The sequence below is a fragment of the Stenotrophomonas maltophilia group sp. Smal12 genome (assembly GCF_037079935.1).
Classification (GTDB): domain Bacteria; phylum Pseudomonadota; class Gammaproteobacteria; order Xanthomonadales; family Xanthomonadaceae; genus Stenotrophomonas; species Stenotrophomonas sepilia.
The window spans coordinates 1-40,984 of the sequence record NZ_JBAWUK010000030.1 but is presented as its reverse complement, the minus strand read 5'-3'; the positions used below and the strand labels follow the sequence as shown (position 1 = coordinate 40,984).

Here is a 40,984-nt window from a genome sequence, read left to right as displayed (position 1 = left end):
CGCCAACTGCAGGGTGTGTGAGGTTCATGGGCTTGCCGGCCAGCGGCCGGCACTACCCATTCTGCTGCAGCTTCCAAAGGGGTCAGAACCCCAGCGGGGTGTCGCCCAGCACTGGTTGCAGCTGGCTGCGGAACAGGGCCTGGATGCGTTCCAGTGCGGCCTCGTCGTTGCCTTCGAACCGCAGCACCAGCACCGGCGTGGTATTGGAGGCACGCACCAGGCCCCAGCCATCGGCGAAGTCCACGCGCAGCCCATCGATGGTCGACAGGCGGCCACCCACATACGGGTTGTCCGGCGACTGCGCCGCCGCCACCAGCATCGCCACCAGGGCATGCGGCGTCCCGTCGGCCACCGGTACCTTCAGCTCCGGCGTGGCGACCATTTCCGGCAGTTCGCCCAGCACCTCGTCCGGGGTTTCCTCGCGCTGGGCCAGGATCTCCAGCAATCGCGCAGCGGCGTACAGACCGTCGTCGAAACCGAACCAGCGTTCCTTGAAGAAGAAGTGGCCGCTCATCTCGCCGGCCAGCTCGGCATCGGTCTCGCGCATCTTCGCCTTCATCAGCGAATGCCCGGTCTTCCACATCAGCGGGCTGCCACCGTTGCGCAGCACATGGTCGGACAGCTTGCCGGTGCACTTCACGTCGTAGATCACCATCGCGCCCGGATTGCGCATCAACACATCGGCAGCGAACAGCATCAGCAGGCGATCGGCGTAGATGATCCGGCCTTCGCCGGTCACCACGCCCAGCCGGTCGCCGTCGCCATCGAAGGCCACGCCGAGATCGGCGCCAAAGCGCTTGACCGTCTGCACCAGGTCTTCCAGGTTGGCCGGTTCGCTCGGGTCGGGATGATGGTTGGGGAAGGTGCCGTCGACATCGCAGTACAGCGGAATGACGTCGGCGCCGATCGCTTCCAGCAGCTGCGGCGCCAGTGCGCCGGCCACGCCATTGCCGGCATCGGCCACGACCTTCAGTGGGCGGTCCAGCTGCACGTCATCGGCGATGCGCTGGATGTAGTCGGCACTGACATCGCGCTGCTGGTAGTCACCGGGCTCGGCGGCCTGCACCAGGCGGCCCTCGACGATGCGCTGGTAGAGATCGGTGATGGCATCGCCGGACAGCGTCTCGCCGCCAATGACCACCTTGAAGCCGTTGTACTCGGGCGGATTGTGGCTGCCGGTGACTGCCACGCAGGTGCCGGTACGCAGATGGAAGGCGGCGTAGTACACCAGCGGTGTCGGCGCCAGGCCGATGTCGATCACCGCGCAGCCGGCACGGCGCAGGCCCTCGGCCAGCCCGGCCGTCAGCTCGGGACCGGACAGGCGGCCATCGCGACCGATCACCACCTCGCGCAGGCCCTGCTCCAGTGCCACGGTGCCGATGGCCTGGCCGATCTGCGCCGCGGTCTTCGGTGTCAGTTCACTGCCCACCACGCCGCGGATGTCATAAGCGCGGAAGATGCCGGCGGCCAGCTCCTCGGCCGGCACCGGCGGTGGCGGCGGTGGCGCGGCATCGCCACTGCCGGTCATAGCGGCCACGGGTGGCGGCGCCTGCTGCAGGCTCTCGCTCAGGGTCGGGCCATGGTCGGCCTCGGACGCTGCGGCGCGGCGTGGCAAGGGCAGCGACTTCGGCAGTCGGTCACGTCCCACCACCAGCAACACGGCAATGAACGCCAGCAGCAACGCCACAATGGCGCTGGCCAGCGCGCCCAGGCCCAGCGGACCGGCGTCGACATTCGGTACCGACGCGACCAGTCGCAGCGGCGTGCCTGCAACCGGGCGCGCCAGCGCTTCGGCGCTTTCGGACAGGCCCGCGTCGCCCTGGGTGACCAGATCGAAGCCACCCTGGCGCAGGCCAAGGAAGCCTGCGGACGGCGCACGCACCTGGTCCAGCGGCGAGGTCAGCCGCAGCAGCGGTTGGCGGACATAGATCACGGCCGGCCCCAGGCTGCCCAGCTGCACTGGCGCAGCCAGGCCCAGGCGATTGCTGCCACCATCGCGGACGACGCGCAGGCTGGGTTTGCCCTCAGCCACCGCCGCTTCCAGCAGGGCCAGGCGTGCATACCCGAAGGTGGCCGGATCGGCATAGGCGTTGGCCAGATCGGCCGTCAGCACCTCGACCTGCTCAACCCCGGTCCAGCTCTCGCGCACGGCCAGCGCCGCTGCAGCGGCATCGCCGGCCTGCAGCGCCTGCTGCACGCGATCGTTCTTCAACTGCTGCTGCAGCTGCTGCAACTGGCCTGCAGCGGCCTGCTGCAGGCCCTGCACGGCCTGGTCGCGCGCTTCTTCCAGCGCCTGGCCGTTGGCCTCCTGCCGCCATTGCTGCACCGCGCTCCATCCGAACCAGCCGGCCAGCAGGATCAGCAGCACCCCCAGTAGTGGTGCACTGCGACCCAACGACCGTCCCCGCTGTCCTTCCCCGATGCCGCTCATCGATGTCCCCTGTCAACGCACCCCGGTATGGCCGAATCCACCCGTGCCCCGCACGCTGTCGGTGAAAGTATCCACCACCTGCAGGCTGACGCGGGCAATCGGAACCACCACCAGCTGCGCGATGCGATCGCCGGGCTCGATGGTGAAGGCCTCGCGGCCACGGTTCCAGACGCTGATCAGCAGCGGCCCCTGGTAGTCGGCATCGATCAGGCCGGTGCCATTGCCCAGCACGATGCCGTGCCGATGGCCCAGCCCCGAACGCGGCAGGATCACCGCGCACAGGTTCGGGTCGGCAATGTGGATGGCCAGGCCGCTGGGCACCAGCGCGGTGTCGCCCGGCTGCAGGGTCAGTGCGGTATCCAGCGCCGCGCGCAGGTCCATGCCGGCGCTGGCTTCGGTGGCGTAGGCCGGCAGCGGCCAGCTGTCGCCAAAGCGCGGATCGAGCAGCTTGACCTGCAGCGGCCGGGAAAGGGATGCCTGGGTCATGCCTGGAGTCTCCGCGCGATCAGCGCCAGCAGTTGTTCGGCCAGTTCGCGCTTGGACGTGGCCGGGAATACCTGTTCACCGTCCTGCCAGAAGGCCGTGGCGGCATTGTTGTCGCTCTCGAAACCACCGCCACTGATGCCGACCTGGTTGGCGATCACCAGGTCCAGGCGCTTGTCGATCAGCTTGCCGCGTGCATATTTCTCCACGTCGTGGGTCTCGGCGGCAAAGCCGACCACCAGCTTCAGCGACTGCGTCTGCGCGGCGACTTCGGCCAGGATGTCCGGCGTGCGCACCAGCTCGATCACCAGCGACTGGCTGTCGGCGGTCTTCTTCAGCTTCTGCGCGGCGACCTGGCGCGGGGTGTAGTCGGACACTGCGGCGGCACCGATATAGATGTCGGCGGGCAGCGACTTCAGTACGGCATCGCGCATCTGCGCGGCCGAGCGCACGTCGATGCGCTGCACGCCCGGTGGCGTCGGCAGCTGGACCGGGCCGCTGACCAGCACCACGTGCGCACCCAGCGCGGCGGCGGCAGCGGCCAGGGCAAAGCCCATCTTGCCGCTGCTGCGGTTGCCGACGTAGCGCACCGGATCGATGTCTTCGTAGGTCGGGCCGGCACTGATCAGCAGGCGCAAGCCCTGCAGGGCACGGGTTTCCGGCGCGGCAACCGTCGCAGCGGTACCGCCATTGGCCACCAGCGCGGCCACGATGTCGCCCGGTTCAGCCAGCCGGCCGGGACCGGATTCACCTTCGGCCAGCGGGCCATCGACCGGGCCGATCACCTGCGCACCGCGCTGGCGCAGCAGGGCGATGTTGGCCTGGGTAGCCGGATGCAGCCACATCCGGTGGTTCATTGCCGGGCAGATCGTCAGCGGTGCGGTGCTGGCCAGGCACAGGGTGCTGACCAGGTCATCGGCATGGCCCTGGGCCAGCCGCGCCAGCAGATCGGCGGTACCCGGCGCGACCACGATGCGGTCGGCCCAGCGGGCCAGCTCGATGTGGCCCATGGCCTGCTCGGCGGCGCTGTCCCACAGCGTGGTGCGGGTCGGCTGCCCGGACAGGGCCTGGAAGCTGAGCGGAGTGACGAACTGCTGGGCACCGGCGGTCATCGCCACCTGCACCTGGGCACCGGCATCGCGCAGGCGCCGCACCAGCTCCAGGGCCTTGTAGGCCGCGATCCCGCCTCCGACGCACAACAGCAGTTTCTGGCCTTCCAGCGCGCGGGCCGGCGCGGGGGAAGCGTTGGGGGAGTCAGCCACCTGGAATTCCTGTGCAAACGAGGGCATTAGCTTACCCGATGGTCGGCAATGTCCCGGTACACGGCACACATAGCGGGCGGCTATCAGCAGATGGGACTTGCGCCACAACGCTTCCGGGGTTCAAGACACTGCGATTCGGAACTTTCCTATACCTGTTGGCCGGCCACGTTTGCAGAATCATCAGTGGCCACCGCAGGTGTGCCGCTTCGCTTTTCGAGGATTCCGCGTGCACCCGCGCATCATCATCGCCGACGACCATCCCGTCGTCCTGCACGGCATCCGCATCGTGCTGCAGACCCATCTGATGGAGGTCGTCGGCAGCGCGCGTGACGGCGCCCAGCTGCTGCAGCTGGTCGAGCACCACGGCTGCGACGCGGTGCTGACCGACCTCTCCATGCCGGGCACCGGCCCGGATGGCCCGGAACTGATCGCTGAGCTGCGCGAACGCCACCCGGGCATGCCCGTGGTGGTGCTTACCGGCGCCCGTCACCCCGGCCTGCTCGATGGCCTGCTGCGTGAAGGTGTCAGTGGCCTGGTCGACAAGTGCGCCGATTTCGGCGAGTTGCCGCAGGCCCTGAACGCGGCCATGGCTGGGCAGGTGTTCGTCTCGCAGCAGCTGCGCGACCACCTGCAGGCGCGCGACCTGATGTTCGCGCGTGAGCCGGCGGCGCTGTCGGCCCGCGAACAGGAAGTGCTGGACCTGTTGGCCGCCGGGCTGAAAGTGAACGCCATCGCCGTCCACTGCGGCCGCAGCCCGAAAACGATCAGCCGGCAGAAGGCCGAAGCCAAGCGCAAGCTGGGGCTGCAGAACAACCAGGAGCTGTTCGCCTATCTGCAGTCGCGACGCGACTGAGGCAACAGCCTACCCGGGCGTGCGCCCTGCCCTGATGGGACGCATCACCCGCGCTGGCGATGATGCAGGCATGCCCATCCATGACTGGCCCGAGCAGGAACGTCCCCGCGAGAAGCTGATCGCCCGCGGCCCCGCCACGTTGTCCGACGCAGAGCTGCTGGCGCTGTTTCTCGGCTCCGGCTTCGGTGGACGCGACGCGGTGCAGACCGCCCGCGACCTGCTGCAGGCGCATGGCCCGCTGCGCGTGCTGCTGGACCGCCCGGCCCGCGAGCTGGCCCGGTTGCCGGGGCTGGGGCCGGCACGAAGCTGTGCACTGGCCGCCGGCCTGGAACTGGCCCATCGCTACCTGGCCGCCGAGCTTCAGCAGGGCGAGGCGGTCGGCAACAACCCGGCAGCGGTCGGCCGCTACCTGCAGCACCGCCTGCGCGGCCAGGCCCGCGAGATCTTCATGGCGCTGTTCCTGGACAACCGCCACCGGCTGATCGCCTGCGAGGAACTGTTCCAGGGCACCATCAATGCCGCCCCGGTCTACCCCCGCGAGGTGGTGCGGCGAGCCCTGCTGCACAATGCGGCAGCGGTGATCCTCAGCCACAACCACCCCTCCGGCGACCCGGAACCCTCCGGCGCCGATACCCGGATCACCGATGAACTGCAGCAGGCGTTGGCACTGGTGGACGTACGCCTGCTGGACCACTTCGTGGTCGGCGAAGGCCGCCCCGTTTCGTTTGCTGAACGGGGCCTGCTGTCCCCGCCCCAGCCACGCCTGTTCGGCTGAGCGGGCCTGACCAGGGCCGGGCAGGTACCCCCGCAGGCATGTTCTGGTCAGCGTGGGCGCGGGTATCTGCGCTAAAATGGGCGATTCCGCCGCTCATTCTCACAGCAGGCCTCGTGAAAAATCTCCTCCGCGCCCTGATCAGCCAAGGCATCGAAGCCTTGCGCGCCAATGGCACCCTGCCCGCCGACTCCCTGCCGCCGGACTTCGTGGTCGAGCGCCCGAAGACCCGTGACCATGGCGACTTCGCCACCAACGCCGCGATGCTGCTGGCCAAGGCCGCGCGCAGCAATCCGCGCGCACTGGCTCAGGCGCTGGTCGAGGCGCTGCCGCGCAGCGAGGACGTCAGCAAGGTCGAGATCGCCGGCCCCGGCTTCATCAACTTCCACCTGGCTCCGGCTGCGTACCAGCGCGAAGCCGCGTCGGTCATCAAGGAAGCCCACGACTACGGCCGCAACCTGTCCGGCAACGGCCGCACGGTGGGCGTGGAGTACGTGTCGGCCAACCCGACCGGCCCGCTGCATGTCGGCCATGGCCGCGCGGCGGCGATCGGCGACTGCGTGGCCCGCGTGCTCGATGCCAACGGCTGGAACGCCAAGCGCGAGTTCTACTACAACGACGCCGGCGTGCAGATCGAGAACCTGGCGCTGTCGGTGCAGGCCCGCGTGAAGGGCATTGCGCCGGACCAGGAAGGCTGGCCGGAAGGCGGCTACCGCGGCGAATACATCGCCGATGTTGCCCGCGCCTACATGGCCGGCGCCAGCGTTGACCTGGAAGGCACGCTGGTGGTCGGCGCCAAGGACCCGGACGACATGCAGTCGATCCGTCGCTTCGCCGTGGCCTACCTGCGCAACGAGCAGAACCTGGACCTGGCCGCCTTCGGCGTCGACTTCGACATCTACTTCCTGGAAAGCTCGCTGTACACCGATGGCAAGGTCGCCGAGGCCGTGGCCAAGCTGCAGGCCTCCGGGCACACCTACGAGGAAGGCGGCGCGCTGTGGTTGCGCAGCACCGATTTCGGTGACGACAAGGACCGCGTGATGCGCAAGTCCGACGGCACCTTCACCTACTTCGTACCGGACGTGGCCTACCACCTGTCCAAGTGGCAGCGCGGCTACGAGCGCGCGATCACCGAACTGGGTGCCGATCACCACGGCTCGCTGGCGCGCGTACGCGCCGGCCTGCAGGCGCTGGAAGTGGGCATCCCGCAGGGCTGGCCGGAATACGTGCTGCACCAGATGGTCACCGTCATGCGCGGCGGCGAGGAAGTGAAGCTGTCCAAGCGTGCCGGCAGTTATTTCACCCTGCGCGACCTGATCGAGGAGGCCGGCCGCGATGCGACCCGCTGGTTCCTGATCGCGCGCAAGCCCGATTCGCAGCTGACCTTCGACATCGACCTGGCCCGCCAGCAGAGCAACGACAATCCGGTGTTCTACGTGCAGTACGCGCACGCCCGCGTCTGCAGCCTGCTGCGCCAGGCCCAGGAAAAGGGTCTTGTGTACGAGCAGGGCAATGGCCTGGCCAATCTGGGCCGCCTGGCCGACGATGCCTCGCTGGGGCTGATGAACGAGATCTCGCGGTATCCGGAAGTGGTGGAAGCGGCCGGCGTGGCGCTGGAGCCGCACCTGGTGGCGCAGTACCTGCGTGAATTGGCGCATGCCTTCCACACGTGGTATCACGGGACGCCGGTGCTGGTGGACGACGCCACCGATCGCAACGCCAAGCTGACCCTGGCCTGCGCGGCGCGCCAGGTGCTGGCCAACGGCCTCGAACTCCTGGGCGTGAGTGCCCCGGAAAAAATGTAAGCATCAGGAGACGCAGTACACATGGCAGCACGACGCGGCAAAACCCAGGCACGACGCAACAGCAGCAGCCAGGGCACCCCCGGATGGGTGTGGCTGGTGGCCGGTGTGGCGATCGCCGCCGTGGTGTTCCTGGCGGCGCCGAACCTGTTCAAGGGCGAAGGCGATGGCTTCCTGCGTGCCGGTCCGCAGCCGAACCCGAACGCGCAGCCGGCCCCGGTCGCTGATGCCGACAGCGATGTCGGCAGCCAGCCGGCCGCGCAGCCGGCCACGCCGAAGCCGGCCGAACCGGAGAAGCCCGCCGCGACGCAGTACGACTTCTACACCCTGCTGCCGGGCAAGGAAGTGGAAATGTCCGACGCCGAACTGGCCGCCAGCGCGCGCGCCGAGGATCAGCGCCGGGCCAAGGCCGAAGCGTCGCGCGCGCAGGCCGCGCTGGAGGGCAAGCCGGTACCGCCGGCCAGTACGGCCACGCCGGCACCGACCGCAACGGCCAGCGTCGCAAGCACTGCGCCGGTAACCGCGACCAACCGTCCGCTGCCGGCACCGCTGAACGAGCGCCCGACCGCGGCAACCCCGTCGGCCAGCACGGCGGCCGCCACTCCAGCGCCGCGCGCGGAAAGCGCGCCCGCCGCGTCGGCACCGCCGGCATCCGCTGCTGCACCGGCGGCCGCCGACAACGCCCGCTACATCCTGCAGGCAGGAGCCTTCGGTGCTTCCGGTGACGCCGAAGCCACCAAGGCCAAGCTCGCCATGATGGGCCTGGCGGCACGCGTGGAGTCGGCGCAGATCAACGGCAAGACCGTGTACCGCGTGCGCATGGGCCCGTACGGCAGTGCCGGCGAGTTGTCCGAAGCCAAGCAGAAGCTGGATGGCACCGGCCTGCAGGCGATGGCGATCAAGGCGCAGTAAGCCTGCCGATGTGAATGAAAAAGCCGGGCAGTGCCCGGCTTTCTTGTTTCTGTAGAGTCGAGCATGGCTCGACTCTACAAAAAGCGATTACGACTCCGGTCAGCCCTCGCGGGCGACCTGGAATCCGGCGAACGACTGGCTGACCGGCATCAGCTCCAGCCGGTTGATGTTCAGGTGCGGCGGCAGGCTGGCCACCCAGAAGATCTGCTCGGCGATGTCTTCGGCGGTCATCGGGTTGGCGCCGCTGTACAGCTTGTCCGAGGCGTTCTGATCGCCATGGGTACGTACCACGGTGAATTCGGTTTCGGCCATGCCCGGCTCGATCGTGGTCACGCGCACGCCGGTGCCGTGCAGGTCCGAACGCAGGCCCAGCGAGAACTGGCTGACGAAGGCCTTGGTGCCACCGTAGGCGTTGCCCCCCGGGTACGGGTAGACGCCGGCCACCGACGAGATGTTGATGATCGCGCCCTTGCGCTCCACCAGCTGCGGCAGCAGGCGATGGGTCAGGGTCACCAGCGCGGTGATGTTGGTGTCGATCATCGTGGTCCAGTCCGACAGCGTGGCGCTCTGTGCCGGCGCGGTGCCCTGCGCCAGGCCGGCGTTGTTGACCAGCAGGTCGATCTCGCCAAAGGCCGGCGGCAGCGCCAGCAGGGCCGCCTCCATCGCCACCGCATCGCGGATGTCGAAGGCGGCGGCGTGCACCACGTCCTTGCCGTAGCGCTCGACCAGCGGCTGCAGGCGTTCGCTGCGGCGGCCCGTGGCGATCACTTTCCAGCCGGCCTGGGCGAAGCGGTGGACGGCGGCGGCGCCGAAGCCGGACGTGGCGCCGGTAATCAGGACAGTGCGGGTCATCAGGCAACTCCAGGGGGAAAAACCGGACGCCCATTCTGGCATTCCCGGCCCGTCCTGAGGTGCCCGCCGTCCAGTCGTCCACCCGGCTCAACGCACGCGAAACACTCTGGCCTTGGGCAGGTCTTCGTCGACCTGCAGGAACCAGCGCCCGGCAATTCCTGGAACAACGGCGATCTGCGGCGACTGCAACACCTTGCGCAGCTTCATCTGTCCCTTCATCACCTGCCATTGCTGGCCGTTATCAAGGGTGAACAGCGTGCCGGGCTGCCAGCCTGCGACCTCTCCGACCACACGGGCACTGACCGGTTCGTCATCCAGGCCCAGATGCATTGCTGGCGGTGCCGGCACATTGGCAGGCAGCGGCGCAGCGACCGGGGCCACCGCTGCCGTCGACGCGGCGGCCGTGCTCTCTGCCTCGCGCAGTACCCGGTTCAACGCCTGCAACTGCGCTGGACTGAGCCCGACCTCGGCCAGTTGGGATGCACTGAGGCGCCGCTCGACGGGTACGAAGCGGTCCTGGGCAAAGGCAGCGAAGCTGCCGGCGAGCAGTAGTGCGGAAAACAGATACCGGCGCATGCAAGGGTCCCAGCGAACGAGTGCTCACGATGCTGCAGTTCGATGACAGTCCGGTGACACGCCAGGGGCCGGTACAATGGGCCATGATCAACAATGATGTCCTGCGCAGCGTGCGCTATTCCCTGGACCTGGGTGACCAGCACGTGGTCGCCCTGTGCCAGATGGCCGACCCGGCCTTTGCCGTGGATACCGGGCAGGTGAAGGCCTGGCTGCGCCGCGAGGACGAAGCCGGTTTCGAGGCGATGAACGACAGCGCGCTGGCGCACTTCCTCGACGGCCTGATCGTGCACCTGCGTGGCCGCGACGAGAGCCAGCCGCAGCGCGCAGTGGAAACCCGCATCGACAACAACCTGGTGCTGAAGAAGCTGCGCGTGGCGTTCCAGCTGCGCGACGTGGACCTGATGGAGATCTTTGCCAGCGCAGGTTTCAATGTCTCCAAGTCGGAAGTGGGCGCGCTGTTCCGTCAACCCGGGCACGCCAACTACCGGCGTTGCCTGGACCAGATGCTGCGCAACTTCCTCAAGGGCCTGAGCCTGCGCCTGCGCGGCTGAGCACGGCGTCGACGAACGCCCGCGCCGCTGGTGTCGGCAGGCGCTGCCAGACCAGGTGCACGCGCCGGGTCGGGGTCGGCTGCAGCGGAATCTGCACCACGCCCTGGAACCCATCGGCGATCAATGCCGGCACGATGCCGACCGCCAACCCATGGCGGACGAAGCGCTCGACCAGTTCCATCAGGTTGACCTCGAAACGGACCGCGTGCGGCAGTCCGGCTGCGGCAAAAGCATCATCGGTCTGCCGGCGTGCGCCGGTGCCGTGCGGGAAGTCGACCAATGCTTCATCCTGCAGTGCGGCCAATGGCAGCCGCTTGCGCCCGGCCAGCCGGTGCGATGGCGCCAGTACCGCTACCAGATCCTCCTCCTGCAGCACCTGATGGCAGACACCGTCCAGCGCTGCCGAAGGCGCCAGGCCGACCAGTGCCACATCCAGCGCGCGCGACTGTACCTGCGCGATCAGGTCCTCGCTCTTGTCCACGCGCAACTGGAACTCCACCTGCGGGTGCACGCGCTGGAACGCCGCCAGCATCGCCACAACGTCGATTCCGGTCAGCGAGGAAATCTGCCCGATGGCCAGCAACCCACGCACTTCGCCACTGACGGCGGCCACGTCGGCGCGCAGGTGGCGCAGGCTGGCCAGCACCTGGCGTGCGTGCACCAGCAACGCCTCGCCGGCGGCGGTGGCCCGCACCTGGCGCGGCAGGCGCTCGAACAGCGTGGCACCCAGTTCCTGTTCCAGGTGGGCGATCTGGTGGCTGAGCGCGGACTGCACCACGTGGCAGCGCTCGGCGGCACGGGTGAAATTGCCCTCTTCGGACAGCGCCACGGCGAACTCGAGCTGCTTGAGGTTCATACAACTATCTTGTTTTCAGATGGCATGGATGATGATGATTCATTTCCATCATGCTCGCAGCAGGCGGACACTGTGCCCCCGCTTCCTGGAACATCGCGTGAGCCCGTCCCTTCCCCCTCTGCACCGCTGGCAGGTGCTGCTGATGTCGGTCGCCACCGGCGTGGCCGTGGCCAGCAACTACTATGCGCAACCGCTGCTGCACACCATCGCCGACGCCTTCGGCGTGCCGTTCGGCCAGGTCGGCATGGTGGTTACCGCCGCGCAGCTGAGCTATGCCGCCGGCTTGATCCTGCTGGTGCCGCTGGGTGACCTGTTCGAACGCCGCCGCCTGATCGTGGTGATGAGCCTGCTGTCGGCGGGCGGACTGGTGATCAGTGCCTGCGCACCGTCGCTGACCTGGTTGCTGGTGGGCACTGCGATCACCGGCCTGTTTTCGGTGGTGGCCCAGGTACTGGTGCCGTTCGCCGCCACGCTGGCCGCGCCGGAACACCGCGGCCGCGTGGTCGGAACATTGATGAGTGGCCTGCTGCTGGGCATCCTGCTGGCGCGTACCGTGGCCGGCCTGCTTTCCAGCCTGGGCGACTGGCGCCTGGTGTATGCGATCGCCGCTGCCACCCTGGTGCTGACAGCAATGGCATTGCAGCGCGGCCTGCCGCGATTCCACCACAGCGCCGGCCTTGGCTATTTCGCATTGCTGCGCTCGATCGGCGTGCTGTTCGTGCAGGAACCGGTGCTGCGCCAGCGCACGCTGCTGGGCGCCTGCAGCTTCGCCATGTTCGCGATCTTCTGGACCCCGCTCGCATTCCTGCTGGCACAACCGCCGTACGCCTACAGCGACGCCACCATCGGCCTGTTCGGGCTGGTCGGTGCGGCCGGCACGCTGGCGGCGGGTCTGGCTGGTCGCATGTCCGACCGTGGCCAGACCGGGCGTGCCACCGCCATTGCACTGGCGCTGTTGCTGCTGTCGTGGCTGCCGCTGGGGCTGTCCGCACACTCGCTGCTGGCATTGCTGCTGGGCGTGGTGGTGCTGGATCTGGCCGCGCAGCTGTTGCACGTCAGCAACCAGAACCTGATCTACGCGCTGCAACCGGCAGCACGCAACCGCCTCAATGCCGGCTACATGACCGGCTATTTCATCGGCGGCTCGCTGGGCTCGCTGCTGTCTGCACAGGTCTACCAGCGCTTCGGCTGGACCGGCGTCTGCGTGGCCGGTGCCGCCGTGGCCGTGCTGGCCCTGCTGCTGTGGCTGCCCGGCGCGCTGCGTGCGCGCCAGGCGTCGCTGGCCGACTAGAAGCTGCCCTGCAGCGCCAGCTCCCATCGCCCACCGGCGTTGCCGGGGAACAGGCGCTTGGCTGCGTTGTCCGTGTCATGCACGGTGGCGCGCAGTTCCCATGCCGGGGTAAGCGAGGCGATGGCACTGAGCTGCCCATGCAGGTAGTCCGGGCCCTGCGCGGTGGCCAGCCAGTACTGGCCCACCGCTGCTTCCAGGCGGAGGCGTTCGTGCAACGGCACACGCACACCCAGCTGGGCATAGGTGCCGCGATGGCCACCGGCCAGTGCATCGCTGGAATGGGCGACCTGCAGCCAGGCACGCTGCTTCCAGGTCAACGTGGCGTTGAGTTCGGTCCAGTCGAGCGTGCGGCCGGTGCCCGGGTACACGTAGCGGGTCAGGTTGGCATCCAGGCTCCAGTCCGGTGCCAGTGCGCCGGACCAGCCCGCCACCAGGTCGAACTCGCTGCGCGCGCCATTGTCCGGTTTGAACGAAACGTTCGAACCCCACACGCTGGCGTACCATCCCGACGGGATCGAGACCTTCGCGCCGGCCTGCACCGCCGGGTCGCCATCGCTCTGCGAGCTGCCACGCCACACGTAGTCGCTGGTCAATGCAGCACTGCCACTGGCCTGCACCTGTGCCTGCGCGCTGCCGATCCCGAGCAGCCCTGCCAGGGCGGCCACCAGCGCCGCCATCATCCCCTTGCTGTTCACTGCACTGTGTTCCTCGTCGAAGGCGGTCGCGCCGCCGGGACGGCAGTGTCGGGTGCGCCGCCGTAACGGATCGAGGGTGCTGCCCGGCCTGCGGCGCAAATTCGGCGTAAATCCCGTCGATGGAGGCTACGCGCCAGCCGCGCGGTATCATGGCGCCTTGTTTCCAGGAACCAACCACGTGGACGCCATCCTGACCCCGGTATCGATCGGCGAGCTGATCGACAAGATCACCATTCTCGAGATCAAGGCCGAGCGCATCGATGATGCTGCCAAGCTGGCCAACGTGCGCACCGAACTGGATGGCCTGTTGCCCTTGCTGCAGCAGCAGCTGCAGGCGCAGCCGGCATTGGACGCGCTGAAGCAGCAGCTGAAGGCGATCAACGAGCGCATGTGGGACATCCAGGACCAGCTGCGCGACAAGGAAGCGGCCCAGGTGTTCGACGATGCGTTCATCCAGCTGGCACGCGGTGTCTATGGCACCAATGGCGAGCGCGTGCAGGTGAAGAACGAGATCAACCGCGTGGCCGGTTCGGCGCTGGTGGAAGAGAAGCAGTACCAGGGCGAGTAAGGCCGCTCAGCCACATTCGAGCAGGTGGCGGAAGCGGAACAGGTCACCATCCCCGCGGATGCCGAGCTTGCGGTAGGCCGACGTTTTCTGCGAGCTGATGGTGCTGGCCGAGCGCCCTGAGCGCAGGGCCATTTCACTGGTGCTGACGCCCTTCAGCACCAACCCGAGCACTTCACGCTCGCGCTGGCTCAGCGGCGTCAGCACCGGTGCAGATACCCGGCGTGTGCGTGGCAGCTTCAGCTCCTCACGCAGTTCCGGTGGCACGAAGCGGCCGCCACGGGCGACCACGTCAATGGCGCGCAGCAACGTCTCCGGTGGCATCGACTTGGACAGGAAGCCGCGCGCGCCGGCTCGCATCGCGGTGGTCACCGTACTGGCGTTGCAGTGCGCCGAGAGCACCAGCACCGGCAGCGCCGGCCAACGCTGTGACAGCACGCGCAGCAGGGCCAACCCATCGCCCAGGTCGCCCATCGGCAGCGCATCGATCAGCAGCAGGTCGACACACCTCGGGCTGCGCTCCAGCAACTGCAGCAGGCGCGCCTCGTTGGACAGGCTCACGCGCACCTGCACACCACTGTGTTGGCGGAGCAGAACTTCCACGCCCAACCGCAGTACCGGGTGCGGATCCAGCAGCGCCAGGCGTCGTGGCCGATCAGGCCGCAGGGGCGGGAGTGTCGGTGGCATCGCGGCCTGTCCAGGCAACATGGAACATCCACCGTAGGCCGGTGCCCGCAGCGGCGGAATCCAATTCCTTGCAATGCTCGGCCCGCGTGCACCACCAGTCAGACGGCATTTTGTTTCGCGCCGCCACAAACGCAACAGGCCCGGCAAGAGCCGGGCCTGTCGAGACTTCTCCAGCGCGCAGGCGCGCCGGAACAGCAATTACCAGCTGAAGCGCGGGCCGACGGTGTATTCCTTGTCGCCGTCGCGGTTCATCTTCAGTTCGCCGTTCAGGCCCCAGTTCTGGTTCAGCTTGACCTGACCACCCAGGCGGCCGTACCACTGGCCTTCCGGGTTGACGCCGTGCTTCTTCGAGAAATCTTCGTAGCCGACCATGCCATAGACCTCGGCGTGGGCACCGAAGGCGGTGCGGATACCGGCTTCAGCGCTGTAGCCGTTGAAGTCCAGGCCGTGCTTCGGGTCGAGCTTCTGGTAGGCAACGCGGGCAACGAAGTCGGTGCTCGGAGCGATTTCAACGTTGTAGCCTGCACCGATCTTCCACTGGTCCAGCTTGACGTTGGTGTGGTCGAATTCCTGACGGCTGTACTCACCGAAAGCGTGGAAGTTCGGCAGGAAGCCGTACGAACCCTTCACGCCCCAACCGTCGGACTTGAACGCGTCGTTGTCGGTCTTGGCGTAGTTGGCTTCGGCGTAGTTGTAGGACAGGTTTTCAGCAGCCGAGGCGGTGAACGGCAGGGCAGCGGCCAGGGCCAGAGCAATCAGCGAATTCTTCATGGGGGTACACCTTCACTTTCTTATGGTGTGCAGCAGCGCCAGGGCGCCATCGCATCGGGAATGTAAATTCTCCGTTATTCGCCACAACGCTCCCTGAAAACAGCAGTCTTCGCATTGCTGAATTTTCTGGCTTGATTCAGGCTGTATCTGGCATACGCGCGCGGCGCGCGTGCATTTTCAGGTTTCTTCACGATCCAGCGCTGTCGATCCCCGATCCCCTGGTTCGTCGTGTACTTGAAGGCCGTGCATGTGGCACGGTCCATCCGGAGGCTGGCAATGAGCTACATCGATGGTTTCGTCCTGGCGGTGCCCACCGCCAACAAGGAGAAGTTCCTCGCCCATGCACGCACAGGAGATCCGGTCTTCATCGAGTACGGGGCACTGCGCGTGGTCGAGTGCTGGGGCGATGACGTGCCGCACGGCAAGACCACCGATTTCTTCGGCGCGGTGAAAGCCACGCCGGACGAGACGGTGGTGTTTTCCTGGATCGAATGGCCCGACAAACCGACCCGCGACGCCGGCATGAAGAAGATGATGGAAGACCCGCGGTTTGATCCAACGAAGAATCCGATGCCGTTTGACGGTGCGCGGATGATCTACGGCGGCTTCGTGCCGATCTACGAGCTGACCCGCTGAACCCGGCGGACGTGCTCAGCGCGCGTCCGTTTCATCGCTGGCAGTGGCATGGCCGGCGCCCAGTGCGGCGCCGGCACCGAGGCCCATGCCGCCCATGCCAGCGCCCATTCCGCCGCCCCCACCTCCGCCACCACCCGCACGGCCGCCCTTGGCATCGCCATCGTTGCGCCCCTTGCCGCCACCGCTGGCAGCGGGGCGGGTCGGCCCCTGCGGCGGAATCCGCAGGTCGGGAGGAATCGGCGCCAGATCCAGCGCTTCGCGCACGAAGTCGCGCAGCGAGACCACCAGTTCGTGGGTATGCACCGGTCGCCCCTGTGCAAGATCGTTGGCAGCGCGGGCGGCCAGCCGCACCTGTTCGTCGGTGCCCAGCAACAGGATGTCCGAGAGCGCGGCCTCGACCGCATCGCGGATGCGGCGCGTTCGATCCGAACGCGGTTCGGCGATGCCTTCGGCCGCTTCGCGCTGGCGCAGATCGCGGCGATGGCTGGGATCCACGCCCAGTTCACCAGTGAATGAACCGCCCAGGGTCTTGTAGGCCGCCATCAGTGTGCGCAGCCGCTCGTTGATCTGCCGGTTCTCGCGCTCGCGACGCTGCTGCAGGGTCTGCATCACAAGCAGGCGGATGCCTACGCCCAGCAGGGTGATCAGGACCAGGCCGGCCAACGTGGACAGCACACCCTGCCAGGAACTGAAATCGATACCGCGCATGCTGGGGCTCCGGCGGGAAGAATCTGCATCTTGCCCCAGACCGCGCCCCGAAAACGCGAAAGGCCCCACCACCCGGTGGGCGGCAGGGCCTTCGGTCACGGCGCGATTACTTGCGCTTGGCGACCTTGCGCACGGCCTTGGCCGGGGCCTTCCTGGCAACAGCCTTCTTGGCCGGAGCCTTCTTGGCGGCGACCTTCTTCAGCGGTGCAGCCTTCTTGGCGACGACCTTCTTGGTCGCAGCGACCTTCTTGCCGACAGTCTTCTTGGCAGCAGTGGTCTTCCTGGCAACGGCCTTCTTGGCGACAGCAGCCTTCTTGCCGACAACCTTCTTGGCGGCGGCAGTCTTCTTGGTGGCGACCTTCCTGGTGGCGGCAACCTTCTTGCCGACAACCTTCTTCGCAGCCACGGCCTTCTTGGCGGCGACGGTCTTCTTGGCCACAGCCTTCTTGGCGGTGGCGACCTTCTTGCCAACCACCTTCTTGGCGGCCGCAGTCTTCTTGGCAACGGTCTTCTTCGCGACAGCAGCCTTCTTGGTGGCGGCCTTCTTCACGGTGGCGACCTTCTTGCCGGCAGCCTTGGTGGTGGCCTTGGTGGTCTTCTTGGCAGCGGCGGCCTTCTTGGTCACGGCCTTGCCCGCAGCCGCCTTCTTCTTTGCCACTTCCTTCTTCAGGGCAGCAGCTTCGGCCTTGGCGTTCTTCTTGGCCGCTTCCAGCTTCTTCCTGGCGTTGGCAACCGTCTTGCCGACCGACTTGGCAGCCTTCTCGGCCTTCTTGGCAACGGTCTTCTCGACCTTGGCCACGGCCTTCTTGGCCTTGGCAACGCGGGTACCGGCAGCCTTGCTGGCGCGCTTGACGGTCTTCTTGACCGACTTCACTGCGTCTTCGGCGGCGTGGGCGATGGTCTCGCCGACGTTGGTGGCGGCTTCTTTCACGTTCTCGACAGCGTCGGTCACGACCGACACACCATTACCGTTGCTCATGTTGCCCTCCTGCGGGCCTTAAGTATCAAAACGGGGCGATGCTATACCGACATTGACGATCGTGGAACGGGGCATGTGCCGGCAATCGCATCTGTTGCGACGCCGATGGTGTACGCAGCAGCCCCTGTTGCCACCTGCGGTTCGCAGCAAACCCCTTTTTTTCAGTGCTGCGCTACGCAAACCCAGCATTGTCTGGCCGTCGCCGCGCGCACGTGCACGGAGGCAGCGTCCGGCATCCGTCGTGGCGCATTGCGGCACCCGCCTGCGCGGAACTGCGCACGTATCCGCCTGCGCCAGTGCGGCGCGCGTTGGCCTTGAATGGCGCACCCATCACCTGCCCGGGTGTCGCCACAAGCGCGTTCTGGCCCCCGCGCTCGCCCCTTCGAGGCACCCGTTTTCATGGCGCATTTATCCAGATCGCGACACACTCATTCAGCTTGTTCTACCGTAGGGCCGTACCGCCCCCACCCACGCCAGCGAACCGACTCCCATGCGACCGCTTCCTACCCTGCTCACGCTCGCAATCGCCGCCGCCTTCGGTGGCTTCGTTGCCACCGGCATCAACGCCCACATGGACAACCGTGCCGACGCCGCGCCGCTGCCGGCGGTCCTGCCGACCACTGCAGCGTTGCCGGCCTCGGTGGCCGGACAGGCGGTACCGTCGCTGGCACCGATGCTGGAGAAGGCGATGCCGGCGGTGGTCAGCGTCAACACCAAGCAGGTGATTCGCGTACGCAATCCCTTCTTCAACGACCCGTTCTTCCGCCGCCTGTTCCCGGATATCCCACAGGAACGCATCAACGAATCGCTGGGCTCGGGCGTGATCATCGACGCCAAGGAGGGGCTGGTGCTGACCAACCACCATGTCATCGACAACGCCGATGACGTCCAGGTGACACTGGCGGACGGGCGCACGGTCAAGGCCGAGTTCCTCGGTTCGGACCGCGATACCGACATCGCGCTGATCCGCATTCCGGCGCAGAACCTGACCGACATCAAGCTCGGCAACAGCGACCAGCTGCGCGTAGGCGACTTCGTGGTGGCCATCGGCAACCCGTTCGGCTTCAGCCAGACGGTCACGTCCGGCATCGTCTCGGCGGTGGGCCGCAGCGGCATCCGCGGGCTGGGCTACCAGAACTTCATCCAGACCGATGCGTCGATCAATCCGGGCAACTCCGGTGGCGCGCTGGTCGACCTGCAGGGCCAGCTGGTCGGCATCAATACCGCCAGCTTCAACCCGCAGGGCAGCATGGCCGGCAACATCGGCCTGGGCCTGGCGATTCCTTCCAACCTGGCGCGCAGCGTGGTCGACCAGCTGGTCAAGCACGGCGTTGTGGTGCGCGGCACGCTGGGCGTGGAAAGCCAGAACCTGACCGCGCAGATCGCGCAGGGCCTGGGCCTGGGCGAAACCCGCGGTGCGCTGATCACCCGCGTGCTGGCCGGTTCGGCCGCTGCCGCAGCCGGGCTGAAGCCGGGCGACGTGGTGGTGTCGGCCAACGGCCAGCGCGTGGACAGCGCCGAGGCCCTGCACAACGTGGAAGGCCTGGCGGCCGTCGGCAGCGCGATGACGCTGGACGTACGCCGTGAAGGCAAGCCACTGCAGATCAAGGCGACGCTGAAGGAACAGGCGCGCGCGGTCACCGGTGAGAGCCTGGACCCGCGCCTGACCGGTGCGACCTTCGTCGACCTGCCCGAGTCACTGCGGCAGTCTGGCGTCGGCGGCGTGCTGGTCAGCGAGGTCAAGCGCGGCAGCCGCGCCGCCAGCAACGGCCTGCAGCAGGGCGACATCATCACCGACGCCACCGTGGGCGAATTCGCCGACCTGGCCAGCTGGCGTGCCAATTTCCAGCAGCGCCCGCCGACCCTGGTGGTGCGCGTGCTGCGCAACAATGGCCAGCAGCAGGGCCAGCTCGTGATGCGCTGATCGCCCTGCCGTAACACCCCCTATACCCCGGCAATGCTATTGCTGTCAGTCCAGGTCGGCACCGCCGACGCCCGTTCCCCCATCGCAACAGGAGTGATTCGATGAGCCCCACCAATACCGAGAACCTGAAGGAACACCTGGGTGAAGCCGGTTCCCACCTGAAGCAGGCCGCCAGCGCCGCCGGCGGTGCGATCAAGGGCGCCACCGGTGCGGCCACCGACGAACTGCGGATCGGCAAGGCCAACGTCAAGGCTGAACTGTCCGACAGCGCGCTGTCCGGCCTGGCCGCTGCCGAGTTTGGTGGTGCCGCCGCCAAGGAGCAGGTCGATGCGCTGATGGACAAGGGCAAGGACCTGATCGACAGCGCCGCCGAGCTGATCCGCGAACGTCCGCTGGCCTCGTTCGGCGTGGCCTTCGCTGCCGGCTGGATCATCGCCAAGCTGGCCCGCGGCAGCAGCGACAAGTAAGCCGCGGCGTGAGCGAAGACAACGCGCAAGCCCCTGATCCGGCGGCTACCCCGCCGCTGGATGAGAGCATCCGCCAGGTCGGCGCGGCCGGTCGTGCCGCTGCCGACTCGGCCAAGCACTCGCTGCGTTCGCTGCGCCGGTTGGCCTCGGCCGACTTCGCGCTGGCACGCAGTGCCTTCGGCCGCGCGCTGGCCTGGGCCGGCGTAGCGATCGTATTCGGAGCGTCGGCCTGGCTGCTGATGGCCGCCACCCTCATCGCCCTGCTGCAGAGCTGGGGCCTGAGCTGGCTGCAGGCCCTGCTGATCACCTCGCTGCTGAGCCTGGCCGTCACCGGTTATGCGATCTGGCGGGTGTCCTACTTCTTCCACCACACCGGCATGCACGCCACCCGGCGCCAGCTGTCCCGCCTGGGCCTGTTCGACGAGCCCAGCGAAGACGACCCCGATGCCGATGTGCAGCTGCCAGAGGGCAAGCCATGAAGTTCGGTGCGCTGCAGCGGCGGGTGAAGCGCTGCGAACAGGTGGTGACCGTACGCCTGGTCGAGACCCAGGACCACTGGTCCACGCTCAGCCAGGTCTGGCGCCAGGGCTGGTCGCCACTACGCATCGTGGTAGTGGGCCTGGCCGGTGGCTTCATTGCCGGCAAGCTGGAAATGCCGGGCAAGGTCAACGGTGCGCGCTGGCTGCAGATGGTGGGTTCGGTCTCGAACCTGTTCGCCAGTGCGCAGGCAGCGTTCGCCACGGCGATGGCGGCGCAGGCGGCGGCCACCGCCGACGATGCGGCCGAAGAAGCCGGCGATGCCAGCGAACAGGCACACGCAGCGGCCTCCGCCGCTGAAGCGCGGCCCGCAGCGGCGGCGCGAGCTGTGCCCGAGCCGGAACCGGACCTGCGCGAACCGCGCCCGGCCGAGGCGGCCACCGAACTGTCCGAACGTTGATCCATGGAATCCGCCGCGCCGATGGCGGCCGGCGGATAATGCGCTCCCCTTTCCGGCTGATGCGTCGATGAGCGAGTCCTCCCTGTCCCCGTCACCAGCCGATCCACAGGACCCGGAGGCACCGCTGCCGCCTCCGTCTCGCCCACGCGGGCCGATGTCGCTGGTGGTGCTGGCGACCCTGGCGGTGGGCTACACGCTGTGGGCGGCGCAGGACATCATCCTGCCGGTGCTGCTGGCGATGTTCTTCGCACTGGTCGGCAACCCGATCCTGCGCCTGCTGCAGAAACTGTGGATTCCGCGCGCGCTGGGCGCGCTGCTGGTCCTCGGCGCCGGCCTGGGCGTGACCGGTTCGTTGGCGGTGCAATTGATCGGCCCGGCGATGGAATGGGCGCAGGAAGCCCCGCAGCAGCTGCGCAAGGTCGCCCGCCAGGTGCAGGACCTGACCAAGCCGGTGCAGCAGGCCAACCAGGCGGCGGAGAACTTCGCGCGCGTCGCCGGCGGCGACAGCAACCATAAGGTGCAGGTGATCCGCACCCAGCTCGACGACCCGTACCGCATGCTGACCCGCGCGCCACGGCTTGCCGCCTCGGTGCTGGCCGTGGTGCTGCTGACCCTGTTCTTCATGATCTACGGGCAGAGCCTGCAGCGCGCGGCGATCGCGCTGTTCCCGAACCGCCAGCAGCAGCGCTTCACCGCCGACATCCTGCGGTCGATCGAGCGCGAAGTCTCGCGCTATGTGCTGACCATCAGCGTGATCAACACCCTGGTCGGGCTGGTGTTCGCCGGCGTGCTGATGCTGCTCGGCATCAGCCTGCAGGAGGCGCTGCTGTGGGGCACGGTGGCCGCGCTGCTGAACTTTGCCCCGTACGTCGGTCCGCTGATCGGCGTGGCACTGATGCTGCTGATGGGCTTCGTGGAATTCCGCGACCCGCTGCAGGCGCTGCTGCCGGCGGCCGCGTACCTGGCCCTGCACACTCTGGAAGGGCAGATGGTGACCCCGATCGTGCTGGGCCGGCGCATGAAGCTGTCGCCGCTGGTGCTGATCCTGGCGCTGATGGTGTTCGGCTGGGCCTGGGGCATGATCGGCCTGCTGCTGGCGGTGCCGCTGCTGGTCTGCATCAAGCTGGTGCTGGCACGGCTGGAAGGCATGCAGGGCTGGGCACGGCTGCTGGAATGAAAGCCCGCGCGGGCAGGCGTAGAATGGAGGGGTGAATTTCCCCGTCCAAGCCATCACTCTCGACCTTGACGACACGCTGTGGCCGTTCGCTCCGATTGGCGCCCGCATCGACCTGGTCCTGCACGAGTGGATGCGTGAACACAGCCCCGCCACCGCCGCGATGTATCCGGTGGCGGCGATGCGCGAACTGCGCGAGCGCCTGTACCACGCCCATCCGCACCTCCACCACGACCTGAGCGCGCTGCGTCGGCTGACCCTGCACGAAGCGCTGCACGCCAGTGGCGCCAGCCTCGATCTGCTGGAGCCGGCGTACGAAGCGTTCTACGCCGCGCGCAATCAGGTCGAGTGCTATCCCGATGCGATCGATGCGCTGGCGAGGATTGCCGCGCGGGTGCCGGTGGCAGCACTGAGCAACGGCAACGCCGATCTGGAGCGGATCGGCCTGGCCCATCATTTCGCCTTCCAGCTGGGCGCGCGCGAACACGGCGCGGCCAAGCCGGAGGCAAGCATCTTCCACGCCGCCTGCACCCGCCTGGGTGTGGCGCCGGCACAGGTACTGCATGTCGGCGACCACGCCGAAATGGACGTGGCCGGGGCGATCGCCGCCGGCCTCCGCGGGTGCTGGATCAACCGCGAAGCAGCCACCTGGACCCATCCGAAACTGCAGCCGGACCTGCAGTTCGACACCCTCACCGGCCTGGCCGACTGGTTGGACGCCAACCTCGACGCCGCCGCATCCCGGAGTACCTGACGCATGAGCGAGATCACTGGTTTCACCGCCGACACCACCGCGGCGCTGCCGCTGTACGTGCTGGACCGCGAGCAGTTCGCCGCTTGGAAGGACGGCCAACCGGCCGCGACCCAGGCCTGGCTGGCCTCGCAGGGTTTCACTGCCGGTGCGCACAGCGTGGCCTTGCTGCCCGGCAGTGAGGGCCTGGCCGGCGCGGTGATCGGTGTCGGTGATCGCGCCGATGCCTACAGCTATGCGCATGCGCCGCACGCCCTGCCGGAAGGCAGTGTCTGGCAGCTGGCCAATGAACTGCCTGCCGCCGAACAGGCGCTGCTGCAGCTGGGCTGGGGCTTGGGCAGCTACCGCTTCGACCGTTACCGCAAGCGCAACCGCGCCCCGGCGCAGCTGGTGGCCGCACCGTCCGGCGAAGTGGCCGACCTGATCGCCGCCAGCCTGCGCGTGCGCGACTGGGTCAACACCCCGACCGAAGACATGGGGCCGCAGCAGCTGGAAGACGCCGCGCGTGCACTGGCCGATGCACATGGTGCGCAGGTCGAGGCGATCACCGGCGATGAACTGCTGAAGCAGAACTTCCCGGCCATCCACGCCGTGGGCCGCGCGTCGCACCGCGCGCCGCGCCTGGTGGTGCTGCGCTGGGGCAAGGAAACCGACCCGGCACTGGTGCTGGTCGGCAAGGGCGTGTGCTTCGATACCGGCGGCCTGGACATCAAGCCGGCCGACGGCATGCGCAACATGAAGAAGGACATGGGCGGCGCCGCGCACGCGCTGGCCCTGGCCGGCCTGGTGATGGCGCGCGGACTGCCGGTGCGGCTGACGCTGCTGGTGCCGGCGGTGGAAAATGCGATCGGTCCGGATGCGTTCCGCCCCGGCGAAGTGATCGCCACCCGCAAGGGGTTGAGCGTGGAGATCGACAACACCGATGCCGAAGGCCGCGTGATCCTGTGCGACGCGCTGACCTTCGCCGGTGAGCAGAAGCCGGACCTGGTGCTGGATTTCGCCACGCTCACCGGTGCCGCACGCATCGCGCTGGGTCCGGATCTGCCGGCGCTCTTCAGCAACGACGACACGGTGGCGCAGCAGTGGCTGCAGGCCGGCGACGCAACCCGTGACCCGGTCTGGCGCATGCCGCTGTGGCGCCCCTACCTGCGCTATCTGAGCAGCGGCATTGCCGACCTGGCCAATGCCGGTTCGCGCATGGCCGGCTCGGTGACCGCCGCGCTGTACCTGGAGCGCTTCCTGGAAGACAGCCAGCGCTGGGCGCACCTGGACGTGTACGCCTGGAACGACGGCGAACGCCCGGGCCGTCCGGCCGGTGGCGAAGCGCTGGCGCTGCGCTCGGCCTGGGCGATGCTGAAGGCGCGTTACAGCTGATCGGGTGGGTGCCGACCTTGGTCGGCACGCTGTCCCCGGCAAATCTGACGAAAAATTGAATTTCGGCCTCGGCCGGGTTCTGCGAGGATGTGTGGGTCGACCACCCACACGCTCCGTGAAGGCAGGACTCCGACCATGTCGCTCTTCGGCTACACCCGTGCCGGCCAGACGCCTGGCGCACCGCGCAAGCATTCCCCCCTGCTCTGGATCGCGCTGATCGCGCTCATCCTGGGTACCGTGGCGCTGGCCTTCGCCTGGCTGGCCGGCTGGATGGGCGACCGCCTCACCGCGCAGCGCTTCACCGACACCATCGAGGCCACCGGCCCGGCCCATCCGGGCTTCCGCCGTGCACACAGCAAGGGCGTCTGCGTAAGCGGCTGGTTCGAACCCAGCGCGCAGGCCCCTACCCTGTCCAGTGCCCGGGTGTTCTCGCAGACGCGTGTGCCGGTAATGGGCCGCCTGTCGATCGGTGGCGGCGACCCCTACGGCGCCGACAACACCGCACGCGTGCGCAGCCTGGCGGTGCAGATGGTCAGCGATGATGGCCAGGAATGGCGCATGGCGATGAACAGCTTCCCGTTCTTCGCGGTACCCACGGCCGAGGCGTTCTACGAGCAGACGCGCGCCTCGATTCCCGACCCGGCCACCGGCAAGCCGGACCCGCAGAAGATGGCGGCAGTGCTGGCGAAATACCCCAGTGCGCAGGCGTTCCAGCAGTGGGCGAAGACAGCGCCATGGACCAGCAGCTGGGCCGACACCACTTTCAACAGCGTCAACAGTTTCTGGTTCACCAATGCGCAGGGCCAGAAGCGTGCGGTGCGCTGGCACTGGCAGCCGCTGGCGCCGGTGGTGGAGATGGATGCGGAAGCGCGCAAGCAGGCCAGCGTCGATTTCCTCAGCCAGGAACTGCAGCAGCGCCTGGCCCGCGGCCCGGTACGCTGGAACCTGGTCGTGACCACCGCCGAGCCCGGCGATGCCATCGATGATCCGTCGGTACCGTGGCCCGAGTCGCGTGACCAGGTAGTGGCGGGCGTACTCAGCCTGGACCGCATGCAGTCGCAGGAAGAAGGCGCCTGCGGCCAGATCAACTTCGATCCGCTGATCCTGCCCAGTGGGGTGCGCGGCAGTAATGATCCGATCCTGGCGGCCCGCTCGGCGGTGTACTCGCAGTCCTTCAACCGCCGTGAACGCGAGCGCGCCGCCGGCAATGTCGAACAACCGAAGGAGGCCGCACGATGAGCACCGGCAACGGCCACTTCAACCTGCTGGCGCGGGTGCTGCACTGGTCCATGGCGCTGATGATCGTCGCCATGCTGTTCATCGGCGTGACCATGGTCGCCTCGCTGCACCTGCGTCCCGCGCTGATCGACCTGCACCGCCCGCTGGGCATCGCGATCCTGTTGCTGGCGCTGCTGCGCCTGTACAACCGGCTGCGCCATCGCCCACCGGCGCTGCCTGCCGACCTGCCGGTCTGGCAGGGGGTAGCGGCCAAGGCCTCGCACTGGGTGCTGTACGCGCTGATGCTGGCGATGCCGTTGATCGGCTGGGCGATGCTGTCGGCCGGCGGATACCCGATCGTGCTGTGGGGTGGATTCCACCTGCCATCGATCGTTCCGCACACCCCGGCGCTGTATGCCGCGCTGCGCAATGCGCACAGCCTGCTGGCCTATGTGTTGTTCGCCACGGTGCTGATGCATGTGGGTGCGGCGTTGTTCCACCTGTGGGTGCGGCGGGACGGGGTGTTCCAGGCGATGGCGCGCGGGAAGGATTGAAAGGATTCGCCGGGCGTTCCCGGCGGATTGTTTCCGCGACCGCGGGGGGGTGTCACTTTTCTTTTCGCGCGAAAAGAAAAGTAACCAAAAGAAACGCGCCGCCAGAGCGCGAGCCGGTGCTGCGCACCGGTGCCCTGTGCTTCTCGGTGAATCAGGGGACGGCGCCGAACTCGCTACGCTCAAACACCGGCGCCTCTTCGCCCCTGATTCCCCTGCGATGCTCGGCTCGCTCAAGGCGGACCCAACATCAAGAGCGACAGCTGCACCCAGTAGATCCACGCCATGCGTGGATGCTGTTGCCGTTGATCTTGACCTTCCAGTCCGCCTTGAGCGAGCCGAGCACCGCAGGTCCGGCGAGGGCGAAGAGGCGCCGGTGTTTGAGCGCAGCGAGTTCCCGCGCCGTCCCTCGACGGACCGAGGAGCGCAGGGCACCGGCGTGCGACGCACGCCGGCTCGCGGCCGGCGGAGCGTTTCTTTGGTTACTTTCTTGATGGCCCACATCCATGTGCGCCACCCTACGGGCCGGCTACGCCGTTCCACGCTGCTCCTGCAGCGTGGTGCACGAGCAAAGAAAGTGACACCCACCCGCGGTCGCGGAAACGACATCACCAGGAAAGGCAGGCCGCCCCTACAGCCACCCTTTCTGCCGCGCCAGCCGGTACGCCTCAATGCGATTGGCTACGCCCAGCTTGCCGATGCACTCGGACAGATAGTTGCGCACCGTGCCGTGCGACAGCCCCAACTGCTCGGCGATCTCGCTGGCGGTACGGCCCTCGCCCGCCAGCCGCAGCACGCGGCGCTCGCGGTCGGTCAGCGGGTCGGCCTGCGACCACGCATCCAGTGCCAGCTGCGGGTCGATCGCACGGATGCCCTGCTTGACCTTGCGCAGTGCCTCGGCCAGGTTCTCAGCCGGTGCGTCCTTCAGCAGGTAGCCCAGCACGCCGGCTTCCAGCGCGCGGCGCAGGAAACCTGCGCGGGCGAAGGTGGTCACGATCACCACCTTGATCGGCAGCTCGTGACGCGCGATGCGCTGTGCAAGCTCCAACCCGGACAGGCCCGGCATCTCGATGTCGGTCACCAGGATGTCCGGCTGCAGCTGCTGCAGCATGCGCCACGCGGTTTCGCCGTCGGCGGCGCTGCCCAGCACTTCGATATCCGCTTCCAGGCCCAGCAGCGCCGACAGTGCGCCGCGTACCATCGCCTGGTCTTCGGCCAGCAGGATGCGGATCATGCGGCACCGTCCTGCACCAGCGACGGCGGCACGCCTGGCGGCAGCGGTGTGGTCGCAGCGGCCAGTGGCACGCGCACGATCAACACCGTGCCCTCGCCCTTTGCGGACTGCACCTGCAGGCTTCCACCCAGGGCGGCCACGCGTTCGCGCATGCCGCACAACCCATTGCCCTCGGCCTGCACGTCGCCACGACCATCGTCGCGGATCTGCATCGCCAGCATGCGTCCCTCCAGCATGAACTCCACCCGTGCCTGCGTCGCCTGTGCATGGCGCACGATATTGGTCGCGGCCTCGCGCAGCACCAGCGCCAGCCCGCGTTCGACATCCACCGGCATCGCCGGTGGCGGTACGTACTGAAGGTGGACCTGCTGGCATTCCAGCAGCAGCCGCGCCGATGCCAGCTCGCCGGCCAGGTCGCTGGCGCGGATACCGGTGACCGCACTTCGGACCTGCGCCAGCGCCTCGCGGGCGATGGCCTCGGCCTCGCCGATCTCCTGTCGCGCGCGTGCATCACCGCGGTCGTGCAGCTTGCGCGCCAGTTCCAGCTTCAACGTGATCAGCGACAGGGTGTGGCCGAGCAGGTCGTGCAGGTCGCGGCCGATGCGTTCGCGCTCGGCGGTGGCTGCGAGCCGCCGCACCTCGTCCTGCGAAAGCTGCAGTGCCGCATCCTTCTGCTGGTTGAGTGCCTCCACGTTCACGACCAGGCCGACGATATAGGACACGGCGGGGATCCAGACCAGGCTCTGCCACGGGTACTGGAACAGCAGGGCGAGGCTGCAGAACAGGAGGTTCAGACCAGTGAGCTGCAGCAGATACTGCCACCAGCCGCCGCGACCGCTCACCCGCAGCAGCACGCAGCCGAACACGAAGTAGGTCAGCCCGGACGGGTACCAGGGCAGCAGCACCAGCGACATCGCGATCAGGCCCAGGGCATAGCGCGGGGCGTGATGGCGCGGCGCCACCATCACCTTGGCGTACAGCAGCAGGAGCACCGGATAGCTGGCCAGCGTCAACAGCAGCCAGCGCAGGGTGAAGCCATGGCCAAGCAAGGGCGTCAGGAAGATCCACACTGACCACAGCAGGTGGATTGCCTCGCCCCAGGGGGACTTTCCCCGGCGCAGCGTCTCGGCCACCGCCGAGTCGGGCGCGGGGCGCAGCAGCGAGGCAAGCCAGATGGACGGCACGGGCGGTTCCAGGCGGGGACGATCGCCGCCGATCATGCCAGTTCAGCCGCCTGCGCGCAGGCGCCACCGTCGGCTGGGCGGCACCGGCGCAGCCGAGCGCAGATCACGGTACGCTTGGCGGCGCCGCTGCGGCGGGCCGGCAATGGGGCGATCGGATCCATGGGCAGTACCGGTAGCGGGAACGTTGCCATCCTGTGCCGCCGTGGTCACATTTCGCAGTTGCCGCCGTCAGTGTCATCGGATGACAGCTGTCACTGCCGTCTTCGCTGTGCCTGCCTTCATGCTGTGCCGCACGCTCCACCGCCGGAACCGCCGTCGTCCGCGCTTCCGGCCACACCCGCCCGAACGCATGTGATGGAACGAATGAACGCTTCTGCCGAGCTGTTGAAGGAACTCCGTATCGACCGCAAGTCGCCGCCGCCGGCCGCCGGAGGCAATGGCGGTGGCCGCCGCGGGTTGTGGATCGCGATCATCGTGGTCGTGCTGCTGGTCGCCGCGGCCGTGGCCTACCTGTTCGGCCGCGCACCGGCCGTAGAGGTGGAAACCGCTCCCGCCGTGGCCATCCAGCAGGGCAGCGCCAGCAGCTCGGTGCTCGACGCCAGTGGCTACGTGGTCGCCCGGCGCATGGCCACGGTATCGGCCAAGATCACCGGCAAGGTGCGCGAGGTGATGATCGAAGAAGGCATGCGGGTCGAGGCTGGCCAGGTGATGGCCACGCTCGACCCGATCGATGCCGACGCGCAGCGCAGCCTGTACGCCTCGCAGCTGCAGGCCGCACGTAGCCAGGTCGCCGGGCTGGAGGCGCAGCAGAGGCAGGCCGCCGCCGAAGCCAGCCGCCTGCAGGCGCTGGTTGGCCAGCAGCTGGTCTCGCGCTCGCAGTACGACCAGGCCGTGGCCCAGCGCGACAGCCTGCGTGCGCAGCTGGATACCGCGCAGCGCAACGTCAAGGTTGCCAACGATCAGCTGGCCATCGCCGATCTGGGCGTGGACAACAACATCGTGCGCGCGCCGTTCTCCGGCGTGGTCACCGCCAAGGCGGCGCAGCCCGGCGAGATCGTTTCGCCGCTGTCGGCGGGTGGTGGCTTCACCCGTACCGGCATCGGCACCATCGTGGACATGGACTCGCTGGAGATCGAAGTGGAGGTCGGCGAGGCCTTCATCGGCCGCGTGCAGCCGAAGATGCCGGTGGAAGCCACGCTCAACGCCTACCCGGAATGGAAGATTCCCGGCGAGGTGATCGCCATCATCCCCACCGCCGACCGCGGCAAGGCCACGGTGAAGGTGCGCGTGGCGCTGAAGGTGAAAGACCCGCGCATCGTGCCGGAGATGGGCGTGCGGGTCAGCTTCCTGGAACAGGCGCAGCCGCAGGCGGCCGCCAAGCCGCAGGGCGTGCGCGTGCCGGGCGGCGCCGTGGTCCAGCGCGACGGTGCCTCGGTGGCCTTCGTGCTGGGTGACGGGAACCGCGTTCAGCAGCGCACGGTCGAGGCCGGCCAGGCGATGGGCAAGGACCGCCAGATCCTCAAGGGCGTGAGCGCAGGTGAGCCGGTGGTGGTGAACCCACCCGACACGCTGCGCGATGGCGCCAAGGTGCAACAGAAACAAGCGCAGTAACGGCCTGGCGCCCGTGGGCGCGGCCGGCAGCATCGCTCGACGCACGCCTGCGGCCACCGCAGGTGCGCTTCCCCGTTTCCCGCTTCCCGTGGAGAACCACCCATGTCGACCCTGGTTTCACTGCGCAACATCACCAAGACCTACCAGCGTGGCCCCGAGAAAGTGCAGGTGCTGCACGGCATCGACCTGGACATCGCCAGCGGCGACTTCGTTGCGCTGATGGGCCCGTCCGGTTCGGGCAAGACCACCCTGCTCAACCTGATCGGCGGCCTGGACAGCCCCACTGGCGGCGAGATCAGCATCGAGGGCGAGCGCATCGACCAGATGAGTGGCGGCCAGCTGTCGACCTGGCGCAGCCACCATGTCGGCTTCGTGTTCCAGTTCTACAACCTGATGCCGATGCTGACCGCGCAGAAGAACGTGGAACTGCCGCTGCTGCTGACCCACCTCAGCGCGGCGCAGCGCCGCCGCAATGCCGAGATCGCGCTCACCCTGGTCGGCCTGGCCGACCGCCGCAGCCACCGCCCGAATGAACTGTCAGGCGGCCAGCAGCAGCGCGTGGCGATCGCCCGCGCGATCGTCTCCGACCCGACCTTCCTGATCTGCGACGAACCGACCGGCGACCTCGACCGCCAATCGGCCGAGGAGATCCTCGGCCTGCTGCAGCAGCTCAACCGCGAGCACGGCAAGACCATCATCATGGTCACCCATGACCCGAAGGCCGCCGAGTACGCCACGCACACGGTGCACCTGGACAAGGGCGAGCTGGCCGACGCGCCGCTGGCCCACTGACGGAGGCCACAGCGATGAAATACTTCTCGTTGGTGTGGGCACAGCTGTTCCGCAGCCGTACCCGCACCCTGCTGACCCTGCTGTCGGTGGTGGCCGCGTTCCTGCTGTTCGGCATGCTCGATTCGGTGCGGGTGGCGTTCTCGTCGGGTGGCAGCGTGGAAGGTGCCAACCGGCTGATCGTGGCCTCGCGGCTGTCGATCACCCAGTCGCTGCCGATCCGGCTGGAAGCACAGGTGCGCCAGGTGACCGGCGTCCGTGACGTGGCTTATGGCATGTGGTTTGGTGGCATCTACCAGGACCCGAAGAACTTCTTCCCGAACTTCTCGGTGTCACCCAACTACTTCGATGTCTACCGCGAGCTGCAGATCGATCCGGCACAACTGGAGGACTGGAAGCAGACCCGCACTGGCGCCATCGTCGGCGAAACCCTGGCCAAGCAATTCGGCTGGAAGATCGGCGATACCATCCCGCTGCAGGCGACGATCTTCCCGCGTGGCGGCAGCAATGACTGGCCACTGGTGCTCAAGGGCATCTACCGCTCCAAGGACCGCGCGCTGGCCGCCAATGAAGAACGCCAGCTGATGATGAACTGGAAGTACTTCGACGAATCCAACGACTACATCAAGAACCAGGTGAGCTGGTACACGGTGACGCTGGACAACCCGGACCACTCTTCGCGGGTGGCACAGGCGATCGATGCGATCTCGGCGAACTCCGACCACGAGACCAAGACCCAGACCGAATCGGCGTTCCAGCAGGCCTTCGTCAAGCAGTTCGCGGATATCGGCATGATCGTCACCTCGATCATGGGCGCGGTGTTCTTCACCCTGCTGCTGTTGACCGGCAACACCATGGCGCAGGCCGTGCGAGAGCGCGTGCCGGAGCTGGCCACGCTGAAAACGCTGGGCTTCAAGGACAGCACCGTGCTGACCCTGGTGATGGTGGAGTCGGTGCTGCTGATCGGCCTGGGCGGCCTGATCGGCATGGGCCTGGCCGCCCTGATCCTGCCGGCGATCGGCCCGAAGAGCATGGGCATGCTGCCGCCGCACGTGCCGACGCCAACCTGGCTGATGGGGTTGGGCCTGATCGTAGTGATCGGCATCATCGTCGGGCTGCTGCCCGCGCTGCGTGCCAAGCGCCTGAAGATCGTCGATGCACTGGCCGGCCGCTGAGGAGGATTGCAGATGAACAAGCTCAAGAAGTGGCTGGGCAACGGCGTAACCGTGCTGCTGCTTGCGATCGGCCTGGTGTTGTGGATCGGGCTGCCGTGGTTTGGCGTTCTGGCCGTGGCCGTGCTGGTAACGCTGTGGCTGCTGCTGACCCGCGGTGGACGGCTGGCGTTGGCCGCCACCCGCATCGGCGTGGCCAGCCTGCCTCAACGCTGGGGCGCGTCCTCGGTGATCGTGGTCGGCATTGCCGGCGTGGTCGGCGTGCTGGTGGCGATGCTGGCGATGGGCGAAGGCTTCCAGGCCACGCTCAACAACACCGGTGATGACACCACTGCCATCGTGCTGCGCGGTGGCTCGCAGGCCGAGACCAACTCGGTGATCACCCGCGAGCAGGTACCGATGCTGTCCACCCTGCCCGGCATCAGCCGCGATGCGCAGGGCCGGCCGTTGCTGTCACCGGAACTGTCGCAGGTGGTCAACCTGGTATCGAAGTCCGACGGCACCGACGTCAACGCGCAGTTCCGCGGCGTCGGCCCGCAGGCGTGGGCGGTGCATGACAAGGTCAGGATCGTTGAGGGCCGCAAGTTCGCCACCGGGCTGCGCGAGATCGTGGTCGGCCAGGGCGCCAAGGGCCAGTTCCGCGACATGGAGGTCGGCAGGACGCTGTCGCTGGGCAACCAGACCTGGACCGTGGTCGGCGTGTTCGCCACTGGCGATGCGCATGATTCGGAACTGTGGACCGACGCCGATACGCTGGCCACCACCTACCAGCGCAGTGCCTGGCAGTCGATCAGCGTGCGTACCGATGGCAAGGCCGGCTTCGATCAGTTCAAGGCGGCCGTCGCTGCCGACCCACGCCTGAAGCTGGACGTGGAAACCACCCGCGTCTACTACAGCAAGCAGGGCGGCGGGCTGACCAAGCTGATCGACATCCTGGGCAAGGTGATCGGCACGATCATGGCGGTCGGTGCGGTGTTCGGCGCGCTCAACACCATGTATGCGGCCGTGGCCACGCGCGCCCGCGAAATCGCCACCATGCGTGCGATCGGCTTCCGCGGCCTGCCGGTGGTGACGGCGGTGATGCTGGAAACGATGCTGTTGGCGCTGCTCGGTGGCCTGCTCGGCTGTGCGGTTGCATGGCTGCTGTTCAATGGCTACAGCGTGTCCACCATCGGCAGCAACTTCAGCGCGGTGGTGTTCAAGTTCCACGTATCACCGGAACTGCTGTGGACCGGCCTGAAATGGGCACTGGGCATCGGCCTGGTCGGCGGCCTGTTCCCGGCGCTGCGCGCGGCGCGTTTGCCGATCACTACGGCGCTGCGCGAAACCTGAGCATCATGCAGCGGTGGACTGCGCATCACGCAGGGGGACGGAGCGAAGGCTCCGTCCCTTTTTCGTTGCTGAACTCAGGCATCCATCGCCGCAACATCGGATGGTGGGTGCCGCAGGGCCAAATGCCGGCGAACAGCCTCCTCCGGCGCGTACGCCGTGCCCAGCGCGTGCTGCTCACCCGTATGCCTGTCGACGAAGATCGGGCCATTGCCGGCCAGCGCGTCCGAGATCTCACCAGATTGCAGGTAGCGCAGCGACTGGAAGCAGAACAGCCAGCCTTCGACCATCTCATGCTCGTGCGTGATGGCAACCGGCTCATCGTCGCTGGCAAGTGCAGCCTGCACGCGACGGCGTGCTTCGTCGAGCTGGATCATTCCTTCGCCTCTTGTTTTCGATGACAGCGCGAAGAGCATTTCATGCGGGTGGATGCATCGCAACGGATAGGCACCTGCGTACAAGTGCGCACTGCGGCGTGTTGCCGCAACCGCTCAAGCGTGGCGGTTCTGTGCCGCTATCGATGCCTCTACTCATCGCAAACGCAGTGCGCGTGACGCTGCGCACAGTGCATCTGTGGATTGTTGGTTGCGATTCATCTTCGCGCACTTCCAGCGGCGTCGAGACAAACAGGTACGAATGGAAACATTCTAGAATCGCGCCCCCCACGTTGGTTTGCAGCACCCCACGCGCCCATAGAACGGGCGCATGTTTTTACTGAAACACGAGATTTCACGGATGTCCCTGAAAACCAATCCGCTGCGCAACGCGATCGTCATCGCGCTGGCCGCCAGCTGCACCACCCCCGCCTTCGCACAGAGCGCCGGCGATACCCCGACCAACCTCGACCGCATCGAAATCACCGGCTCGCGCATCCGCCAGGCCAGTGTCGAAACCGCACAGCCGGTGGTCGCGCTCAACCGCGCCGAGATCGAGAAGAAGGGTTACGTCAACGTCGCCGACATCCTGCAGGACATTCCTGCCGCCGGGGCGCCGAGCATGAGCCGCGCCTCGTCGCTGACTTCTTCGCGCGATTTCGGCGGCATGTACGTCAGCCTGCGCAACCTTGGCCCGGAACGCAGCCTGGTGCTGATCGACGGCCGCCGCATGGGCGTCAGCGCCGGCGGCTACTCCGACCTGGCCTCGATCCCGTCGTCCATCGTCGAGCGCGTGGAAGTGCTGACCGACGGCGCCTCCGCGCTGTACGGCTCCGATGCCATCGCCGGTGTGGTCAACATCATCACCCGCAAGAATTTCGATGGTGGCGAAGCCAGCGTCTATGTCGGCCAGTACGGCCAGGGTGACGGCCAGAAGCGCGCATACAGTACAACTTTCGGCAAGACCTTCGAGCGCGGCTGGTTCAGCGTGGGCGCCGAGCGCACCAAGGAAGACGAGGTGCTGGGCAAGGACCGCGAGTTCAGCCGTTACACCAACGGCCCGCGCCACCCGAACGATGGCCTCAACGGCAACACGCCGTGGGGCTACGTCACCGTCGGTGGCAAGAACCTGACCGTGGGTCCGGGCGGCGACCCGAGCAAGGCCGGCAACTTCCATGCGCCGGACCCGGCCGATGGTGCCAACACCAAGTCGAACATGAGCCTGCTGACCGGCCTGGAGCGCACCTCGGTGTTCGCCAACGGTGGCTTCTCGATCACCGACAACCTGCGCATCGTCGCCGACGCGCTGTACAGCAAGCGCGAGTCGACCAAGCACCTGGCCGGCTACCCGTACTCGGTCAGCGCCGCGCAGGCCCGCAATGGCAGCCGTGCCGCCCTGTCCAAGGACAGCGCGTTCAACCTGTGGGGCCAGGATGCGCTGTTCGCGCACCGCACCGAGGAACTGCCGCGCGGCACCGAGAACAACCTGGAAACCAAGCGCGCCAGCATCGGCCTGGAAGGCAGCTTCGAAACCGGTTCGCGGTACTGGGACTGGAACATCAACTACATGTACAACCGCAACGAAGGCGAGCGCATCGGTACCGGCAGCATGTACCAGCCGCACGTCAACCTGGCCGTCGGCCCGTCCTTCATGGACGGCAACGTGGCCCGTTGCGGTGCGCCGGGCGCGGTGATCGCCGGCTGCGTGCCGTGGAACCCGGCTGCCCCGATGGGTTACACCGGCCCGGGCTCGCTGAGCAACCAGGACGTGCAGGACTACCTGTTCACCCGCTTCGTCGACAAGATGCAGAGCACCACCAAGGTCGCCAGCGGCAACATCTCCGGTTCGCTGTTCACCCTGCCGGCCGGCGACATCCTGGCCGCGATGGGCTTCGAGCACCGCAGCGAGGAGGCCAGCTACACGCCGGACATGAAGGTGCAGAAGGGCGAGATCGCCGGCACCAGCGGCCAGCCGACCCGCGGCAACTACTCGCTCAACGAGGCCTACCTGGAACTGCAGGTGCCGTTGCTGGCCGACCTGCCGTTCGCCCGCGAACTGTCGCTGGACGTGGCCGGTCGCTACTCGGACTACAACAACTTCGGTTCCACCACCAACAGCAAGTTCGGCCTGAAGTGGAAGCCGATCGACAGCCTGCTGGTGCGCGCCACCTACGGCACCGGCTTCCGTGCGCCGACCGTGGATGACCTGTATGGCGGCACCGTCAGCAGTCGCGACTCGTTCACCGACCCGTGCGATACCTCCTTCGGCACCGCCGCCAGCAGCCCGGCCGTCGCTGCCCGTTGCCAGGCGCTGAAGGTGCCGGCCAACTTCCGCCAGCTCAACAGCGATGGCAGCGTGGCCACCAAGCCCGGCCAGCAGGCCACCACCGATTTCAGCTCGGGTTCCAACCCGGACCTGAAGCCGGAAACCGCCAAGACCTGGACCGTGGGCCTGGTCTACAGCCCGGACTTCGTGCAGGGCCTGGACGTCAGCCTGGACTGGTGGAAGATCCGCATCGACAACGCCATCGTCGGTGAGTCGGCCACCAACATCCTGGAACAGTGCTACGTGCAGGGTTCGGATGCTGCCTGTGGCCGCTTCACCCGTGGCAGCAACGGCCAGGTCAACTCGCTGGACCGCTCGCTGGTCAACGCGGGCTACCGCGAAACTGCCGGCTATGACATCAACGTGCGTTACCGCCTGCCGGAAACCGCGTTCGGCAAGTTCGCCGTCAACTGGAACACCACCTACACCGATTATCTGGAGCAGCGCAACGACAGCGCCGCCACCACCCCGGTGGAACAGCGTACCGGTTGGGCGGGCGACTTCCGCGTGCGCTCCACCTTCAACCTGGATTGGCAGTATGGCGACCTCGGCATCGGCTGGACCGCGCGCTACTACTCCAGCATGAAGGAGAAGTGCTCGTACATGGACGAGTGCAACATGCCGGGCTTCAACTCGTCGTACACCAGCGCCTCGCCGACCAACAAGGTGGGCTCCAACACCTTCCACGACCTGCAGGTGCGCTACAGCCTGCCGTGGGATGGCACCGTGTCGCTGGGCGTGAACAACGTGTTCAACCACCAGGGCCCGATCATGTACAGCCAGCCGAACAGCAGCTTCACCTACTACGGTGGCTTCGACATCGGCCGCTTCATGTACATGAAGTACCAGCAGCGCTTCTAAGCCTGCAACCGCGTTCCCGCCACGGCCATCCCTCTCTCCTGGCCGTGGATGGAAGCAGAACGGCGCCCCTCGGGGCGCCGTTCTTTTTTTCGTGGAAGCGGGGTCGGATCCCCGCCGGCGCTAGCGCTTGGCGCGCATCGTGCGGATGTTGTCGCCGACGAACAGCACCAGGCCAGCCCAGATCGCTGCAAACCCGATCGCCTTGGCAGTGTCGAATGCCTCATGGAAGAAGAACACACCCAGCAGCAGCTGCAGGCTCGGCGCGATGTACTGCAGGATGCCGACCAGCGACAGCGGAATGCGCTTCACGCCATAGGCGAAGCCGATCAGCGGTACGGCGGTGACCGCGCCGCCGAAGATCAGCAGCAGGTCGTTGCGCCAGCCCCAACCATGGAAGAACGCACCGCCGTGGCCGTTCTCGGCCCAGATCGCAAACGCCAGCGCCGGCAGGAACAGGTACATGCTCTCCACGCCGAGGCCGGCCACCGGGTCGACCGAGACCAGCTTGCGCAGCAGGCCATACAGGCCGAACGAACAGGCCAGGCCCAGCGCGATCCACGGTGGCGTACCTGCATCGATGGTCAGCCAGGCCACGCCCACCGCCGCCATTGCCACCGCTACCCACTGCAGCCGGCGCAGCCGTTCCTTCAGCACCAGCACGCCCAGCAGCACGTTCACCAGCGGGTTGATGAAGTAGCCCAGGCTGGTCTCGATGACATGACCGGCGTTGACCGCCCAGATGTACAGGCCCCAGTTGAAGGCGATGGTCAGGCTCGACACCAGCAGGATCGGCAGCGCGCGCGGCTGCGCGGCGATCTTCCGCCACCAGCCCAGGCGCGCACTGATCAACAGCCAGCCCAGCACCAGCACCGTGCTCCAGATGATGCGGTGGGCGATGATCTGGAACGAGGGCACCTCGTTGAGCAGGTGCCAATAGACCGGCACCAGGCCCCAGATCACGAAGGTGGATGCGGTGACCAGCAGGCCCCGGCGTTGTTCCTTCTCGTCCATGCTCACTTCTTTCTCGTCCTTGCCATTGTCAGCACCACCACACCCAGAAGAATCACCGCCATCGCCAGCAGGTCGCGCCAACCGAAGCGCTCACCGTTGAGCAGCGCGCCCAGCAGCACCGCGATCACCGGATTGACATACGCGTAGCTGCCCGCGAGCGCCGGGCGCACGTTCTGCAGCAGCCACACGTAGGCAGTGAACGCGACGATGGAGCCGAACACGCACAGATAGGCCATTGCCAGCAGGCCACCGGTATCGGGCAGCGTGGTCGGGCGCTCGCCCACCGCCAGGCCGATCAGCACCAGCAGCACGCCGCCGCAGATCATCTGCCCGGCCGCGGTCATGAACGGACCCGGCAGGTCCAGGCCGCGTGCCCACACAGAACCGAACGCCCAGCCGATCGGCGCGATCAGCAGCAGCACCAGCCCGGTCGGCGAGCCGGTCAGGCTGCTGCCGGCGTTGAGCCAGACCACGCCGAGGAAGCCGATGGCGATGCCCAGCCACTCACCACGGCTGGCATGTTGCCCGCGCAGCGCCGAGAACAGCGCCATCCACAGCGGCACCGAGGCCACCGCCGTGGCGGCCAGGCCCGAGGACACCTCGCGCTCGGCCAGCACCACCATGCCGTTGCCCAGCACCAGCATGGTCACGCCCATGATGACCAGGTTGCGCCACTGCCGCAGCGTCGGGTTCGGCAGCTTCCAGAACAGGCGCAAGGCCAGGAACATCAGGCCGCCGGCAATGATGAAGCGGCTGCCGGAGACCATCGTCAGCGGCAGTGCGCCGCCGTGCAGGGCCTTGGCGATGCCCAGATAGGTCGAGCCCCAGACCACGTAGACCAGCAGCAGTGCCAGCGCGACAAGGCCACCCCGGGGGGCAGCCGCAGACGAAGAGGGGGGAGCCGACATGACACACCAGGGAGCCGGGGGAAGGCGAATTCTAGGACGTTTTGAGTATGGTCCGGGACCCCATACGGTGGCACGCTGTCATCCATCCATGCACCCTGCTCTGGTCTGCTACCCCGTGTTGACGGCCGATGCAGTACCAAGAGGGCTGCCCGGCCGCGCCGCCCCAAGGCCGGACGCCGTTTTCCCTGCGCACGGACGCGCCGCATCGAGGATTTCCACCCAGATGAGCACCACGTCCCGACCTGTTGTCCCCGCGAACGACCGTGCCGCCTTGCGGCGGTCGATCTCCAACACCCTCAAAGGCTCCGCCGGCAACCTGGTGGAGTGGTATGACGTCTACGTGTACTCGGTGTTCGCCGTGTACTTCGAATCGCAGTTCTTCTCGCCGGACGACAAGAACTCCACCCTGTACGTGTGGGCGATCTTCGCGGCGACCTTCCTGATGCGCCCGATCGGCGCCTGGTTCTTCGGCCGCTTCGCCGACCGCCACGGCCGCCGCCTGGCGCTGACCGTCTCGGTCACGTTGATGGCGCTGTGCTCGTTCCTCATCGCCATCACCCCCACCGCCGCCAGCATCGGCATCTGGGCCGCCGTGATCCTGTTGTTCGCGCGCCTGCTGCAGGGCTTCGCCACTGGCGGCGAGTATGGTGCCAGCGCCACTTACATGTCCGAGGCCGCCATTCCGGGCCGTCGCGGCTTCCTGTCCTCGTTCCACTACGTCACCCTGGTCGGCGGCCACGTGCTGGCCCAGCTGACCCTGCTGCTGATGCTGACCTTCTGGGGCAAGCCGGAGATCTCCGAGTGGGGCTGGCGCATCGCCTTCGGCATCGGTGGCATCGCCGCGGTGGTGGTGTTCTGGCTGCGCCGGGGCATGGACGAGTCGCTGTCGGAGTCGTCGATCGAGGCCGCGCGCGAGGGCAAGGCAAAGAAGTCCGGTTCGATGTACGAGTTGTTCGTGCACCAGTGGCGGCCGCTGCTGCTGTGCTTCCTGATCACCGCTGGCGGCACCGTGGCCTTCTACACCTACTCGGTGAACGGCCCGAAGATGATCCAGAGCGCCTTCGCCGGCAACGACCCGATGACCGGCACCCTGATCAACCTGGGCGTGCTGGCCTTCCTGATGGTGCTGCAACCGGTCGGCGGCTGGCTGTCGGACATCATTGGCCGCAAGACCCTGCTGGTGTTCTTCGGCGTCGGCGGCGTGCTGTACAGCTGGTACCTGATCACCCAGCTGCCGCACCAGCATGACGCCACCCTGGCCTTCCTGACCCTGGCGCTGGCATTCGTCATCCTCACCGGCTACACCTCGATCAACGCGGTGGTGAAGGCCGAGCTGTTCCCCACCCACGTGCGTGCACTGGGCGTGGGCCTGGGCTATGCGCTGGCCAACTCGCTGTTCGGCGGCACCGCCCCGCTGCTGTACCAGGGCGCGCTGAAGACCGGCCACGTCGATTGGTTCGCCATCTACGTGACCGCCACGATCGCGGTATCGTTGGTGGTCTATGTGTTCTTCCTTACCAACAAGGGCCCGAACTGGCTCGACGGCACCCGCAAGTAAGCGCGTTGCCCTGATCGCGGCCACTGGTGCAATGCCGGTGGCCGCTACGTCTCCCGCCACCGCGCTGATGTGGATCGCGGTGACGCTGGCCGCAGCCACGGCATTGGCCTGGGTGCTGCGCCGCCCCAACGCGCAGGCCACGTGGCCGCGCACGGGGTTCGGGGTCGCCCTGCTGGTGTTCTGCGCCGCGCTGGCGCTGCAGCTGGCGATGGACCTGGGCAGCGGCCACAGCTCGCTGCACCTGCGGCTGCATCGCGGCGTCAACGCGGGGCCGCTGGTCGGCCTGCGCACGATGGCGGCGTGCTATCTGGCCGCGCTCGCCGCCGGCGGCTGGGGCGCGTGGAAGCTGCTGCGACGGCGCGGGTAGTGCCGGCCGCTGGCCGGCAAAGCCGCCGTCTTTCGGTAGTGCCGGCGGCGCGGCGGGCCCCCCCCAAAACACCCCCCAAACACCCCCGATGTGCGCGCCCCCCCCCGCCTTTAAAAAAACCCCGGGCGTAGGGCGTTTTTGGTGGGGCCCGGCCACTAGACATCAATTATAAAAAACGGCAC

At 67.4% G+C, this 40,984-nt stretch carries 41 protein-coding genes; 24 read left to right on the top strand and 17 right to left on the bottom strand.

The features are described from left to right. Positions 1 to 82 precede the first annotated feature (82 nt). Genes WDC87_RS13885 through coaBC form a run of 3 tightly spaced genes read right to left on the bottom strand, consistent with a single transcriptional unit; the run spans position 83 to position 4,203 of the window. Positions 83 to 2,431: a phosphomannomutase/phosphoglucomutase gene (locus WDC87_RS13885; protein WP_252744766.1), complete on the bottom strand. Its 2,349-nt coding sequence runs from the start codon at positions 2,429 to 2,431 to the stop codon at positions 83 to 85. A 12-nt stretch (positions 2,432 to 2,443) separates the two neighbouring features. Further along, complete coding sequence (dut, locus tag WDC87_RS13880) at positions 2,444 to 2,917, bottom strand: dUTP diphosphatase (protein WP_061478745.1); 474 nt, start codon at positions 2,915 to 2,917, stop codon at positions 2,444 to 2,446. Next, positions 2,914 to 4,203 carry a bifunctional phosphopantothenoylcysteine decarboxylase/phosphopantothenate--cysteine ligase CoaBC gene (gene coaBC, locus WDC87_RS13875; protein ID WP_061478746.1) on the bottom strand — a complete coding sequence of 430 codons (1,290 nt, stop codon included), beginning with the start codon at positions 4,201 to 4,203 and terminating at the stop codon, positions 2,914 to 2,916. Before coaBC ends, dut begins: the two co-directional genes overlap by 4 nt. Before the next feature lie 199 nt (positions 4,204 to 4,402). Between coaBC and WDC87_RS13870 the strand changes: the two genes are divergently transcribed. The 4 genes from WDC87_RS13870 (at position 4,403) to WDC87_RS13855 (ending at position 8,515) form a co-directional block, all read left to right on the top strand. Further along, positions 4,403 to 5,029 (top strand): response regulator transcription factor, encoded by a 627-nt coding sequence (locus WDC87_RS13870; RefSeq protein WP_072168702.1) that lies wholly within the window; start codon positions 4,403 to 4,405, stop codon positions 5,027 to 5,029. A gap of 70 nt (positions 5,030 to 5,099) precedes the next feature. Next, entirely contained in the window at positions 5,100 to 5,804 is a 705-nt protein-coding gene (gene radC, locus WDC87_RS13865) for a DNA repair protein RadC (protein WP_014035697.1), read from the top strand. A 113-nt stretch (positions 5,805 to 5,917) separates the two neighbouring features. After that, entirely contained in the window at positions 5,918 to 7,606 is a 1,689-nt protein-coding gene (gene argS, locus WDC87_RS13860) for an arginine--tRNA ligase (protein ID WP_072168704.1), read from the top strand. A 21-nt stretch (positions 7,607 to 7,627) separates the two neighbouring features. After that, positions 7,628 to 8,515, top strand: a complete 888-nt coding sequence (locus WDC87_RS13855) for an SPOR domain-containing protein (RefSeq protein WP_088497606.1) — start codon at positions 7,628 to 7,630, stop codon at positions 8,513 to 8,515. Positions 8,516 to 8,614: 99 nt separating this feature from the next. On the opposite strand, the gene WDC87_RS13850 is transcribed toward WDC87_RS13855, so the two are convergent. Together WDC87_RS13850 and WDC87_RS13845 are read right to left on the bottom strand one after the other, a co-directional pair. After that, a complete protein-coding gene (locus tag WDC87_RS13850; protein ID WP_005420523.1) occupies positions 8,615 to 9,367 on the bottom strand; it encodes an SDR family NAD(P)-dependent oxidoreductase in 753 nt (250 codons plus the stop codon). A gap of 87 nt (positions 9,368 to 9,454) precedes the next feature. Then, positions 9,455 to 9,943 carry a hypothetical protein gene (locus tag WDC87_RS13845; protein ID WP_072168706.1) on the bottom strand — a complete coding sequence of 163 codons (489 nt, stop codon included), beginning with the start codon at positions 9,941 to 9,943 and terminating at the stop codon, positions 9,455 to 9,457. An 83-nt stretch (positions 9,944 to 10,026) separates the two neighbouring features. On the opposite strand from WDC87_RS13845, the gene WDC87_RS13840 reads away from it, so the two are divergent. Further along, entirely contained in the window at positions 10,027 to 10,494 is a 468-nt protein-coding gene (locus WDC87_RS13840; RefSeq protein WP_005420526.1) for a DUF1456 family protein, read from the top strand. Here the strand turns inward: WDC87_RS13840 and WDC87_RS13835 are convergent. Next, a complete protein-coding gene (locus tag WDC87_RS13835; protein ID WP_088497607.1) occupies positions 10,463 to 11,350 on the bottom strand; it encodes a LysR family transcriptional regulator in 888 nt (295 codons plus the stop codon). The genes WDC87_RS13840 and WDC87_RS13835 overlap by 32 nt on opposite strands. Before the next feature lie 142 nt (positions 11,351 to 11,492). On the opposite strand from WDC87_RS13835, the gene WDC87_RS13830 reads away from it, so the two are divergent. After that, a complete protein-coding gene (locus tag WDC87_RS13830; RefSeq protein WP_219629302.1) occupies positions 11,493 to 12,641 on the top strand; it encodes an MFS transporter in 1,149 nt (382 codons plus the stop codon). Here WDC87_RS13830 and WDC87_RS13825 read toward each other — a convergent pair. Next, positions 12,638 to 13,336 carry a TorF family putative porin gene (locus WDC87_RS13825; RefSeq protein ID WP_088497609.1) on the bottom strand — a complete coding sequence of 233 codons (699 nt, stop codon included), beginning with the start codon at positions 13,334 to 13,336 and terminating at the stop codon, positions 12,638 to 12,640. The genes WDC87_RS13830 and WDC87_RS13825 overlap by 4 nt on opposite strands. Before the next feature lie 178 nt (positions 13,337 to 13,514). On the opposite strand from WDC87_RS13825, the gene WDC87_RS13820 reads away from it, so the two are divergent. After that, complete coding sequence (locus tag WDC87_RS13820; protein WP_049414316.1) at positions 13,515 to 13,904, top strand: DUF6165 family protein; 390 nt, start codon at positions 13,515 to 13,517, stop codon at positions 13,902 to 13,904. A gap of 6 nt (positions 13,905 to 13,910) precedes the next feature. Here WDC87_RS13820 and WDC87_RS13815 read toward each other — a convergent pair whose 3' ends face one another. Together WDC87_RS13815 and WDC87_RS13810 are read right to left on the bottom strand one after the other, a co-directional pair. Further along, complete coding sequence (locus WDC87_RS13815; RefSeq protein ID WP_111007699.1) at positions 13,911 to 14,609, bottom strand: response regulator transcription factor; 699 nt, start codon at positions 14,607 to 14,609, stop codon at positions 13,911 to 13,913. Between the two features lie 177 nt (positions 14,610 to 14,786). After that, positions 14,787 to 15,359: an Ax21 family protein gene (locus tag WDC87_RS13810; protein ID WP_072168711.1), complete on the bottom strand. Its 573-nt coding sequence runs from the start codon at positions 15,357 to 15,359 to the stop codon at positions 14,787 to 14,789. Positions 15,360 to 15,635: 276 nt separating this feature from the next. Between WDC87_RS13810 and WDC87_RS13805 the strand changes: the two genes are divergently transcribed. Then, a complete protein-coding gene (locus tag WDC87_RS13805) occupies positions 15,636 to 15,995 on the top strand; it encodes a DUF1428 domain-containing protein (RefSeq protein WP_049414306.1) in 360 nt (119 codons plus the stop codon). A 15-nt stretch (positions 15,996 to 16,010) separates the two neighbouring features. On the opposite strand, the gene WDC87_RS13800 is transcribed toward WDC87_RS13805, so the two are convergent. Together WDC87_RS13800 and WDC87_RS13795 are read right to left on the bottom strand one after the other, a co-directional pair. Next, positions 16,011 to 16,703 (bottom strand): hypothetical protein, encoded by a 693-nt coding sequence (locus WDC87_RS13800; RefSeq protein ID WP_072168713.1) that lies wholly within the window; start codon positions 16,701 to 16,703, stop codon positions 16,011 to 16,013. A gap of 106 nt (positions 16,704 to 16,809) precedes the next feature. Continuing rightward, the gene (locus WDC87_RS13795; RefSeq protein WP_227836905.1) at positions 16,810 to 17,682 is read right to left on the bottom strand and encodes a histone; all 873 of its coding nucleotides are present in this window, start codon (positions 17,680 to 17,682) and stop codon (positions 16,810 to 16,812) included. Between the two features lie 490 nt (positions 17,683 to 18,172). On the opposite strand from WDC87_RS13795, the gene WDC87_RS13790 reads away from it, so the two are divergent. The 9 genes from WDC87_RS13790 to WDC87_RS13750 all read left to right on the top strand — a co-directional run bounded on the left by WDC87_RS13790 (position 18,173) and on the right by WDC87_RS13750 (position 26,081). Continuing rightward, the gene (locus WDC87_RS13790) at positions 18,173 to 19,606 is read left to right on the top strand and encodes a Do family serine endopeptidase (protein ID WP_252745521.1); all 1,434 of its coding nucleotides are present in this window, start codon (positions 18,173 to 18,175) and stop codon (positions 19,604 to 19,606) included. Between the two features lie 101 nt (positions 19,607 to 19,707). Then, positions 19,708 to 20,073, top strand: coding sequence for a hypothetical protein (locus tag WDC87_RS13785; RefSeq protein ID WP_010486932.1), 366 nt, complete (start codon positions 19,708 to 19,710; stop codon positions 20,071 to 20,073). Between the two features lie 8 nt (positions 20,074 to 20,081). Continuing rightward, entirely contained in the window at positions 20,082 to 20,552 is a 471-nt protein-coding gene (locus WDC87_RS13780; RefSeq protein ID WP_004153834.1) for a phage holin family protein, read from the top strand. Then, positions 20,549 to 21,010, top strand: a complete 462-nt coding sequence (locus WDC87_RS13775) for a protein sip-5 (RefSeq protein ID WP_252745522.1) — start codon at positions 20,549 to 20,551, stop codon at positions 21,008 to 21,010. The genes WDC87_RS13780 and WDC87_RS13775 overlap by 4 nt, the downstream gene beginning before the upstream one ends. A gap of 67 nt (positions 21,011 to 21,077) precedes the next feature. Beyond that, positions 21,078 to 22,187: an AI-2E family transporter gene (locus tag WDC87_RS13770; RefSeq protein WP_252745523.1), complete on the top strand. Its 1,110-nt coding sequence runs from the start codon at positions 21,078 to 21,080 to the stop codon at positions 22,185 to 22,187. 31 nt (positions 22,188 to 22,218) lie between these two features. Next, positions 22,219 to 22,938 (top strand): HAD-IA family hydrolase, encoded by a 720-nt coding sequence (locus WDC87_RS13765; RefSeq protein WP_053499497.1) that lies wholly within the window; start codon positions 22,219 to 22,221, stop codon positions 22,936 to 22,938. A gap of 3 nt (positions 22,939 to 22,941) precedes the next feature. Then, positions 22,942 to 24,309, top strand: coding sequence for a M17 family metallopeptidase (locus tag WDC87_RS13760; RefSeq protein ID WP_072168717.1), 1,368 nt, complete (start codon positions 22,942 to 22,944; stop codon positions 24,307 to 24,309). 135 nt (positions 24,310 to 24,444) lie between these two features. Beyond that, positions 24,445 to 25,548 (top strand): catalase family peroxidase, encoded by a 1,104-nt coding sequence (locus WDC87_RS13755; protein WP_252745524.1) that lies wholly within the window; start codon positions 24,445 to 24,447, stop codon positions 25,546 to 25,548. Further along, on the top strand, positions 25,545 to 26,081 hold the full coding sequence (locus WDC87_RS13750) for a cytochrome b (RefSeq protein ID WP_072168719.1): 537 nt from the start codon (positions 25,545 to 25,547) through the stop codon (positions 26,079 to 26,081). Before WDC87_RS13755 ends, WDC87_RS13750 begins: the two co-directional genes overlap by 4 nt. A gap of 628 nt (positions 26,082 to 26,709) precedes the next feature. Here WDC87_RS13750 and WDC87_RS13745 read toward each other — a convergent pair. The 3 genes from WDC87_RS13745 to WDC87_RS13735 are packed head-to-tail and all read right to left on the bottom strand — an operon-like array spanning position 26,710 to position 28,657. After that, on the bottom strand, positions 26,710 to 27,312 hold the full coding sequence (locus WDC87_RS13745; RefSeq protein WP_005420563.1) for a response regulator transcription factor: 603 nt from the start codon (positions 27,310 to 27,312) through the stop codon (positions 26,710 to 26,712). Further along, positions 27,309 to 28,532, bottom strand: a complete 1,224-nt coding sequence (locus tag WDC87_RS13740; RefSeq protein ID WP_252745525.1) for a sensor histidine kinase — start codon at positions 28,530 to 28,532, stop codon at positions 27,309 to 27,311. The genes WDC87_RS13745 and WDC87_RS13740 overlap by 4 nt, the downstream gene beginning before the upstream one ends. Then, positions 28,529 to 28,657 carry a hypothetical protein gene (locus tag WDC87_RS13735; protein ID WP_258012601.1) on the bottom strand — a complete coding sequence of 43 codons (129 nt, stop codon included), beginning with the start codon at positions 28,655 to 28,657 and terminating at the stop codon, positions 28,529 to 28,531. Before WDC87_RS13735 ends, WDC87_RS13740 begins: the two co-directional genes overlap by 4 nt. Before the next feature lie 202 nt (positions 28,658 to 28,859). On the opposite strand from WDC87_RS13735, the gene WDC87_RS13730 reads away from it, so the two are divergent. The 4 genes from WDC87_RS13730 to WDC87_RS13715 all read left to right on the top strand — a co-directional run bounded on the left by WDC87_RS13730 (position 28,860) and on the right by WDC87_RS13715 (position 33,400). Further along, positions 28,860 to 30,107 (top strand): efflux RND transporter periplasmic adaptor subunit, encoded by a 1,248-nt coding sequence (locus tag WDC87_RS13730; RefSeq protein ID WP_252745526.1) that lies wholly within the window; start codon positions 28,860 to 28,862, stop codon positions 30,105 to 30,107. Positions 30,108 to 30,209: 102 nt separating this feature from the next. Continuing rightward, a complete protein-coding gene (locus WDC87_RS13725) occupies positions 30,210 to 30,899 on the top strand; it encodes an ABC transporter ATP-binding protein (protein WP_252745527.1) in 690 nt (229 codons plus the stop codon). A 14-nt stretch (positions 30,900 to 30,913) separates the two neighbouring features. Further along, positions 30,914 to 32,071, top strand: coding sequence for an ABC transporter permease (locus WDC87_RS13720; RefSeq protein ID WP_111201145.1), 1,158 nt, complete (start codon positions 30,914 to 30,916; stop codon positions 32,069 to 32,071). 12 nt (positions 32,072 to 32,083) lie between these two features. Further along, positions 32,084 to 33,400: an ABC transporter permease gene (locus WDC87_RS13715; RefSeq protein ID WP_088497250.1), complete on the top strand. Its 1,317-nt coding sequence runs from the start codon at positions 32,084 to 32,086 to the stop codon at positions 33,398 to 33,400. 74 nt (positions 33,401 to 33,474) lie between these two features. On the opposite strand, the gene WDC87_RS13710 is transcribed toward WDC87_RS13715, so the two are convergent. After that, complete coding sequence (locus WDC87_RS13710; RefSeq protein WP_005420578.1) at positions 33,475 to 33,774, bottom strand: YrhB domain-containing protein; 300 nt, start codon at positions 33,772 to 33,774, stop codon at positions 33,475 to 33,477. 358 nt (positions 33,775 to 34,132) lie between these two features. Here WDC87_RS13710 and WDC87_RS13705 point away from each other — a divergent pair, with 358 nt between their 5' ends. Next, complete coding sequence (locus WDC87_RS13705) at positions 34,133 to 36,958, top strand: TonB-dependent receptor (RefSeq protein ID WP_088497251.1); 2,826 nt, start codon at positions 34,133 to 34,135, stop codon at positions 36,956 to 36,958. 120 nt (positions 36,959 to 37,078) lie between these two features. Here the strand turns inward: WDC87_RS13705 and rarD are convergent, their stop codons facing one another. Beyond that, the gene (gene rarD / locus WDC87_RS13700) at positions 37,079 to 37,975 is read right to left on the bottom strand and encodes an EamA family transporter RarD (RefSeq protein WP_065178981.1); all 897 of its coding nucleotides are present in this window, start codon (positions 37,973 to 37,975) and stop codon (positions 37,079 to 37,081) included. Beyond that, positions 37,972 to 38,877, bottom strand: a complete 906-nt coding sequence (gene yedA / locus WDC87_RS13695; protein ID WP_005420582.1) for a drug/metabolite exporter YedA — start codon at positions 38,875 to 38,877, stop codon at positions 37,972 to 37,974. The genes rarD and yedA overlap by 4 nt, the downstream gene beginning before the upstream one ends. 223 nt (positions 38,878 to 39,100) lie before the next feature. On the opposite strand from yedA, the gene WDC87_RS13690 reads away from it, so the two are divergent. Beyond that, a complete protein-coding gene (locus WDC87_RS13690) occupies positions 39,101 to 40,435 on the top strand; it encodes an MFS transporter (protein WP_252745528.1) in 1,335 nt (444 codons plus the stop codon). Positions 40,436 to 40,466: 31 nt separating this feature from the next. Further along, a complete protein-coding gene (locus WDC87_RS13685) occupies positions 40,467 to 40,802 on the top strand; it encodes a hypothetical protein (RefSeq protein WP_227836902.1) in 336 nt (111 codons plus the stop codon). Positions 40,803 to 40,984: the final 182 nt, after the last annotated feature.

Excerpts from the sequence above, each read along its gene's own strand:
- WDC87_RS13855 (WP_088497606.1), top strand. The coding sequence starts at position 7,628 with ATGGCAGCACGACGCGGCAAAACCCAGGCACGACGCAACAGCAGCAGC.
- WDC87_RS13685 (WP_227836902.1), top strand. The coding sequence starts at position 40,467 with ATGCCGGTGGCCGCTACGTCTCCCGCCACCGCGCTGATGTGGATCGCG.
- coaBC (WP_061478746.1), bottom strand. The coding sequence starts at position 4,203 with ATGCCCTCGTTTGCACAGGAATTCCAGGTGGCTGACTCCCCCAACGCT.
- WDC87_RS13815 (WP_111007699.1), bottom strand. The coding sequence starts at position 14,609 with ATGTTGCCTGGACAGGCCGCGATGCCACCGACACTCCCGCCCCTGCGG.
- WDC87_RS13785 (WP_010486932.1), top strand. The coding sequence starts at position 19,708 with ATGAGCCCCACCAATACCGAGAACCTGAAGGAACACCTGGGTGAAGCC.
- WDC87_RS13775 (WP_252745522.1), top strand. The coding sequence starts at position 20,549 with ATGAAGTTCGGTGCGCTGCAGCGGCGGGTGAAGCGCTGCGAACAGGTG.
- WDC87_RS13690 (WP_252745528.1), top strand. The coding sequence starts at position 39,101 with ATGAGCACCACGTCCCGACCTGTTGTCCCCGCGAACGACCGTGCCGCC.
- WDC87_RS13790 (WP_252745521.1), top strand. The coding sequence starts at position 18,173 with ATGCGACCGCTTCCTACCCTGCTCACGCTCGCAATCGCCGCCGCCTTC.
- WDC87_RS13725 (WP_252745527.1), top strand. The coding sequence starts at position 30,210 with ATGTCGACCCTGGTTTCACTGCGCAACATCACCAAGACCTACCAGCGT.
- WDC87_RS13705 (WP_088497251.1), top strand. The coding sequence starts at position 34,133 with ATGTCCCTGAAAACCAATCCGCTGCGCAACGCGATCGTCATCGCGCTG.
- WDC87_RS13760 (WP_072168717.1), top strand. The coding sequence starts at position 22,942 with ATGAGCGAGATCACTGGTTTCACCGCCGACACCACCGCGGCGCTGCCG.
- WDC87_RS13845 (WP_072168706.1), bottom strand. The coding sequence starts at position 9,943 with ATGCGCCGGTATCTGTTTTCCGCACTACTGCTCGCCGGCAGCTTCGCT.
- WDC87_RS13835 (WP_088497607.1), bottom strand. The coding sequence starts at position 11,350 with ATGAACCTCAAGCAGCTCGAGTTCGCCGTGGCGCTGTCCGAAGAGGGC.
- WDC87_RS13745 (WP_005420563.1), bottom strand. The coding sequence starts at position 27,312 with ATGATCCGCATCCTGCTGGCCGAAGACCAGGCGATGGTACGCGGCGCA.
- WDC87_RS13755 (WP_252745524.1), top strand. The coding sequence starts at position 24,445 with ATGTCGCTCTTCGGCTACACCCGTGCCGGCCAGACGCCTGGCGCACCG.
- WDC87_RS13800 (WP_072168713.1), bottom strand. The coding sequence starts at position 16,703 with ATGCGCGGTATCGATTTCAGTTCCTGGCAGGGTGTGCTGTCCACGTTG.
- WDC87_RS13750 (WP_072168719.1), top strand. The coding sequence starts at position 25,545 with ATGAGCACCGGCAACGGCCACTTCAACCTGCTGGCGCGGGTGCTGCAC.
- WDC87_RS13840 (WP_005420526.1), top strand. The coding sequence starts at position 10,027 with ATGATCAACAATGATGTCCTGCGCAGCGTGCGCTATTCCCTGGACCTG.
- WDC87_RS13795 (WP_227836905.1), bottom strand. The coding sequence starts at position 17,682 with ATGAGCAACGGTAATGGTGTGTCGGTCGTGACCGACGCTGTCGAGAAC.
- WDC87_RS13850 (WP_005420523.1), bottom strand. The coding sequence starts at position 9,367 with ATGACCCGCACTGTCCTGATTACCGGCGCCACGTCCGGCTTCGGCGCC.
- radC (WP_014035697.1), top strand. The coding sequence starts at position 5,100 with ATGCCCATCCATGACTGGCCCGAGCAGGAACGTCCCCGCGAGAAGCTG.
- WDC87_RS13720 (WP_111201145.1), top strand. The coding sequence starts at position 30,914 with ATGAAATACTTCTCGTTGGTGTGGGCACAGCTGTTCCGCAGCCGTACC.
- WDC87_RS13735 (WP_258012601.1), bottom strand. The coding sequence starts at position 28,657 with ATGGATCCGATCGCCCCATTGCCGGCCCGCCGCAGCGGCGCCGCCAAG.
- WDC87_RS13730 (WP_252745526.1), top strand. The coding sequence starts at position 28,860 with ATGAACGCTTCTGCCGAGCTGTTGAAGGAACTCCGTATCGACCGCAAG.
- WDC87_RS13885 (WP_252744766.1), bottom strand. The coding sequence starts at position 2,431 with ATGAGCGGCATCGGGGAAGGACAGCGGGGACGGTCGTTGGGTCGCAGT.
- WDC87_RS13805 (WP_049414306.1), top strand. The coding sequence starts at position 15,636 with ATGAGCTACATCGATGGTTTCGTCCTGGCGGTGCCCACCGCCAACAAG.
- WDC87_RS13740 (WP_252745525.1), bottom strand. The coding sequence starts at position 28,532 with ATGATCGGCGGCGATCGTCCCCGCCTGGAACCGCCCGTGCCGTCCATC.
- WDC87_RS13830 (WP_219629302.1), top strand. The coding sequence starts at position 11,493 with ATGTCGGTCGCCACCGGCGTGGCCGTGGCCAGCAACTACTATGCGCAA.
- yedA (WP_005420582.1), bottom strand. The coding sequence starts at position 38,877 with ATGTCGGCTCCCCCCTCTTCGTCTGCGGCTGCCCCCCGGGGTGGCCTT.
- WDC87_RS13710 (WP_005420578.1), bottom strand. The coding sequence starts at position 33,774 with ATGATCCAGCTCGACGAAGCACGCCGTCGCGTGCAGGCTGCACTTGCC.
- WDC87_RS13810 (WP_072168711.1), bottom strand. The coding sequence starts at position 15,359 with ATGAAGAATTCGCTGATTGCTCTGGCCCTGGCCGCTGCCCTGCCGTTC.
- dut (WP_061478745.1), bottom strand. The coding sequence starts at position 2,917 with ATGACCCAGGCATCCCTTTCCCGGCCGCTGCAGGTCAAGCTGCTCGAT.
- WDC87_RS13715 (WP_088497250.1), top strand. The coding sequence starts at position 32,084 with ATGAACAAGCTCAAGAAGTGGCTGGGCAACGGCGTAACCGTGCTGCTG.
- WDC87_RS13770 (WP_252745523.1), top strand. The coding sequence starts at position 21,078 with ATGAGCGAGTCCTCCCTGTCCCCGTCACCAGCCGATCCACAGGACCCG.